Annotated in this window: 51 protein-coding genes and 1 pseudogene (2 of these 52 cut by a window edge); 31 read left to right on the top strand and 21 right to left on the bottom strand. The window is 71.7% G+C overall.

What is annotated here, in order from left to right:
• From ACZ3II_RS26180 to secD, 7 genes are all read left to right on the top strand, one after another.
• Positions 1–1371 carry the 3' portion of a family 43 glycosylhydrolase gene (locus ACZ3II_RS26180; RefSeq protein ID WP_465520375.1) on the top strand. It extends 120 nt beyond the left edge of the window, so 1371 of the gene's 1491 nt are visible here — the last part of the coding sequence; its start codon lies beyond the left edge, outside the window; the stop codon is at positions 1369–1371.
• Between the two features lie 84 nt (positions 1372–1455).
• Positions 1456–2388, top strand: a complete 933-nt coding sequence (locus ACZ3II_RS26175) for an ABC transporter substrate-binding protein (protein ID WP_465520374.1) — start codon at positions 1456–1458, stop codon at positions 2386–2388.
• A gap of 17 nt (positions 2389–2405) precedes the next feature.
• The gene (locus ACZ3II_RS26170; RefSeq protein ID WP_465520373.1) at positions 2406–3410 is read left to right on the top strand and encodes a FecCD family ABC transporter permease; all 1005 of its coding nucleotides are present in this window, start codon (positions 2406–2408) and stop codon (positions 3408–3410) included.
• The gene (locus ACZ3II_RS26165) at positions 3407–4405 is read left to right on the top strand and encodes a FecCD family ABC transporter permease (protein ID WP_465520372.1); all 999 of its coding nucleotides are present in this window, start codon (positions 3407–3409) and stop codon (positions 4403–4405) included. The genes ACZ3II_RS26170 and ACZ3II_RS26165 overlap by 4 nt, the downstream gene beginning before the upstream one ends.
• 24 nt (positions 4406–4429) lie before the next feature.
• Positions 4430–5251 (top strand): siderophore-interacting protein, encoded by an 822-nt coding sequence (locus ACZ3II_RS26160; protein ID WP_465520371.1) that lies wholly within the window; start codon positions 4430–4432, stop codon positions 5249–5251.
• 78 nt (positions 5252–5329) lie between these two features.
• The gene (locus ACZ3II_RS26155; RefSeq protein ID WP_465520370.1) at positions 5330–5695 is read left to right on the top strand and encodes a hypothetical protein; all 366 of its coding nucleotides are present in this window, start codon (positions 5330–5332) and stop codon (positions 5693–5695) included.
• Positions 5696–5799: 104 nt separating this feature from the next.
• Complete coding sequence (secD, locus tag ACZ3II_RS26150) at positions 5800–8019, top strand: protein translocase subunit SecD (protein WP_465520369.1); 2220 nt, start codon at positions 5800–5802, stop codon at positions 8017–8019.
• Here the strand turns inward: secD and ACZ3II_RS26145 are convergent, their stop codons facing one another.
• The 3 genes from ACZ3II_RS26145 to ACZ3II_RS26135 all read right to left on the bottom strand — a co-directional run bounded on the left by ACZ3II_RS26145 (position 8020) and on the right by ACZ3II_RS26135 (position 10424).
• A complete protein-coding gene (locus ACZ3II_RS26145; RefSeq protein WP_465520368.1) occupies positions 8020–8853 on the bottom strand; it encodes a tyrosinase family protein in 834 nt (277 codons plus the stop codon). It lies immediately after the preceding gene.
• Positions 8854–8884: 31 nt separating this feature from the next.
• Complete coding sequence (locus tag ACZ3II_RS26140; RefSeq protein ID WP_465520367.1) at positions 8885–9328, bottom strand: tyrosinase family oxidase copper chaperone; 444 nt, start codon at positions 9326–9328, stop codon at positions 8885–8887.
• A 253-nt stretch (positions 9329–9581) separates the two neighbouring features.
• Complete coding sequence (locus ACZ3II_RS26135) at positions 9582–10424, bottom strand: helix-turn-helix transcriptional regulator (protein ID WP_465520366.1); 843 nt, start codon at positions 10422–10424, stop codon at positions 9582–9584.
• Between the two features lie 104 nt (positions 10425–10528).
• Here ACZ3II_RS26135 and ACZ3II_RS26130 point away from each other — a divergent pair, with 104 nt between their 5' ends.
• On the top strand, positions 10529–11233 hold the full coding sequence (locus ACZ3II_RS26130; RefSeq protein ID WP_465520365.1) for an SDR family oxidoreductase: 705 nt from the start codon (positions 10529–10531) through the stop codon (positions 11231–11233).
• Between the two features lie 169 nt (positions 11234–11402).
• On the opposite strand, the gene ACZ3II_RS26125 is transcribed toward ACZ3II_RS26130, so the two are convergent.
• Positions 11403–11855 carry a GNAT family N-acetyltransferase gene (locus tag ACZ3II_RS26125; protein WP_465520364.1) on the bottom strand — a complete coding sequence of 151 codons (453 nt, stop codon included), beginning with the start codon at positions 11853–11855 and terminating at the stop codon, positions 11403–11405.
• A gap of 173 nt (positions 11856–12028) precedes the next feature.
• On the opposite strand from ACZ3II_RS26125, the gene ACZ3II_RS26120 reads away from it, so the two are divergent.
• Both ACZ3II_RS26120 and ACZ3II_RS26115 read left to right on the top strand, forming a co-directional pair.
• Entirely contained in the window at positions 12029–13249 is a 1221-nt protein-coding gene (locus ACZ3II_RS26120) for a L,D-transpeptidase (RefSeq protein WP_465520363.1), read from the top strand.
• 50 nt (positions 13250–13299) lie between these two features.
• Complete coding sequence (locus ACZ3II_RS26115) at positions 13300–13974, top strand: glycosyltransferase family 2 protein (RefSeq protein ID WP_465520362.1); 675 nt, start codon at positions 13300–13302, stop codon at positions 13972–13974.
• Here the strand turns inward: ACZ3II_RS26115 and ACZ3II_RS26110 are convergent.
• The gene (locus ACZ3II_RS26110) at positions 13936–14376 is read right to left on the bottom strand and encodes a MarR family winged helix-turn-helix transcriptional regulator (RefSeq protein WP_465520361.1); all 441 of its coding nucleotides are present in this window, start codon (positions 14374–14376) and stop codon (positions 13936–13938) included. The two genes, ACZ3II_RS26115 and ACZ3II_RS26110, sit on opposite strands and share 39 nt — an antisense overlap.
• A gap of 101 nt (positions 14377–14477) precedes the next feature.
• Between ACZ3II_RS26110 and ACZ3II_RS26105 the strand changes: the two genes are divergently transcribed.
• The 3 genes from ACZ3II_RS26105 (at position 14478) to ACZ3II_RS26095 (ending at position 18083) form a co-directional block, all read left to right on the top strand.
• Positions 14478–15662: an MFS transporter gene (locus ACZ3II_RS26105; protein WP_465520360.1), complete on the top strand. Its 1185-nt coding sequence runs from the start codon at positions 14478–14480 to the stop codon at positions 15660–15662.
• Positions 15663–16527: 865 nt separating this feature from the next.
• Positions 16528–17463: an SDR family NAD(P)-dependent oxidoreductase gene (locus ACZ3II_RS26100; RefSeq protein ID WP_465520359.1), complete on the top strand. Its 936-nt coding sequence runs from the start codon at positions 16528–16530 to the stop codon at positions 17461–17463.
• A 263-nt stretch (positions 17464–17726) separates the two neighbouring features.
• A complete protein-coding gene (locus ACZ3II_RS26095; protein ID WP_465520358.1) occupies positions 17727–18083 on the top strand; it encodes a PRC-barrel domain-containing protein in 357 nt (118 codons plus the stop codon).
• Positions 18084–18252: 169 nt separating this feature from the next.
• On the opposite strand, the gene ACZ3II_RS26090 is transcribed toward ACZ3II_RS26095, so the two are convergent.
• From ACZ3II_RS26090 to ACZ3II_RS26060, 7 genes are all read right to left on the bottom strand, one after another.
• Positions 18253–18669: a cupin domain-containing protein gene (locus ACZ3II_RS26090; protein ID WP_465520357.1), complete on the bottom strand. Its 417-nt coding sequence runs from the start codon at positions 18667–18669 to the stop codon at positions 18253–18255.
• 10 nt (positions 18670–18679) lie between these two features.
• On the bottom strand, positions 18680–19507 hold the full coding sequence (locus tag ACZ3II_RS26085) for an ABC transporter ATP-binding protein (RefSeq protein WP_465520356.1): 828 nt from the start codon (positions 19505–19507) through the stop codon (positions 18680–18682).
• Positions 19504–20541 carry a FecCD family ABC transporter permease gene (locus ACZ3II_RS26080; RefSeq protein WP_465520355.1) on the bottom strand — a complete coding sequence of 346 codons (1038 nt, stop codon included), beginning with the start codon at positions 20539–20541 and terminating at the stop codon, positions 19504–19506. The genes ACZ3II_RS26085 and ACZ3II_RS26080 overlap by 4 nt, the downstream gene beginning before the upstream one ends.
• Positions 20538–21581: a FecCD family ABC transporter permease gene (locus ACZ3II_RS26075; RefSeq protein ID WP_465520354.1), complete on the bottom strand. Its 1044-nt coding sequence runs from the start codon at positions 21579–21581 to the stop codon at positions 20538–20540. Before ACZ3II_RS26075 ends, ACZ3II_RS26080 begins: the two co-directional genes overlap by 4 nt.
• Positions 21581–22615, bottom strand: a complete 1035-nt coding sequence (locus ACZ3II_RS26070) for an iron-siderophore ABC transporter substrate-binding protein (protein ID WP_465520353.1) — start codon at positions 22613–22615, stop codon at positions 21581–21583. Before ACZ3II_RS26070 ends, ACZ3II_RS26075 begins: the two co-directional genes overlap by 1 nt.
• A 96-nt stretch (positions 22616–22711) precedes the next feature.
• Positions 22712–23584, bottom strand: coding sequence for a TIGR03620 family F420-dependent LLM class oxidoreductase (locus ACZ3II_RS26065; RefSeq protein ID WP_465520352.1), 873 nt, complete (start codon positions 23582–23584; stop codon positions 22712–22714).
• 14 nt (positions 23585–23598) lie between these two features.
• Positions 23599–24684: an NADH:flavin oxidoreductase/NADH oxidase gene (locus ACZ3II_RS26060; RefSeq protein ID WP_465520351.1), complete on the bottom strand. Its 1086-nt coding sequence runs from the start codon at positions 24682–24684 to the stop codon at positions 23599–23601.
• Between the two features lie 104 nt (positions 24685–24788).
• On the opposite strand from ACZ3II_RS26060, the gene ACZ3II_RS26055 reads away from it, so the two are divergent.
• Both ACZ3II_RS26055 and ACZ3II_RS26050 read left to right on the top strand, forming a co-directional pair.
• Positions 24789–25133 carry an ArsR/SmtB family transcription factor gene (locus tag ACZ3II_RS26055; RefSeq protein ID WP_465520350.1) on the top strand — a complete coding sequence of 115 codons (345 nt, stop codon included), beginning with the start codon at positions 24789–24791 and terminating at the stop codon, positions 25131–25133.
• Positions 25134–25178: 45 nt separating this feature from the next.
• Positions 25179–26609 (top strand): annotated as a pseudogene (locus ACZ3II_RS26050) (FAD-dependent oxidoreductase); the annotation flags it as partial.
• Between the two features lie 50 nt (positions 26610–26659).
• Here ACZ3II_RS26050 and ACZ3II_RS26045 read toward each other — a convergent pair.
• Positions 26660–27136, bottom strand: a complete 477-nt coding sequence (locus tag ACZ3II_RS26045) for a hypothetical protein (RefSeq protein ID WP_465520349.1) — start codon at positions 27134–27136, stop codon at positions 26660–26662.
• Between the two features lie 220 nt (positions 27137–27356).
• On the opposite strand from ACZ3II_RS26045, the gene ACZ3II_RS26040 reads away from it, so the two are divergent.
• Entirely contained in the window at positions 27357–29312 is a 1956-nt protein-coding gene (locus tag ACZ3II_RS26040) for a GTP-binding protein (protein ID WP_465520348.1), read from the top strand.
• Between the two features lie 61 nt (positions 29313–29373).
• Here ACZ3II_RS26040 and ACZ3II_RS26035 read toward each other — a convergent pair whose 3' ends face one another.
• On the bottom strand, positions 29374–29643 hold the full coding sequence (locus tag ACZ3II_RS26035; protein ID WP_465520347.1) for a DUF2277 domain-containing protein: 270 nt from the start codon (positions 29641–29643) through the stop codon (positions 29374–29376).
• Positions 29644–29744: 101 nt separating this feature from the next.
• Between ACZ3II_RS26035 and ACZ3II_RS26030 the strand changes: the two genes are divergently transcribed.
• A complete protein-coding gene (locus ACZ3II_RS26030) occupies positions 29745–31217 on the top strand; it encodes a diguanylate cyclase domain-containing protein (protein WP_465520346.1) in 1473 nt (490 codons plus the stop codon).
• Between the two features lie 16 nt (positions 31218–31233).
• On the opposite strand, the gene ACZ3II_RS26025 is transcribed toward ACZ3II_RS26030, so the two are convergent.
• Positions 31234–31818 (bottom strand): TetR/AcrR family transcriptional regulator, encoded by a 585-nt coding sequence (locus ACZ3II_RS26025; RefSeq protein ID WP_465520345.1) that lies wholly within the window; start codon positions 31816–31818, stop codon positions 31234–31236.
• 46 nt (positions 31819–31864) lie between these two features.
• Here ACZ3II_RS26025 and ACZ3II_RS26020 point away from each other — a divergent pair, with 46 nt between their 5' ends.
• The gene (locus ACZ3II_RS26020) at positions 31865–32242 is read left to right on the top strand and encodes a nuclear transport factor 2 family protein (protein ID WP_465520344.1); all 378 of its coding nucleotides are present in this window, start codon (positions 31865–31867) and stop codon (positions 32240–32242) included.
• Here ACZ3II_RS26020 and ACZ3II_RS26015 read toward each other — a convergent pair.
• Together ACZ3II_RS26015 and ACZ3II_RS26010 are read right to left on the bottom strand one after the other, a co-directional pair.
• Entirely contained in the window at positions 32239–33627 is a 1389-nt protein-coding gene (locus ACZ3II_RS26015; RefSeq protein ID WP_465520343.1) for a DUF6114 domain-containing protein, read from the bottom strand. The genes ACZ3II_RS26020 and ACZ3II_RS26015 overlap by 4 nt on opposite strands.
• Before the next feature lie 70 nt (positions 33628–33697).
• Positions 33698–34324, bottom strand: coding sequence for a DUF6230 family protein (locus tag ACZ3II_RS26010; protein WP_465520342.1), 627 nt, complete (start codon positions 34322–34324; stop codon positions 33698–33700).
• 339 nt (positions 34325–34663) lie between these two features.
• Between ACZ3II_RS26010 and ACZ3II_RS26005 the strand changes: the two genes are divergently transcribed.
• The 6 genes from ACZ3II_RS26005 (at position 34664) to ACZ3II_RS25980 (ending at position 44222) form a co-directional block, all read left to right on the top strand.
• Positions 34664–36580 (top strand): ATP-binding protein, encoded by a 1917-nt coding sequence (locus ACZ3II_RS26005; protein ID WP_465520341.1) that lies wholly within the window; start codon positions 34664–34666, stop codon positions 36578–36580.
• Between the two features lie 196 nt (positions 36581–36776).
• Positions 36777–37565 carry an FAD binding domain-containing protein gene (locus ACZ3II_RS26000; protein ID WP_465520340.1) on the top strand — a complete coding sequence of 263 codons (789 nt, stop codon included), beginning with the start codon at positions 36777–36779 and terminating at the stop codon, positions 37563–37565.
• Positions 37566–37596: 31 nt separating this feature from the next.
• Entirely contained in the window at positions 37597–40227 is a 2631-nt protein-coding gene (locus tag ACZ3II_RS25995; protein WP_465520339.1) for a molybdopterin-dependent oxidoreductase, read from the top strand.
• A 424-nt stretch (positions 40228–40651) separates the two neighbouring features.
• The gene (locus ACZ3II_RS25990) at positions 40652–41419 is read left to right on the top strand and encodes a hypothetical protein (RefSeq protein WP_465520338.1); all 768 of its coding nucleotides are present in this window, start codon (positions 40652–40654) and stop codon (positions 41417–41419) included.
• 19 nt (positions 41420–41438) lie between these two features.
• Positions 41439–43670: an accessory Sec system translocase SecA2 gene (secA2, locus tag ACZ3II_RS25985; RefSeq protein ID WP_465520337.1), complete on the top strand. Its 2232-nt coding sequence runs from the start codon at positions 41439–41441 to the stop codon at positions 43668–43670.
• 12 nt (positions 43671–43682) lie between these two features.
• Positions 43683–44222, top strand: coding sequence for a flavoprotein (locus ACZ3II_RS25980; protein WP_465520336.1), 540 nt, complete (start codon positions 43683–43685; stop codon positions 44220–44222).
• 89 nt (positions 44223–44311) lie between these two features.
• On the opposite strand, the gene ACZ3II_RS25975 is transcribed toward ACZ3II_RS25980, so the two are convergent.
• Both ACZ3II_RS25975 and ACZ3II_RS25970 read right to left on the bottom strand, forming a co-directional pair.
• Positions 44312–45049 (bottom strand): class I SAM-dependent methyltransferase, encoded by a 738-nt coding sequence (locus ACZ3II_RS25975; RefSeq protein ID WP_465520335.1) that lies wholly within the window; start codon positions 45047–45049, stop codon positions 44312–44314.
• Between the two features lie 317 nt (positions 45050–45366).
• A complete protein-coding gene (locus ACZ3II_RS25970; RefSeq protein WP_465520334.1) occupies positions 45367–45786 on the bottom strand; it encodes a diadenosine tetraphosphate hydrolase in 420 nt (139 codons plus the stop codon).
• Between the two features lie 678 nt (positions 45787–46464).
• Here ACZ3II_RS25970 and ACZ3II_RS25965 point away from each other — a divergent pair.
• Positions 46465–48417 carry an L-lactate permease gene (locus tag ACZ3II_RS25965; protein ID WP_465520333.1) on the top strand — a complete coding sequence of 651 codons (1953 nt, stop codon included), beginning with the start codon at positions 46465–46467 and terminating at the stop codon, positions 48415–48417.
• Between the two features lie 358 nt (positions 48418–48775).
• On the opposite strand, the gene ACZ3II_RS25960 is transcribed toward ACZ3II_RS25965, so the two are convergent.
• Complete coding sequence (locus ACZ3II_RS25960) at positions 48776–49579, bottom strand: helix-turn-helix transcriptional regulator (RefSeq protein ID WP_465520332.1); 804 nt, start codon at positions 49577–49579, stop codon at positions 48776–48778.
• Positions 49580–49629: 50 nt separating this feature from the next.
• On the opposite strand from ACZ3II_RS25960, the gene ACZ3II_RS25955 reads away from it, so the two are divergent.
• From ACZ3II_RS25955 to ACZ3II_RS25935, 5 genes are all read left to right on the top strand, one after another.
• Positions 49630–50043, top strand: a complete 414-nt coding sequence (locus tag ACZ3II_RS25955; RefSeq protein WP_465520331.1) for a DUF2000 family protein — start codon at positions 49630–49632, stop codon at positions 50041–50043.
• A gap of 277 nt (positions 50044–50320) precedes the next feature.
• On the top strand, positions 50321–51436 hold the full coding sequence (gene chvE, locus ACZ3II_RS25950) for a multiple monosaccharide ABC transporter substrate-binding protein (protein WP_465520330.1): 1116 nt from the start codon (positions 50321–50323) through the stop codon (positions 51434–51436).
• A 78-nt stretch (positions 51437–51514) separates the two neighbouring features.
• On the top strand, positions 51515–53068 hold the full coding sequence (gene mmsA, locus ACZ3II_RS25945) for a multiple monosaccharide ABC transporter ATP-binding protein (RefSeq protein WP_465520329.1): 1554 nt from the start codon (positions 51515–51517) through the stop codon (positions 53066–53068).
• Positions 53065–54294 (top strand): multiple monosaccharide ABC transporter permease, encoded by a 1230-nt coding sequence (gene mmsB / locus ACZ3II_RS25940; protein ID WP_465520328.1) that lies wholly within the window; start codon positions 53065–53067, stop codon positions 54292–54294. Before mmsA ends, mmsB begins: the two co-directional genes overlap by 4 nt.
• A gap of 124 nt (positions 54295–54418) precedes the next feature.
• On the top strand, positions 54419–55291 hold the full coding sequence (locus ACZ3II_RS25935; protein WP_465520327.1) for an alpha/beta hydrolase fold domain-containing protein: 873 nt from the start codon (positions 54419–54421) through the stop codon (positions 55289–55291).
• A gap of 21 nt (positions 55292–55312) precedes the next feature.
• Here ACZ3II_RS25935 and ACZ3II_RS25930 read toward each other — a convergent pair whose 3' ends face one another.
• Complete coding sequence (locus tag ACZ3II_RS25930; protein ID WP_465520326.1) at positions 55313–55948, bottom strand: hypothetical protein; 636 nt, start codon at positions 55946–55948, stop codon at positions 55313–55315.
• A gap of 362 nt (positions 55949–56310) precedes the next feature.
• On the opposite strand from ACZ3II_RS25930, the gene ACZ3II_RS25925 reads away from it, so the two are divergent.
• Positions 56311–56690, top strand: partial view of a type I restriction-modification system subunit M gene (locus ACZ3II_RS25925; RefSeq protein ID WP_465520325.1) — the start only. 979 nt of this gene lie beyond the right edge of the window; only the first 380 of its 1359 coding nucleotides appear in the window; it begins with the start codon at positions 56311–56313; its stop codon lies beyond the right edge, outside the window.

Genomic DNA, 56690 nt, shown 5'->3' with positions numbered 1-56690 from the left:
GGCGCCCCGAACAGCGCCGACCCGTGGCTCGGCTACCACAACGGCAGCTATTACTACGCGGCGACGACGTGGACCGGCAAGATTCTGATCCGCAAGTCGGCCACCCTCGCCGGGCTGAAGACCGCGGCCGAGACGACCGTGTTCACCATGTCGCAGCCGAACGCCGTGTCGAACATGTGGGCGCCGAGCCTGCACCTGCTCAACGGGCCGAACGGCCGCCGCTGGTACCTGTACTACTCGGCCGGCCCGTCCGCCTGCTGCGGCGGCCAGCGCCAGCACGTCCTGGAGAGCGCCGGGACCGATCCGATGGGCCCGTACACGTACAAGGGCGCCCTGGTCCTGATGCCGAACAACGGCTGGTCGATCGACGGCAGCGTGATGAGCGTCGGCGGCGTCGACTACTTCGTGTACTCGGCGTTCAACAACAACCTCGGCTTCGAGAACGGCGGCCTGCAGAGCCTCTACATCACCCGGCTGACCAACCCGTGGACGCCGGCCGCGCTCGGCGCCCTGATCTCCGAACCGACCCTGGCCTGGGAACGGGTCGGTAACCCGGTCAACGAGGGGCCGTTCGTGCTGCAGCGCAACGGCAGGACGTTCCTCACGTACTCGGCCAGCTACTGCGGCACCCCGGACTACAAGATCGGGGCGCTCGAGCTCACCGGCACGAACCCGCTGAGCCGCTCGTCGTGGACCAAGACGGCGAACCCGCTGTTCCAGCGCAGTGACGCCAACGGCGTGTTCGGCCCGGCCCACCACAGCTTCTTCACGTCGCCGGACGGGACCGAGGACTGGATCGTCTACCACGCCAACGACGCCGCGTCGCAGGGCTGCGGCACCACCCGGACCAGCCGCGCCCAGCGGATCTCCTGGAACCCGGACGGCACCCCGAACCTGGGCGTCCCGGTCTCCACCGCGACGGTCCTGGCCGGGCCGTCCGGTGAGCTCGGCAACCCGGGCGCGGTCACGGTCCAGCGGATCCAGTCGTACAACTTCCCGGACCGGTACGTACGGCACAGCAACTACGCCACCCGCATCGACGCGAACGTGTCCCCGGCGCTCGATGCCCAGTTCCGGGTGGTCCCGGGCCTGGCCGACAGCGCTGCGGTGTCGTTCGAGTCGGTGAACTTCCCCGGCCACTACCTGCGGCACGACAACTACGTGCTGCGCCTCGCGGCGAACACCGGGTCGGCGACGTTCCGGCAGGACGCCACGTTCCGGAAGGTCGCGGGCCTGGCGGACGCGGGATGGTCGTCGTTCCAGTCGTACAACTTCCCGGACCGCTACCTCCGGCACAGCGACTACGTGCTCCGCATCGACCCGATCACCACGGCCGCCGGCCGCGCCGACGCGACGTTCCGCTTGGGCTAGGACGGGGTGAGGCCCGGAGATCAACGGTGGAGTGGTTAGGTTAGGCTGCCCTCACTCCACAGTTGATCGGAAGGTCGCTCCACCATGCGCTACACCGTTTCGTCGCGGGCCCGGTCCTTCGCGGCCGCCGCCCTCGTCGCCGTCGTCACCCTGACCGGATGCTCCAGCGGGGACGACAAGGCCACGGCGACGGCGGGCGGCGCCGCGACCCACGCCGTCGAGCACGCCCGCGGCACCGCGCAGGTTCCGGCCGACCCGCAGCGCGTGGTCGTCCTGGAGCCCCTCGAACTCGACACCGCCGTCGCCGCGGGCGTCACCCCGGTCGGCGCGGCCGTCGCCAGCAACACCAGCGGCCTGCCGAAGTACCTCGGCGTCGACGGCGTCGCCCCGGTCGGCACCGTGCCCGAGCCCGACCTGGAGGCGATCGCCGCCCTCAAGCCCGACCTGATCCTCGGCACCGAGTCCCGGCACTCCAAGCTCTACGACCAGCTCGCCTCGGTCGCCCCGACCGTCTTCATGAAGTCCCAGTCCGACCCTTGGCAGGACAACGCCCTGCTCGTCGGCAAGGCCCTGAACCGCGAGGACAAGGTCAAGAGCCTGCTCGGCGAATACCGGGCGCGGTGTACGGCGATCAAGGACAAGTACGCCGTCGGTGGCCGGACCGCGCAGCTCGTCCGGCCGCGGGACGAGACGACGCTGAGCCTGTACGGCCCGGTGTCGTTCGCCGGCAGCACCCTGCAGTGCGCCGGCTTCACCATCCCGGAACAGGAGTGGAAGGACGGGCTGCAGGCCGACATCTCCCCGGAGAACATCGCGAAGGCCAAGGCCGACCACGTCTTCGTCACCACCGCCGACGTCGGCGACACCAGCACGATCCCGGCCGCGATCCGCGACAACAAGGCCGACTTCCCGGCGGTGACCCTCGTCGACACCACGTACTGGATCTCCGGTGTCGGCCCGAAGGGCGCCCAGAAGGTCCTCGACGACATCGAGAAGTACCTCGCCGCGAAGAAGTGACAGTCACCGACCCACCGATGACGGCACGCCGGCGGCGTCATGCCGCCGGCATCACCGTCATCCTGGCCGCCCTCGCCGTCGTGCTGCTGCTGTCCCTGGCGGTCGGCGCGAACCCGCTCCCCCCGGACGTCGTCTGGGACACCCTGCGCGGCGGCGGTGACGCCCAGTCCCGGTACGTCGTCAACGACCTGCGGATACCCCGTACCGTCACCGGGATCGCCGCCGGCGTCGCCCTCGGCGTCGCCGGCGCGCTGATCCAGGCGTTCACCCGCAACCCGCTAGCCGACCCCGGCATCCTCGGCGTCAACGCGGGCGCGGCGTTCGCGGTCGCCGTCGGCGTCGCGTTCCTCGGCATCCGCGACATCGCCGGCTTCGTGTGGCTGGCGTTCCTCGGCGCGCTCCTCGTCACCCTCGCCGTCTACGTCATCGGGTCGTCCGGCCGCGGCGCCGCCGACCCGATCCGGCTCACCCTCGCCGGGGTCGCGCTCGGCGCCGTCTTCTCCGGCATCACCACCGGCCTGGCCCTCAGCGACCCGGACGCCTTCGACGCCATGCGCGGCTGGAACGCCGGCTCGCTGCTCGGCCGCGACTTCGGCGTGCTGCTGCCGGTCGTGCCGTTCCTGGTCGCCGGGGTGGCCGTCGCGGTGCTGGTCGCGCCCGGCCTGAACTCTCTGGCCCTCGGCGAGGACGTGGCCCGTGGACAGGGCGTGAACGTGCGCGGCATCCGGATCGCGGTGATCGTCGCGGTCACCCTGCTCTGCGGTACGGCGACCGCGCTCGCCGGCCCGATCTCGTTCGTCGGGCTGATGGTCCCGCACGTCGCCCGCTGGCTGTTCGGCGCCGACCAGCGGGTCATCCTGGCCGTGTCGATCGTGCTCGCGCCCACCGTGATCCTGCTCGCCGACGTCATCGGGCGGGTGCTGATCGCGCCCGCCGAGATGCCGGTCGGGATCGTCACCGCCTTCGTCGGCGCGCCCGTCCTCATCGTCCTGGCCCGCCGCCGGAGAGCGAGGGGCCTGTGATCAGCGTGTCGGCACGCCGCCGCAGCCTCCTCGCCGGCGCCGCGCTCCTGGCGGTGATCCTGCTGGTGGCGGTGCTGTCGCTGGGGCTCGGGTCGTACCCGCTCACCCCGGGACAGGTCGTACGGGCGCTGCTCGGGCAGGGCGGGGAACTCGACCGGACGGTCGTTCTGCAGTGGCGGTCACCCCGTACCCTCGCAGCGGTCCTGATCGGGGGTGTCCTCGCGATCGCGGGCGCCCTGTTCCAGAGCGTCACCCGCAACCCCCTGGCGAGCCCGGACGTGCTCGGGCTCGCCAACGGCGCGTTCGCCGGGATGCTGTTCGCCGTCGTCGCCGGGGCCGCGAGCTGGTCGCTGCTGACCCTCGGGGCGGTCCTCGGCGGGGCGGTCGCGGCGGCGGTGATCTGGCTGCTCGCCCAGACCGGCGGGGTCACCGGCTTCCGGCTGATCATCGTCGGGATCGGGGTGTCGGCGCTGCTGTCGTCGGTCAACACCTGGCTGCTGCTGCAGGTGGAACTGGAGACGGCGATGTTCGCGTCGGCGTGGGGCGCGGGCTCGCTCAACGGGGTCGGCGCGGACGCGGTCCGGGGCGCGGCGCTCTGCGCGCTGCCGCTGGCCGGCTTGCTGTTCCTGGTCAGCCCGGCGCTGCGGCAGCTCGACCTGGGAGACGACGCGGCTGCCGCGTCGGGGGTGCGGACGGACGCCGTACGCCGCACGGTTCTGATCGTCGCCGTCGCCCTCGTCTCGATCGCCACCGCGGTGGCCGGGCCGGTCGCGTTCATCGCCCTCGCCGCGCCGCAGATCGCCCGGCGGCTCGCCCGCACCCCGTATCTGCCGCTCGGCGTGTCCGCCCTGACCGGCGGCGTGCTGCTGCTCGTCTCCGACGTCATCGCGCAGCACGTGCTGCCGATCGCGCTGCCGGTCGGCGTCGTGACCGTCTCGGTCGGTGGCGTCTACCTCGTCACCATGATCGTCCGGGAGATCCGCCGCCGTGCCTGAGACCTACGACCACGAGGTGAACCGATGAGGCCCTGGGAGTACAGCGCCTTCCCCGTACGCGTCGCCCGCACCGAACGGGTCAGCCCCGGATTCGTCCGGATCACCCTGGCCGGACCGGCGCTGCGCGACTTCGCGCCCTGGGGCGTGGACCAGCGGATCAAGGTGGTGCTGCCGATGGCGGACGGCGGGCTGGCCGAGTTCGGGCTGCTGGACGAGCCGACCCCACACCCCTCCCACTGGTACGCCCGGTGGCGCGCCCTGCCCGGCGGGGAGCGGAACGTGCTCCGCACCTACACCCCGGCGGCGATCCGGGCCGGGGACGGCGAGATCGACGTCGACTTCGTGATCCACGAGCCCGCCGGGCCGGCCTCGGCGTGGGCGCTGACCGCCCGGCCCGGCGACGAACTGGTCATCACCGGCCCGGACGCCCGGAACGGCTGGACCGGCTACGGCATCTGCTGGGCCCCCGGCGACGCCCGCGACGTGCTGATCATCGGCGACGAGACGGCGTTCCCGGCGATCCGCAACATCGTCGGCGCCCTCGGGCCCGGGGTCCGGGCGCGGGTGCTCGCCGAGGTCGGCGACCCGGCCGACGATCTGGTGTCGGCGGTGGCCCGGGACGGCGTCACGGTCCGGGTGGTGACCAGGGGAGAAGTGCACGGGCGGGCGCTGGAGCAGGCGGTGCGGGAGGTTTCCCCGCTGGGCGACGGCCTGTACGTGTGGATCGCCGGCGAATCCGGTTCGGTCACCCGGATCCGGCAGCACCTCACCCGTGACCGGAACGTCGCCAAGGACCGCGTCTCCTTCCTGGGCTACTGGAAGCTCGGCGGAGCCCTCGTCTCCTGACCGTTTCCCCGGTTCGCGGGGATCGATGGAGGGTGCTGCGGCGAGGTAGGCTCGGTGCGGTCGGAGGGGGGACCGGGCGTGCGGGCCGAGCAGCGGGTACGGCAGGCATGGCATGCCGCCGTCCTCGCCCTGATGCTCGGCGCGGCCTGGATCTCGCTGCTCGGCGTCGGCCGCGGCGACTGGTCCCCGGCCGGTGAGCTGCCCAAACCCGCTGTCGCTGCCGCTGCCGTGCCGCAGGCCGCCCCGGTCGTGCCGGAAGCGCGGCTGACCGGTAAACCCACGCCCTGCGCGCTGCTGCTGTTCGTCGCCGCGATCGTCGCCGCCCTGTTCGGCCCCCGGCGGCGGGTCCGCTGGCCGGTCGCCGCCGCGCGCACCGCCGCCGCGACACCGGCACTGTTCCTGCACGCGATGAGAGGACGGGCCCCGCCACGCCGCCTGGCGTAGCCGAGTCCTCTTCCTCTCCACCCACGCCGCGAATGCCGCGAATGTGCCGGCGCGGTGCTCACCGCGTACGCCGGCGTGGGTCTTTCTCGCAAGGAGCACCTGTAATGACGCGCGCCATCGCCGTGCGCGCGGTCCTCGCCCTGGTCGTGCTGGCGGTATCGGGGTGGCTGCTCGCCACCCACCCGCCCCGGCTCGGGCTGGACCTGCGCGGCGGAACCCAGATAGTCCTGGAGACCAAGGACGGTGAGTTCGCCCAGGCGACCCCGTCCACCACCGACGAAGCCCTCGAAGTCCTGCGCCGCCGTGTCGACGAGCTCGGCGTGGCGGAGCCGACCCTGGCCCGCTCCGGCGACCGGCGGATCATCGTCGAACTGCCCGGCGTCACCGAACCGGCCGAGGCGGTCCGGGTCATCGGCCGTACCGCCCAGCTCACCTTCCATCCCGTCCGCGCCGCCACCACCGACCTGACGCTGCCGTCCGAGCGCGGCGAACCGCTGAACCTGGGACCGGCGGCGCTCACCGGCCAGCAGGTCAGCGGCGCCTCCGCGACCCTCGACCAGTTCGGTGTCTGGCAGGTCGACCTGGAGTTCCGCGGCGGCGGCGAGGAGTGGCGCCGGCTCACCGGCGAGGCCGCGTGCGCCCGCCCCGGCGACCCGGCCCGGCGGGTGGCGATCGTCCTGGACCGTGAGGTGATCTCGTCGCCGCAGGTCAACGAGGACATCGCCTGCGAGGCCGGGATGAGCGGCGGCAGGACCCGGATCACCGGCACGTTCACCGAGGACGAGGCGAAGAACCTGGCCCTGCTGGTCCGGGCCGGTGGCCTGCCGGTCCCGGTCGACATCGTCGAGCAGCGCACCGTCGGCCCCAGCCTCGGCAAGGCGGCCATCGACGCGTCGGCGCAGGCCGCCGTGATCGGCGTGCTCGCCACGATCCTGTTCATCGTCGCCGTCTACCGGATCGTCGGCGGCGTCGCGGCGTTCGCGCTGATCTGTTACGGCCTGATCTCGTACGCCGCCCTGCTCGCCATCGGCGCCACGCTCACCCTGCCCGGGCTGGCCGGGTTCGTGCTAGCGATCGGCATGGCCCTGGACGCCAACGTGCTGATCTTCGAGAGAGCCCGGGAGGAGTACGCCGCCGGCGGCCCCCGCCGCAGCCTGCGTACCGCCCTCCGCTCCGGCTTCGCCAACGCCTGGTCCGCGATCGCCGACTCCAACATCACCACCCTGCTCGCGGCGGGCCTGCTGTTCTTCCTCGCGTCCGGCCCGGTCCGCGGGTTCGGCGTGACCCTGTCGATCGGTGTGCTGGCGTCGATGTTCACCGCCCTGGTGCTGACCCGGGTGGTGGCGTCGCCGCTGGTGAACGCGCGCTGGCTGACCCACCGCCCGGCGTGGAGCGGACTGGCCGGCGTGGGCTGGGTACGCCGTACCCTCGAACGCCGCAACCCGGACATCATGGGCCGCCGCCGGATGTGGCTGGGTGTCGCGGTGGTGTCCGTGGTGCTCGCGCTCGCCGGCATCGGGATCCGCGGCCTGAACCTGGGCGTCGAGTTCACCGGCGGACGCCTCGTCGAGTACGCCGCCACCGCACCGCTGACCGCCGACGACGCCCGCGCCGCGGTGACCTCCGCCGGCCTGGACCGGGCCGTGGTCACCACCTCCGGCGACGGCAACATCAGCGTCCGGGCCGGCAACTTCGGCGAGGACACCGAGGCGCAGGTACGGTCGGCGCTGTCCACCGCCGGCGGCGGCGACATCCAGCGGCTGCGCGACGAGAAGATCGGCCCGACGCTCGGCGCCGAACTGCGCCGCAACGCCCTGATCGCCCTCGCCGTGGCCCTGGCGGTGCAGCTCGCCTACCTGGCCGTCCGGTTCCGCTGGCAGTGGGGCGCCGCCGCGGTGCTGGCGATGTTCCACGACGTGCTGATCCTGGTCGGCGTGTTCGCGTGGCTGGGCCGGCCGGTCGACGGGGTGTTCCTGGCCGCGCTGCTGACCGTCATCGGGTACTCGGTCAACGACTCGGTCGTCACCTTCGACCGGATCCGTGAGCTGGTCAAGGCCGACCGCGGGAAACGCACCCCGTTCGCCCGGCTGGCCAACACCGGCGCCCTGCAGACCGTGCCACGGACCGTCAACACCGGCCTCGGCGCGATCTTCATCCTGACCGCCCTCGCGGTTCTGGGCGGGGACTCGCTGGTCGACTTCGCGGTCGCCCTGCTGGTCGGCATCATCGTCGGCACGTACTCGTCGGTGTTCGTCGCCAACCCGCTCGCCGTCCTGTTCGAGTCCCGCCGGACGCCGGCCCGGCGGGACCCGGTCCCGGTCTGATCAGGCGTACGTGTACGCGCCCCGGTGGTCGAGCACGGCCGCCGGGGTGACGCCGCCCCACGGCTGCATCTCCTCGCCCAGGTCGACGACGCCCGCGGTCCCGGCCGCCGGAACGTAGTGCCCGGAGTCGAAGCCCCACCGGGTCTGCCACTGCGACCACAGCCGGTCGATGTTGCAGTGGTGCAGCCAGAACACCGGATCGTTGGGGGAGTCCTGCTGGGCCATGTGACCGCCGACCCACACGTGTACCGCGTTGTGCAGGTTCGCGCCCTGCCGGTTCCAGCCCTCCATCATGTTGCGCATGCCGGTGGCCGAGGCGCTGCTCCACGGCGCGGCGTCGTACGTGGCGACGTTCAGCACCCGGTTCACCTGGCTGCCGGTGGGCAGCGTCGCGCCACCGGAGCCGAGCGCCCGGCGCAGTGACGTCGCGCTGGAGGCGCTCACGGTGATCCGCCAGTTGGTGGCGCCCGCGAACGGGCCGGTGGTGACCGGCCCGTTGCCGCCGGCGCCGGTGCCGCCCATGAAGTCGGCGGTGAACGGGGCGCCGGTGGCCGTCCGGTCCCCGGTCCAGTCCCAGTACGGCAGCGACACCGACGGGTCGAGGACCTGGAGGGCCTTCTCGAACTCGGTCAGATACTGCCGGTGCCACGGCAGGAACGACGGCGACTGGTGCGCGTAACGGACACCGCCGACCGCGGCGAAATAGTTGATGTGAGTGGTGACGAACCAGTCGTAATTGCGGCCGGACGGCTGCGCCTTCAGCCGTTTCACGGCGGCGACGAAAGCGGCCTTCTCGGTGCCGGTGAGATCACGTGCGTTCTTGCGTACGCCCATGGCGTGTCCTGCCTTTCCGTCGGGAGGGGGGTCAGCGCCCGTGGTCGTGTGCCAGGCCGGCGAGGGCCGTCAGGTCGCGGTCGCCGAGGACGTCGACGGCCCGCCGGGCGAGCCGCAGCAGCCCGTCCCGGTGGTCGCCGCCGTCGATGAGCACGGGTTCGTAGTGGTTCAGAGCGCTGATGTACCCGGTCCCGCCGGGCAGGGCGATCGCCATGACGGCCAGCCGCCGCCCGTCGATCTGCACCTCGGGCGCGGCGCCGGCCCGCAGCGCGCGCCGGTCCCCGGAGCCGGCGTGCACGCCGGTGATCCTCCTGCCGCGGTACGTCGTCGCGAAGTCGCGTGGATCCGGTTGCGCGGGTGTCGCGCCGGCCGGCGATCCGGCCCCGGAGAGGGCCTGGGCGCCGCCTGCCGCGGTGGCGACGGCGACGGTGGCGGCCCCGTATCGGAGCGCGTCCCGGCGACTGATCTCGGGCATGTGGTTCCCCCTTTTCCGATGCGATTTCCGGGCAGCGTGAAATGGCCGGACAATCGCAGTCCGCCGGGTTCCGGGGATCTCCCGGAAACGGCCGGCACGGCAGAACCTACCGGAGTGACGCACGCACGGAGAGTGATCGATAGAAGGGGTTCGATCGCTATTCGCAATGCTTTAACGATCGTTTACCGGACGGTATTCATTCAGCGCTCTCCGGCGGGGCGAAAACGGCAGAACGGACGCTGTGTGCAACCGGTCACACGGACAGGATCTGGGTGCCGATCACCTGCAGCAGCTTCAGGCGCTCGGCGGCGTCACTGCCGGGCGCCGCCGTGTACGCGACGATCCGTACATCGCTGCCCGGGGCGGTCAGCAAGTCACAGTCGACGGCGAACGTGCCCACCTCCGGATGCCGCACCGTCTTGCTGCCCGACGCGTGCACGGCCACCACCCCGCTGTCCCAGAGCCGGGCGAAGTCGGAACTGGCCGCGCGCAGGTCCGTCACCAGGCTCCGCAGCTCCGCGTCGGCCGGGTAGCGGGCCGCCGCCTCGCGCAGATCGGTGACCAGGGCGGTCCGGAACAGAACGTTCTGTTCAGGGGTGCAGTGGATCCGGCTCGGCATGCCGGTGAACTCCCGCCAGGCGACATTGCGTTCCCGCCCGCGCAACGCCGAGACATCCCCGATCAGCGCCATGGCGAGGGCGTTCCACTCGATGATCTGCCACGAGGCGTCGCTGACCGACAGCGCGGCCCCGTCCAGCTGATCGAGCAGCCGGCGGACACCCGGCGGAAGGTGCGCCGAGATCCGACCCGGGCCGGGCGCGGCCTGCCCGGCCAGGACGAACAGGTGGTCCCGCTCGGCGCCGGACAGCCGCAGCGCCCGGGCCAGCGCGGACAGCACCTGCGCCGACGGCGAGACGGCCCGGCCCTGCTCCAGCCGGACCACGTAGTCCACCGACAGCCCGGCCAGCTGCGCCAGCTCCTCCCGCCGCAACCCGGCCGCCCGGCGTACCCCGGTCGCGGGCAGGCCCGCCGCCTGCGGCGTCATGCGGTCACGCCAGCCGCGCAGGGCCCTGCCGAGTTCCGGGGATCCACTCATGGGCTCCAGTATCGTCGCGGCCCCCGGCGACAGCCTGGTACTGGCAGTCCACCGGCTGATCCGGGCTCTGTCTGCGTTCCGCCGCCGGGCCGACGATCGACGGCATGACGGTCACCCTGATCACCGGAGCCAACAAGGGTCTCGGGTACGAGACCGCCCGCCGGCTCGTCGCCGCCGGGCACACCGTCTACGCCGCCGCCCGGGACACCGAACGGGGCCGCGCCGCCGCCGACCGGCTCGGCGCCCGGTTCGTACGGCTCGACGTGACCGACGACGAATCGGTCAAGGCCGCCGCCGAGCACGTCCGGGCCGACAGCGGCGGCCTCGACGTCCTCGTCAACAACGCCGGCATCGTCGGCGGCGGCAAACTCGGCGAACGGGTCGCCGAGGTCACCGGCGCCGAGATGGCCGCGACGTTCGACACCAACCTGTTCGGGCCGGTCCGGGTCACCAACGCCTTCCTGCCGCTGCTGCGAGCCGGCGCCGCGCCGGTGGTGGTCAACGTCAGCAGCGGCCTCGGGTCACTGGCGCTGTGCGCCGACCCGGAGCGGGCCGAGTCCCGGATCGTGGCCCTGGACTACACCTCGTCCAAGACCGCCCTGGTCATGGTGACCGCCCAGTACGCCAAGGCGTTCCCGGGGATCCGCTTCAACGCGGTCGACCCGGGTTACACCGCCACCGACCTCAACGGCCACTCCGGCCCGCAGACCGTCGCCGAGGGCGCCGAGATCCTGGTGGCCATGGCGACCATCGGCCCCGACGGCCCGACCGGCGGCTTCTTCGACCGCCACGGCCCCGTCACCTGGTGACCCCGAGCTGCCATCCGGTGTGTGGAGTTCGGCCGTCATGCGCGCCCGAACTCCACACGCCGAGGGGTGACCGCAACGCGCATGCATGACCCGCACCCGCGGGGCGGCCGGGAGGCGACGCCTGCCGTGGCCGCCGCGAGTCACGGGACGCTGCGTGGCCCGTACCGGATCAGAGGGTCAAGTAGTAGGCGGCGAACGTGTCCGGCGCGAATCCCTCGGCGCGGTAGAGGGCCTGCGCGGCGTGGTTGTCCGGCGCGGTCTGCAACTGGACGCCGACCGCGCCCGCCGCCCGCGCCTCGTCCGCGCACGCCCGCACCAGCGCCCGGCCCGCACCGGTCCGCCGGGCCACCGGTGCGACGAACAGGTCGTTGAGCGTCCACACCGGCGCCATCGACAGCGACGAGAAGGTCGGGTAGACGTTGACGAAACCGGCCGGCGTGCCGTCGGGCGTACGGGCCAGCAGCAGCACCGCCTCGCCGCGTTCGTGCCGCTCCCGCAGGAACGCCAGGACCCGCTCGGCCGGGGCGGGCCGCTGGTAGAAGTCGAGGTACCCGGCGAACAGGGCGGCGGCCTCGGGCAGATCGGCGGTTCCGGCGCGGCGCACCGTGATCAGGTCGGTCATGCCGGCATCCTGCCCGGGCCGCGGAACGGCGGGACGGGGCGGGCCGGCCGGTACCGATGGCCGGGAATCCTGTCGCCGATGCCGTACCGGCGGGGGATACCGGACCGGATTTTCATCTGTCACTATGACGCCTTTGCAGGAGTGATCAGGCGCGGCCATGGATGAGGGTCATGATGAGGCGACGTAGAGTGATCATCGGCGCGCTCGGCGTGGCCGCCGCGACTGCCGGGTGCACGTCCACCGGCAAGGGGAAGACCGAGGAGACCGCCTGGGTCGAGCCGGTCACCGAGGCCGCGCAGGTGATCGTGCCGGTCAAGCTGAGCGTGACGCCCGCGGCGAACGCCACCGGCTGGTCCCCGGTGAAACCGATCGTCGTCGCCGCCGAGTCCGGCACGCTCACGTCGGTCACCGTCACCAACGGCGCCACGAAGATCGCCGGCGAGATGCAGCCGGACGGCACGTGGCGGTCCACCGCCGACCTCGACTACAACAAGAAGTACCAGGTCAGCGTCGTCGCGGCGGACAGCTCGGGCGCGGCGACCACGAAGACCAGCAGCTTCACCACGCTGAAGCCGGGCACCACCGCGAAGGTGGCGTTCCAGGCCAACGGGCTGGCGTCGCTCAAGGCCGGGAAGACGTACGGCGCCGGCCAGCCGGTGATCGTCGCGTTCAGCCGGGCCGTCGACAAGGCCGCCGCCGAGAAGGCCATCGAGATCACGACGCTGCCGAAGGTGGCCGGCAAGTTCTACTGGAAGGACGACCGGACCGTGCACTGGCGGCCCGCGAAATACTGGGCGGCCGGCACGTCGGTCAAGGTCAGCGTCAACGTGTTCGGCGTGAAGCTGGGCAAGAACGTGTACGGGTCGAAGAACGCGTCCACGAACTTCGAGATCGGCCGCCAGCTGATCGCGGTCGCCGACAACCGGACCCACATGACGAAGGTCTACATCAACGGCAAGCTGGTCCGCACCATGAAGAGCAGCCTCGGCAAGGGCGGCGGCACCACCGCACCGAACGGCGACTACATCAACTACTGGACCGCCGGCGGCCCGCACATCGTGCTGGAGAAGAAGCGCAAGCACACGATGAACTCGGCCAGTTACGGCGTCTCCGACCCGAACGACCCGAACTACTACGTGTCGGAGAACGTCGAGTTCTGCACCCGCATCTCGTACTCCGGCGAGTTCCTGCACGCCGCCCCGTGGAACCCGGCGCTGGGCCGGCAGAACCGGTCGCACGGCTGCATCAACCTGAGCACCGCCGACGCCGAATGGGTGTACGAGAACTTCATCCTCGGCGACATCGTCGACGTGGTGAACAGCCCCCGCAAACTGCCGATCTGGAACGGTCTCGGCGACTGGACCGTGCCCTTCGACAAATACGGACGCGACTGATTGGGTAGAGAGGGGGTCCCGGTAGCCCGCAGCCAAGGAGACCCCCGCCCATGATCGTCCTGTTGCCCGTGTTCCGGCCCGGTCCCGCCCTCGCCGAACTCGTCACGGACCTGGTCGCCGACGGCACGCCCGCCACCGACATCGTGGTCGTCGACGACGGCAGCGGACCCGGTGCGATGCCGGCGATCGGCTGCACCGTCCTCACGCATCCGGTCAACCGGGGCAAGGGCGCGGCTCTGAAGACCGGTTTGGCGTACGTTCGTGAGCAGCGCCCCGGCTCCGATGTGGTGTGCGCCGACGCCGACGGCCAGCACACCGCCGCCGACATCCGCCGGGTGGCCGGCCACCTCACCCCCGGCCGTCTGGTCCTGGGCGTCCGCGACCTCGACGAGATGCCGCCCCGCAGCCGCTTCGGCAACACGTTGACCGGCTGGCTGTTCCGGGCGACGACCGGCCGCGACGTGCCGGACACCCAGACCGGGCTGCGCGGCCTGCCGGCGGATCTGCTCGGCTGGCTCGGCACGCTCCCCGGCGAGGGCTTCGACTACGAGATGCAGATGCTCGTCGGCGCGGCCGCCCGGAACGTGCCGATCGACCAGGTCACCGTCCCGACCCGCTACCTGGGCGGGGGATCGCACTTCGGCTCCCTCAGCGACTCGGCCGCCGTCTGGGGCACCCTGCTGGGGTCACGACTCGGACTGCAGAAAGCGGACGAGACCCGCTAGCTCCGGTGCTTTCGCCGCCTCGTCGAGGGACCCGGCGAGCACCTCGTCGTGCGCCGGCCGGGCCTGCTCCAGGAGCCGCTGCCCGGCCGGCGTCAGCTCGGTGTAGATGCCGCGCCGGTCGTCAGCGCACAGGATCCGGGTGAGCAGGCCGCGGTCCTCCAGCCGGGTGACCAGGCGGGTGGTGGCGCTGCTGGAGAGGGCGGCGGCGCGGGCCAGCTGCCGCATCCGCATGTGCCAGCCGTCCTGCCGGCTGAGCGCGTCCAGGACGGTGAACTCGACCACGGACAGCTGGTGATCGGTCTGAAGGCGGCGCTCCAGCCCGGTCTCGATCAGGCCGTGCAGCGCGGCGAGGCGGCGCCAGCCCTGGGCCCGTACTTCCACTGCGTCGTCGGCGATCCCCATGGTGGCTCACGATACACCTCCTTGCGCCGATATAGCGCGCGTGCAACTATCGCCATGTTGTTGCACACGCGGCATATCCGCGTACGGGAAGGTTCCAGATCATGCCTCTCGCGCTGTACGCGCTCGCCCTCGGCGGGTTCGGCATCGGGCTCACCGAGTTCGTCATCGCCGGTCTGCTCCCCGAGGTCGCCGCCGACTTCCAGGTCACCGAGGCGGTCGCCGGCCACCTCATCTCCGGGTACGCGCTCGCCGTCGCCGTCGGCGCCATCGCCCTCACCGCCGCCCTCGGCCGCCTCGACCGCAAGAAGGCCCTGCTCGGCCTGATGATCCTGTTCATCGCCGGAAACCTGCTGTCGGCCGTCGCGCCCAGCTACGAGCTGATGCTCCTCGGCCGCATCCTCGCCGCCCTGTGCCACGGCGCGTTCTTCGGCATCGGATCAGTCGTCGCCACCGGCCTCGTCCCCGAGAACCGCAAGGCCGCCGCGATCTCCATCATGTTCACCGGCCTGACCGTCGCGAACGTTCTCGGCGTACCCCTCGGCACCTTCCTCGGCCAGGCCGCCGGATGGCGCGCCACCTTCTGGGCCATCGCCGTCGTCGGCGTGATCGCGTTCGCCGGCCTCGCGGTCCTCACCCGGCCCACCCCCGCCACACCGGCCGCCGGCGGCCTGCTCGGCGAGTTCCGGGTCTTCACCAGCCGCCAGGTGTGGCTGTCGATGGCCGTCACCGTCCTCGGCTTCGGCGGCATGTTCGGCGCGTTCACCTACATCGCCTACACGCTCACCGAAGTCAGCGGCTTCTCCTCCGCCACCGTCCCGTGGCTGCTGATCCTTTTCGGCGCCGGCCTGTTCGCCGGCAACATCGCCGGCGGTCGCGCCGCCGACAAGGACCTCGGGCGTACGCTCCTCGCCCTCCTCGCCGCCCTCACCGTCGTCCTGGCCGCCTTCGCGCTCACGGCAGGCAACCAGATCGCCACCGTCGCCGGCCTGATCCTGATGGGCGGTTTCGGGTTCGCCACCGTACCCGGACTGCAGATGCGCATCCTCGCCCACGCCTCGGCGGCGCCCACGCTGGGTTCCGGCGCGAACATCGCAGCCTTCAACGTCGGCAACGCCTTCGGCGCGTGGGCGGGCGGTCTGACCCTGACGGCGGGGTTCGGCTATACCGCGCCGATCTGGGCCGGCGCCGTGATCACGCTGCTGGGCCTGCTCGTCCTTGCTGTCGCCACCCGGCTCCCCGGCGGCGAATTCCACCGTCCCGCCCGGCACGTCTCCCACGCGGCCTGATCGTTTCCGTCCACCGAGCGGTCATCCTTGTTCCGGCTCAATGTTCGTCGGCCTTCTGCCGCGCGGTCACCCCCGTTCCCGCCGGACGCTCGTCAGCCGCGGTGGGTTCGGTCCGCCTGCGGTGTCGCGGAGTGTTCGCCTCGTCGCTCACGTTCGCATCCGCGGCAGGTGGCGCACGGGTGTCGATCTTGTGCCGGTGAATGCCCTCAAACGGGGGCAGGCGGTCTTGAGCGCCCACCGCGATCTTGGGCCATCCGAACCGGCATCCTCTGCTCAAGATTGATAAGGCTCGCGATCTTGGGCTGAGGGTGCCGGAACTCCGGAGTCGAGTACACAAGTTTGGCCGTATTTGCGATCTTGTTCGCCCGGTTCCGGTGCCAGATCGACAAGATTGGGTGCAGAGTCCGTCCCGGCGTCCGCGCACTGAGTGCCGTGGTCCTGATCGCGTCACCGATCAGCAACCTCACTAGCCGGACCTCAGCAGGACCGAGAACTCGCGAGTGGCGCAACCCCGCACAAGGTCGACACGGAGATTTCTGATCACGCAGAATCGGTGAGGCCGCCGACTTCTGTGGATCGCCAACGCCGATACCGAACCAGCACCCGTGCCAGTGCGAGTGCCAGTGAGAGCGCTAGTGCCAGTGCCACCCGGGCGGGTGCCGCCAGGGCCAGTGCCACCCGGGCCAGTGCCACTAGTGATAGCGCTCATGCCCGACGTTGACGCCGATATCGCGATATCGACGCCACCGCCAGTGTCGATGCCGGCGTCGAGAATCATTGGCGGGTGGGAAATGGTGGTCTGTGAGTGAGCGCCGCGTTCGGGGGTAGGTGTTCGGTCTCTGGTCGGCGCGCCTACGGGGGTCTCATGAGCAAGCGGAAAACGTTCCGGAACGCGGTGGTGCTGGTCACCGGCGCGTCGAGTGGGGTCGGCCGGGCCACCGCGCTCGCTTTCGCCGCTGAGGGCGCGTACCTCATCCTCGCCGCCCGGAGCGCCGACGCGCTCGCCGAGGTGGCGCGGGAGTGCCGGGCTCGCGGAGCGGAGGCTCTCGTCGTACCCACCGACATCGGCGACCCGGCAGCCGTCGACCGCCTGGCTGCGGCCGCGGTCGAACGGTTCGGCCGGATCGACGTCTGGGTCGAGGCGGCCGCCGTCGGTATCGCCGGGCAGCTCGGCTCGGAGTCGGTGGAGGAGATCCGCCGCCTGATCGACACCAATGTGTTCGGTGTCGTGCTGTGTTCCCGGGCCGCGCTGGCCCGGTTCCGGGAGCAGGGCCACGGCACTCTGGTGCTGGTCGGATCACTGCTCTCACTGTTTCCGAACCCGCTCGTCCCGCTTTACTCGATGTCCAAGTTCGCGATCCGCGGCCTGGCGCTGAACCTGCGGCAGACGGTCGCCGGGAACCCGCGGATCCGGGTCGGCCTGGTCCTGCCGGGGCCGATCGACACCCCGTTCTTCCAGCGGGCCGCCAACCACACCGGTCGTCGCCTGCGGGCCATTCCGCCCGCGTACGCCCCGGAGCGGGTCGCCGCGACGATCCTGCGTTCCGCCCGGCGTCCGCGCCGGCAGGCCACCGCCGGAGTGGTGTCCCACCTGGCGCTGATCGCGGAACGGATCGCACCGCGCGCCACCGAGGCCGCGGTCGCCTGGTGGAGCATGGCCCTGGTGACCGGCCCCGAGCCGGACGACTCCGGCTCCGGCTCACTGTTCACCCCACCGTCGTCCGGCGCGGTGAGCGGCGGTTACCGCCGCGGCCAGTTGCGCCGCCGCCTCGGTAACCGGCTGGGAACCGTTTCCCGCTGAACCTCAGCTCCTGGCCGTGGGTGGAACGTCGTTTCCCGGTGGCTCGGCTCCCGGGTGTGGGGGTCGATGACCGTTTCCCGGTGATGACGGCTCCCGGCCATGGAGAGCGGGCGTCGTTTCCCGGTGACCACGGCTCCCCGCCGAGAGGACTGGGCGCCGTATCCCGGTGGTCGGCTGGCGTGAGGCGTCGTGTTCGCAAGAGTGCCGGGGTTCGAGTCGTGGTGACCGGTTTTCCGGTGGGGTGTGCTGGGCAAACGGATCGCATGTTCCCAGCGGAGAACCTGCGCGACTGGCGCGGCGAGAACGTCATCGACCCCGACGGCGACAAGATCGGCGACCTGGAGGCTGTCTACGTCGACACCGCGAACGACGAACCGGCCTTCGCGACGGTACGGGTCGGCATCATCGGACGGCACCGGCTCGTCTTCGTTCCGCTGCTCGGTGCGACGGTCACGCCGAAGGCGGTTCGGGTCCGCTACGAGAAGAAGCTGGTCGGCGCCGCTCCGAGCATCGATCTCGACGGCGAGCTGGAGGCGGCCGCCGAACCGGCTGTCTTCGCACATTACGGCCTGCCGTACCAGCCGGGCCTCACCGGCGCCCGCCGCCTGGCCCGCCGCTGACAACCGCCGTTTCGGATCCGAACTTGGTCCGGAGTTGATCCCGGCCTGGATCCGTTCCGAGGCGGGCCGGGTGGATCCGCCAGGCCGGGACGATCCGGGATGGGCCGGGATCCGAACCGGGATGGGTTCGCATGGGGCGGCCCGGGCCAACCAGATGACGGACGGACGATCAGGTTCGGGCCGGTGACGGGATCTCGATATCGAGCAGTTCGACGCTCTCCTGCTCGTTCGGGTCGGTGCGGGCCAGCACGATGATCGCCGGAGTGTCCGGGCTGCGGTTCACCGGCACGTGCGGCACCCCGGCCGGAATGAACACGAAGTCGCCCGGCCCCGCCCGGTCCAGGTGGATCAGGCCCGGCCCGTGGTGCACGTCGACCTCCCCGCTGACGATGAACGCCGCCGACTCGTGCCCCGCGTGCAGGTGCGGTTTCGCGGCGGTGGCCGGCGGCAGCTCCATCACATGGAGGCACAGCTGCGTCGATCCGGCGGTCGCCCGGGAGATGCCGGCGAGGAACGTGTGCCCCTGCTTGCCCTCGTAGCTGCCGGCCGTCGAAGCGACGACGACGCACCGGTCGGATGTGGTCATGAGTCCCAAACTACGACGCGTACCCCTGTGCGCGGGCCTGATTGACGTGGTGGCGCCCGATCGGCAGCATCAGCGGTTTCCCGGAGACGGGATCGGTGATCACCTGGCTGTCCAGGCCGAACACCGCCCGTACACAATCCTCGGTCAGCACCTCGGCGGGCTCACCCGCCGCGTGCAGGCTCCCCCCGGCCAGGGCGATCAGGTGGTCCGCGTAGCGGGCCGCCATGTTCAGGTCGTGCAGCACCATCACGATGGTGGTGCCGCGGGCCGTGTTGAGGTCGGTGAGCAGGTCCAGGACCTCGACCTGGTGGCTGACGTCGAGGAACGTGGTCGGCTCGTCGAGCAGCAGCACCTCGGTCTGCTGGGCGAGCGCCATCGCGATCCACACCCGCTGCCGCTGGCCGCCGGAGAGTTCGTCGACGGACCGGTCGGCGAGGTCGGCGGTGTGGGTGGCGTCGAGGGCGGCGGCGACGGCCCGGTCGTCGTCCTTGCTCCACCGGGACAGCAGCCGCTGGTGCGGGTTGCGGCCGCGGCCGACCAGGTCGGCGACGGTGATGCCTTCGGGCGCGATGGGGGACTGGGGGAGCAGTCCGAGGGTGCGGGCGAGTTCCTTGGCGGGCATCCGGTGGACCTCCCTGCCGTCCAGCAGGACGTGCCCGGCGCGCGGCGCGAGCAGCCGTGACATGGACCGCAGGAGGGTGGATTTGCCGCAGGCGTTGGCGCCGACGATGGCGGTGATCCGGCCGGGCGGGACGAGCAGGTCGAGGGTGTCGATGACGACGCGGTCGGCGTACCCGACGGTCAGTTTCTCGACGGTCAGCGTGTGGTCGCTGGTCACAGGGAGCCTCCCGCGCGGTTGGTGCGGACGAGCAAGAAGATGAGGTACGGGGCGCCGAGCACCCCGGTGATGACCCCGACCGGGAAGCGGGTGTCGAAGGCGAACTGGCCGAGGAAGTCGGCGACGAGCACGAGCAGGGCGCCGACGAGCGCGGACGGGAGGAGCGGGGAGCCGCCGGGGCCGGTGAGGCGGGCGGCGATGGGCCCGGCGAGGAACGCCACGAACGCGATGGGGCCGGTGGCGGAGGTGGCGAACGCGATCAGGCCGACGGCGGCGACGATCGAGATGAGGCGGGTACGTTCCAGCCTGGTCCCGAGGGCGGCCGCGGTGTCGTCGCCGAGCCCGAGCATGGTCAGGTTCCGGGCCTGCGCGAGCAGCACCGGCCCGAACACGGCCAGGGCGAGCAGCACCGGCACGGTCTCGTTCCAGGTGGAGCCGTTGAGGCTGCCGTTGAGCCAGCGGGTGGCCGCCTGCAGGTCCCACTGGCCGGCCTGGTTGAGCACGTACGAGGTGGCGCTGTGGAGCATCGCCGCGATGCCGATGCCGATCAGCACGAGCCGGGTGCCGGCCACCCCGTCCTTGAACGACAGCAGGTAGATGACGACGGCGACACCGAGCGCGGCGGCGATCGCGAACACCGACACGCCGGTCTCGCCGAGGTTCAGCACGATGATGCCGAACGCGGCGGCGGCGCCGGCGGCCGAGCTGATCCCGATGATGTCCGGGCTGGCCAGGGGGTTGCGCAGCATCGCCTGGAAGGTGACGCCGCCCATCCCGAAGCACAGTCCGGTGGCCAGGGCGAGGACGGCCCGGGGCAGCCGCAGTTCGCCGACGGTGAAGGAGGCGCCGGGCACGGTCTCGCCGAGGATCACCGCGAGCACGTCGGCGGGCGGGTAGAAGGTCTGCCCCACCATCAGCGACACCGCGAACATGGCGGCGGCGCCGACGGTCAGCGCGGCCAGCACCGCCTGCCGCCGCCGGCCCCGCCGGATCCGGCCGCGGGTGACGGCTTCGAGAGTCGTCGTGGTGCTCACAGCTCGCGTACTTTCTGCCGGCGGACGATGGAGATGAAGAAGGGCGCGCCGATCAGGGCGGTGATGATGCCGGCCTCGATCTCGTCGGGCCGGTCGACGACCCGGCCGATGACGTCGGCGGCGGTGAGCAGCGCGGCCCCGGCGAGGGTGACGAACGGCAGCAGCCACCGGTGGTCGAGGCCGACCAGCAGCCGGCACATGTGCGGGACGATCAGGCCGACGAACGCGATCGGCCCGGCGACGGCGGTGGCCGCGCCGCACAGCACCACGGCGCCGAGCGCGGCGACGCCCCGGACCAGGGCGACCCGTTCGCCGAGCCCGGCGGCGAGTTCGTCACCGAGGGCCAGGGAGTTCAGCGCGCGGGCGCAGAGCAGGCAGACGGCCAGGCCGCCGGCCAGGAACGGCAGCACCTGGACGATGCTCTCCCAGCCGGCTCCGCCGACGCCGCCGACCTGCCAGGACTGGAAGTTCTCGGCGATGTCGCCGCGCGGCAGCACCACGGCGACCACCAGCGAGGCGAGTGCGGCCGACGTGGCCGCGCCGGCCAGCGCGATCTTGAGTGGGGTGGCGCCGCCCCGGCCGAGCGAGCCGACACCGTAGACGAACAGGGTGGACACGGCAGCGCCGGCGATGGCGACCCAGATGTACTGGGAGGCGGTGGACAGGCCGACGGTCACCATGGCGACCGCGATGGCCAGCATCGCGCCCATGTTGACGCCGAGGATGCCCGGGTCGGCGAGCGGGTTGCGGGTGACGCCCTGCATGACCGTGCCGGACAGCGCGAGCGCGGCGCCGACCAGGGCGGCGAGGACCGTACGCGGCATGCGTTTGACCACCGCGGCCCGGTCCAGGGTCTCGTCGGCGCCGCCGAGACCGGCGACGATGTCGGACCAGCCGACCATCCGGGAGCCGAAGGCGACCGAGGCCAGCATGACCAGGACCAGCACGGCGAGGACGGCGAGCAGCCAGGCCAGGCGCACCCGGGCCGGGCGCCGCAGTGAGGCGGCGTCCGGCCCGGACGGGGTTTCCAGTGCTGTCATCAGAGCTTGTCGGCGGCCTTGCCGAGCAGGTCCACGTAGTCCTTGAGGACGAACGACACCGCGAGCGGGGTCGGGTTGGCGGCGGTGGCCACCGGGGTGCTGCCGGGCAGCGACACGAAGGAGCCGCGGGCGATCGCCGGGATCTTCGACAGCAGCGGGTCCTTCTGCAGCGTCGCGAGGGTGGTGCCCTTCTCGTCGGCGTAGGTGACGATGATGTCGACGTCGCTGAGGTTCTGCACCTGCTCCGCGCTCTGGGTGAGGCTGAACTCGCTCGTCGTGGCGGAAGCCTTCTCGATGCTGGCCGGGTGCTTCATGCCGAGGTCGGTGAAGAACTGGGCGCGGGTGTCGTGCGTGGTGTAGAAGCTGACCTTGCTCAGGTCGGTGGGGTCGATGTGGGTCAGGAACATCACCGACTTGCCGGCCAGCTTCGGGTAGCGGGCGGCCTCGTCCTTCATCTGCTTCTCGATGGTGGCGATCAGCTTGTCGCCCTCGCCGGACAGGCCGAGCGCCTTGCTCTCGATCGTGATGCTGTCGCGCCACGAGGTGGACCAGGCGGTCTTCGGGTATGCGACGACCGGCGCGATCTTGCTCAGGGTGTCGTAGTCCTGCTTGGTCAGCCCGGAGTAGGCGGCCAGGATGACGTCCGGCTTGGTGTTGGCGACGCCCTCGAAGTCGATGCCGTCGGTCTCGTCGAACAGCACCGGGGTCTTGGCGCCGAGCTCCTTGAGCTTCGCGGCGTCCCACGGCAGCAGGCCGTCGCCGTCGGTGTCGCCGAAGTTGGCCTTGGCGTAGCCGACCGGGACGATGCCGAGGGCGAGCGGCACCTCGTGGTTGGCCCAGTTGACGGTGGCGACCCGCTCCGGCTTCTTCGCGATGGTGGTGGTGCCGAACGCGTGGGTGATGGTGACCGGGAAGGCGTCGGTAGCGCTCGACGCGGCCGGGGTGGCCGCCTCATCGGAGGACTCACCGCAGGCGCCGAGGGCCAGGGCGGTGGTGAGGGCGACGATTCCGGCGAGGAATCGGGATGCACGCATGGCGGGGGAACTCCACTTCGTCACAAGTAAGGCTTGCCTAAGCTAACACTGTGACGGAGTGGAGTCATGATCGCCCCCGCTGGGCGAGACCTGCGACTATGCGGTGAGGCCGAGCAGAACGGACAGTCGCCGCCATTCCGGGAGCGGCAGCGTCCGCGGCGCCCCGCCGGCGGTCAGCACCTGCACCGCCACGTGGTCCGCCCCCGCTTCGCGATGGGCGTCGATGCCGGACCGCACCCGGGCGTCGTCACCCCACACCACGGCCGAGTCGATGAACCGGTCGCTGCCGCGGCCGGCCAGGTCCGCCTCGCCCAGGCCGTACGAAACCAGCTGCCGGGTGTAGTTGGGCAGCCCCAGATACATCTTCAGCGCCCGCCTGCCGGACTCCCGGGCCTGCGCGGCGTCGTCGCCGAGGAACACCTTCTGCTCCGGCGCGAGCAGCGGCCCGGCGCCGAGGATCCGGCGGGCCTCGGCGGTGTGCGCGGGCGGCATCAGGTACGGCAGCGCCCCGGCCGTCAGCTCGCCCGCCGCCGCCAGGGTCTTCGGCCCGAGCGCGGCGATCATCCGCTCCTCCTTCGGCACGTCCGCGAGGGGCCCGGTGAGCAGCTCACGCAGCCGGCTCAGCGGCCGGGTGTAGGCCTGCCCCCGGGACTCGGCGGTCGGCGCGTGCCCGGAGCCGAGCCCCAGGTAGAAGCGGTCCGGGAAACGGTCCCGGATCCGCCGGTGCGACGCGGCCAGCGGCCCGGGATCACTGGTCCAGATGTCCACGATGCTGGTCCCGGCGACCAGGGTGCCGGTCGCGGCCAGGATCGTCTCGGCGAGCGCGAGGTCGTCGCCGGGGCTGCCGCCGATCCAGATCGTCCCGAACCCGAGTTGCTCGATCTCCCGGGCCGCCGTGGCGATCTCGTCCGGGTCCGTCGGCCAGATCATCCAGGGCGCCCACAGCCCGTACCGTCCGATGTCTCGCATGTCCGATCCTCTCTCTAGAGCGCGTAGGCGTACGGTTCGAGAAAACGCGGGGGCGCGCCGAGCGTGACGGCGGCGTGGTTGGCCCACGACGGGTCGCGCAGCAGGGCCCGCCCGATCAGGACGGCGTCCGCCTGCCCGGTGGCGATCAGCTCCTGCGCCCAGGCGGGATCGTCGATGCGCCCGACCGCGCCGACGGCCACCTTCGCCTCGGCGCGCAGCCGCGCGGCGCGAGCGGTCTGGTAATCACGGTCGGCGGGAACGGTTGCGGGCTCGATGCCTCCGGACGAGGCGTCGATCAGATCAACCCCTCGGTCGTACGCCTCCCGCGCCAGGACGATCGAGTCGTCCACCGTCCATCCGTGCCGATCGTGTGCCGGGTCCTCGCTGATCCAGTCGGTCGTGGAGATCCGCAGGAACAGCGGCAGGCGGTCCGGCCACACCGCCCGGACGGCGTCGATCACCTCGAGCACGAGCCGGGACCGGTTCTCCGGGCCGCCGCCGTACGCGTCGTCGCGCCGGTTCGTCACCGGCGACAGGAACGAGTGGAGCAGGTACCCGTGCGCGGCGTGGATCTCCGCCACCTGGAACCCGGCGTCGAGGGCCCGTGCCGCGGCGGCCGCGAAGGAGGCGACCAGCCCGGCGATCCCGGCGCGGTCGAGGGCCGTGGGCGCCACATATCCGGGGAACGGGTCCTCGCCCGGCCCGACGGCCGGCCAGCTCAGCTCCGCCGGGGCCGGGCCGCCGCCGAGCCAGGGCCGCTGCGTGGACGCCTTCCGGCCGGCGTGGGCGAGCTGGATCGCCGGGACCGCGCCGCCCGCCGTGATCACCTCCGCGATCCGCCGGAACGCCGGGATCTGCTCGTCCGACCACAGGCCCAGGTCCCACGGGGTGATCCGGCCGTCCGCGCGGACCGCCGTCGCCTCGGTCATCACCAGGCCCTGCCCACCCGCCGCCCGGGCCGCGTAGTGCCCGAGGTGGAAGTCGGTGGGAGTGCCGGCCCGGTCGCCGGGCTCGGCGGAGTAGGTGCACATCGGTGACATCCATACCCGGTTCGGGATCCGCAGACCCCGTACGTCGATCGGATCGAACAATCCCGCCACGCGCGGCCCCCTCGTCGACTCTTTGTACGACACTCTTCGTACAAGGCCGGACGTTAGTACGATGGTCGGCGTACTTCAAGCACGGTCACGGAGGTCCCGCTCACATGCGCACCCTGGAGCATCCGCGGACGGCGGACCTGCAGCTGGACGCGGTGCTGTCCGCGCTCGCCGACCCGGTCCGCCGCCTGATCGTCCGGCAGCTCGCCGACGGGCACACCGAGCAGGCATGCATCGCGTTCAGCCTGCCGGTCGGCAAGTCCACCTCGACGCACCACTTCCGGGTGCTGCGCGAGGCGGGCGTCATCGAGCAGCGCTACCACGGCACCGCGATCCTCAACTCGCTGCGCACCGCCGACCTGGAGTCGCGGTTCCCCGGCCTGCTGCCCGCGGTGCTGGCGGCGGCGGTGAGCAACGATCGGGCAGAAACCGGGCACGCGATGGACTCGTAACCGAGCAGCGGTCCGCGACATGGTCTCCCTCGTCGAAGAACGAGGGAGGTCGCCATGTCGGCGGAAACCGATGTCATCGTGGTCGGCGCGGGCCCGGCCGGCCTGACCGCCGCGCTGCTGCTCGCCCGGCAGGGCCTGCGCGTCACCGTGCTGGAACGCAACCCGGAGGGCCCGCCCGCCGACGCCGGCGCCGCCTGGCGGGACTGGCGCCGGCCCGCTGTCGCCCAGTTCCGGCAGCCGCACCTGCTGCTGCCCGGCGGGGCGGCGGTGCTCCGGTCCCGGCTGCCCGAGGTGGTCACCGCCCTGGAGGCGCTCGGTGGCCACCACCACAACGTGATCGCCGGCGCCTGGGGCCTGCCCGCGATCGGCGGCCGGCGTCCCGGCGACGAGCGGTACGACACGATCACCGCCCGCCGCCCGGTCCTGGAGGCCGCGTTCGCCCTGATCGCCGCGAGCACCCCGGGCGTCGAGGTCCGGCGCGGCGCGGAGGTGACGGCGCTGCTGACCGGCCCGGACCGGCTCGCCGGCCGGCCGCACGTGACCGGCGTGCGCACCCACGACGGCGCGGACCTGCACGCCCGCCTGGTGCTGGACGCCGGCGGCCGCAACTCGCCGGCGCCGGCGCTGCTGGCCGCGCTCGGCGCCCCGGACGCCGCGGTGGAACGGGCCCGGGACGGGTTCGTGTACTACTCCCGCTACTTCCGGAGTCTCGACGGAACCCTGCCGGAGCAGGCGCCGTGGGCGCTCGACCACTACGACGGCGTCTCCACGATCACCCTGCCCGGTGACAACGGGACCTGGTCGTTCGTCCTGGTCACCTCCAGCCGCGACCACGCGCTGCGCGGCCTGCGCGACGAGCGGGCCTGGCAGCGCGCCGCGAAGCTGTTCCCGGCGGTCGCGCACTGGGCCGAGGGCACGCCGGTCAGCGGTGTCGTCCCGATGGCCGGGGTGCAGAGCCGGTACCGGCGCCTGGTCGTGGACGGGACGCCGGTGGCGACCGGGCTGCTCGCGGTCGGGGACGCCTGGGCGGCGACCGACCCGCAGTTCGGACTGGGTCTGACGATGGGTCTCGCGCACGCCGCCACACTGAGCGACCTGGTCGCGGCGTACGGGGTGGATGACCCGGCGGATCTGGCGGTGCGGTTCGACGAGGAGACCGAGCGGACCGCCGGCCGTACCTACCGGCGCCTGCGGCACTGGGACGAACACCGGCTCGCCGAGATCGACGCCGGGATCGCCGGGGTCCCGTACCAGGCCGACGACGACATCTGGAACGTCACCAAGGCCCTCGACGCGGCCCGGCTGCGCGACCCGGACGTGCTGCGCGCCGTCGCCGACCTGGCCTCCGGGCACGCCGAGCCGGAGGAGGCCCTGGCCGTCCCCGGCCTCGTCGAGAAGACCATCACTCTCGGTGGCGGCATCCCGTGGGCGGAGGAGGGCCCGTCCCGCGCCGACCTGCTCGCCGCCCTCGCCTGACCAGCGGAGACGTACGGCCCCGGCTGCGGACAGCCGGGGCGGTACGGCGTTCAGGCGGCGACGCGGGTGGGGTCGATCCGGACACCGGCCTTGATGACCTGGACCCGGCCGCGGCGGGCGAAACCGGTGGCCGCCGGGCCACGGCCGGACTCGGTGGTACGGGTGCCCGGCTTGGTGCGGTTGACGGTCCGGCGCAGGGTGGGATGCCGGGTCTCCCAGGCGTCCCGGACCCGCGACGGCAGATGCAGGTCCCGCCACACCCGGCGCAGCATGTCCGGGTTGATCAGGTCCTCCACCTCACCGCAGCCGGCGGCCTCGCAGAGCACCTGCTCGTACGCGTGCCGCAGCTGCACCGGGTCGTCGAGGTCGTACTGCCGGCGGCTGGCGTGCCCGCAGGCCATGTGATGCGGCACCTCGAGGACACCGAGGCTGCTGCCGTGCAGGTCCTCGATCCGGTCAGGGACGGCTGGAGCCCGGTTCGCGGCGCTGCGGTTCTTGCGGCCGTCTCGGGCGGGGACGAACGACATGCCACTCAGGCTAAGCACTCCGGGGCCACGTTCCCCCGATGTCGCGGCGACCGGTGACGGGGGTCCGCCGGAGTGCCGGATGGGGCGGGAGAAATCGGTGGCGGCCCGGTGAGCGGCCGTGCCAGGGTGGGTGACGGCACCACAGCCGACTACGAGGAGTGACCAATGCGAGCAGCTTCCACGCTCCGGACCCCGACCCGTCCCACCGTGGAGATCTGCTTTGGCATTGTTGAACCTCGGGATCGTCGCCCATGTTGACGCCGGCAAGACCAGCCTGACCGAGCGGCTGCTCTTCGAGGCCGGGGCGGTGTCCCGGCCCGGCAGCGTCGACGACGGCACCACCCGCACCGACGCGATGGAGCTCGAACGGCGGCGCGGCATCACCATCCGCGCGGCCGTCACCTCGATCAGCCTCGGTGACCTCACCGTCAACCTGCTCGACACCCCCGGCCACCCGGACTTCATCGCCGAGGTCGAGCGGTCGCTCGCCGTCCTCGACGCCGCGATCCTGGTCGTCTCCGCCGTGGAGGGCGTGCAACCGCAGACCGTCGCGATCTGGCGGGCGCTGCGCCGGATCGGCGTGCCCACGATGTTCTTCGTGAACAAGGTGGACCGCCGGGGCGCCGACACCGCCCGCGTGGTGGAACAGATCCGGCGGCGGCTCGGCGCCGGCCCGGTCGAGCTGACCACCGTCACCGGCCCGGGGCGGCCGGACGTGCGGGTGCGGGCCCGGGCCCTGGACGCGGAGACAGTCGTGGCCGCCGTCGCCGAGGGTGACGACGGCATCGCCGAACGCTGGCTGGCAGGTGGGCCGGTCCGGGCCCGGGATGTGCGGCGCGCGATCCGCCGGGCGGTCCGCCGGGGCGGCCTGTCGCCGGTGGTGTGCGGTTCGGCGATCACCGGCGCCGGGGTTCCCGAGCTGCGCCGGGTGCTGGCCGATCTGCTGCCGCGATGCGACGAACGCGACGGGCCCCTCGCCGGCACGGTGTTCGCCGTCGACCGGGACGAGCGGGGGCGGCGGGCCTGGCTGCGGCTGTGGTCGGGGCGGTTACGCGTACGCGACAAGATCGCCGTGACCGGAAGCGGACCGCGGACCGTGACCCAGATCGCCGTCAGCGAACCCGACGGGGTGCTGGTCCGCCCGGCGGCGTCGGCCGGCCAGATCGTCGCCGTCCGCGGCCTGCCCGCCCGGATCGGCCAGCACGTCGGCGACCCGCCACGGCGGCGCCTCTACCGGTTCCCGCCACCGACCCGGCAGGCCCTCGTCGAACCGGTCGATCCGGCACAGCGGCTCGCCCTGTTCGCCGGCCTGACCGAGCTCGCCGACGAGGACCCGCTCGTCGACCTGCGCCTCGACGAACACCTCGGCGAGGCGCTGATCCGGCTGCACGGCGAGGTGCAGAAGGAGGTCGTCGCCGCGCTGCTCGCCGACCGGTACGGCGTCGAGGTGCGTTTCTCCGGCACGCTGACCGCCTGCATCGAGCGGGTCGCCGGCACCGGCACGGCGGAGGACCGGATCCGGGAGCGGGGGAACCCGTACCTCGCCGGGATCGGCCTGCGCATCGAGGCCGCCCCACCCGGGCACGGCATCGAGTTCCGTCCCGGCATCGAACCGGGCCGGCTGCCCCCGGCGTTCGTCGCCGCCACCGAGGAGGGGGTGCGGGCCGCGCTGCGCCACGGCAGGCACGGCTGGCCGGTCACCGACTGCGTGGTCAGCATGACGTCGTCGCAGTACCAGCCCCGGCAGAGCAAGCCGCACCAGAAGTTCGACAAGTCGATCTCCAGTGTGGCCGCCGACTTCCGCAACCTCGCCCCGGTCGTGGTGACCGCGGCGCTGCGGCGGGCGGGCGCCCGGGTGTGCCAGCCGGTCGAACGGTTCGACGTGAACCTGCCCCGGGAGATGTTCGATCGCGTCGCGGCGCTGCTGGGCCGGGCCGGGGCGGTGCTCCGCGACACCGTCGCCATCGGCGGGTACCTCGAGGTGAGCGGTGACCTGCCGTCGGCCCGGGTGCCGCGGGTGGTGTCCGCACTGCCCGACCTGACCGGCGGGGAGGCGGTGCTGACCGCCCGGTTCGACCACTACGCCCTGGTCACCGGCGAGGACCCGCCGGTGCTGCCGCGCCGCGGCCCCGACCCCGGCGACCGCGACGAGTGGTTCCGCGCGGTGCCACGCTGAGGTCACTTCCGCGTGTGGAGTTCGGGCGCGCATAGCGGCCGAACTCCACACGCGGGGACGGTCAGGAGGCGTACCGCTTCTCGGCGCGGGCCCGTGCCTTGGCCGCCTCCACCTCCCGGTCCCGCGGCGGCGCGGTGGTGACCAGGCTCGCCAGCAGCTCGGCGGTGGCCGCCGTGACCGCCGCCACCGCCTGGTCGAACGCGGCCTGGTTGGCCTGCGACGGCCGGGTGGTGCCGGCGATCTTACGCACGTACTGCAGGGCGGCGGCCTCGATCTCGTCCACCGTCGCCGGCGGCTCGAAGTTGTGAAGCTGATGAATGCTCCGGCACACGGTGATCTCCTCGGATGAAGGCTCCCACCAGGTTAGTGCCCGCTGTGCCATACTCGGCCCTCTCGATCAAATGCCGCGGTGCTGGGGAAGCCGGGGTGGGCATGCGGTTGCGGACGGCGCTGCTGGCGAGCCTGATCACCGCTGCGGCGGTGCAGGCCGCGCACCCTCTGCTGCCCGGGCCCGCCGGATTCGCCCTGTCCGATGTGGTGATCGCCCTGGCCAGCGGGTACGCCGCCGTCTTCTACCGGCGGCGGGCCTCCGACCCGGACAACCCGCGGCGGATGCGGCTGGCGTTCGGCATCGGCGCCGTCGCGTGCACGATCTGGGCGTCGGCGAACGTGCTGCTGCTGATCTCGGCGACGGTCGCGCCGGCGGCCGGCGGGCTCGGCGGCGTGCTGTCGACGGTCGCGGTCGGGTTCGTGCCGGTGGCTCTGATCCTCGCCGGTCCCCGCCTCCGCGGCCTCGCCGCGCTGCGCCGCGCCATCGACGTCGCCGCGGTGTCCGGCGCGGTGTTCTCCCTCGCGTGGACGTTCGTGCTGCAGGGCGCCGGCGGTGACCTGGAGTGGCACTACCGGGTGGCGATCGTCGCGCTGCTGGTGCTGGCCGCGACGGTGGCCCTGGTGACGCTGGCCGGGGCCGAGCCGGGGCACGGCGCGAGCGCCCAGCAGCTGCTCGCCCTGGCCACCCTGGTGCAGACGATGACGCTGCTGCTGGCGGTGCACAACGACGTGCACGGGTACGCCTGGTACGCGACCGGCGTCGGCGGCGGCTACATCCTGGCCGCGCTGGTGATGGCCGCGTCCAGCCGGCTCGCGGTGTCCCGGCCCGGCGCCGACGGGGTGGAGACGCTGGTGTTCCGGGCATGGGCGCTGCTGCCGTACGCCCCGGTGGTCTGTGCCGTCGGTGTCGCCGCCGTGCGCCAGGCCGGCGAGGGCCGCCTCGACCCGGTGACGGTGTGGACCCTGCTGGTCACGTTCTCCCTGGTGCTGCTGCGGCAGTTCCTCACCCTGACGGCGGTCGGCCGGATGGCCGTGGTGCTGGAGGAGCAGAAGGGCGCGCTGGAGCACCAGGCCCACCACGACGCGCTGACCGGCCTGCTGAACCGGGCCGCGTTCGACGCCCGGGCCGCCGCGCTGCTGGCCGCCGGGCACACCGACGTGACCGCGATGATCCTGGACCTGGACGGGTTCAAGCCGGTCAACGACACGTTCGGGCACGCGGCCGGCGACGACGTGCTGATCGTGGTGGCCCGCCGGCTCACCGCCGAGCTGCGCCGCGGCGACCTGGTCAGCCGGATCGGCGGCGACGAGTTCGCGATCCTGCTGACCGGCGCCGGGCCGCGGGCCGAGGAGGTGGCGGGGCGGCTGCTGGCCCGCGTCGCCGAGCCGATGCGCATCCACGGGCACGCGGTGACGGTCGGCGGCAGCATCGGCCTGGCGACGTCCCGGGCGGGGGAGCGCGGCGGCCTCACGGCCTTGCTGCGGGCGGCGGACATTGCGATGTACGCGGCCAAAGCGGCCGGCAAGGGCACGGTCCGGGTCCACCGCCCGGACGTGTTCCCCGCCACCGCCTGAGACGCCGAACCCCACGTCACGGTCGTGGACCGAAGAGGCGCAGGACGCTGTGGCGCAGCGTGGCGGCCGCGTCGTCACTGGTCATGCGGCCGGCTGCCACCTCGGCGCCGGCCGCGTGGCCGAGGGCGACGGTTGCCGAGACCAGCCAGGTCGCGCTGACGGCGCCGTCGATCTCCCCGGTGCTCTGACCGCGCCGGATCAGCGGCTCCAGGCGCGCGACGACCGGTTCGTGCTGCCGCGCCGAGTCGGACGGTCCGGGAGCGGCGGCCGAGGGGTGCCGCGTCAGCGGGTAGCGGTCGGACAGCTGCCAGATGACGTCCAGCCAGGACAGCAGCGCGGCGGTGACGGTGTCGCTCGCGGTGACGGCGGCGTCCAGGGCGGCGACGGCCTCGGCGGTGATCCGGTCGAGAACGGCGGCGATCAGAAGTGGCCGGGACGGGTAGTGCGCGTACACCGTCTGCCGGGTGACCCCGGCCGCCGCGGCGACCTCTTCCACCGTCGCCTCCGGATGCCGGCCGAGCACCCGTACCGCGGCGTCCAGCACCGCGGCGGCGCTGCGCTCAGCGTCCGATCGGCGGCGCCGGCGCCGTTCCCCGCTCATCTCTGACACGTTGCCCAATTTACCGAGCACCGTTATCTTGGACAGCATGTCAAAGATAGATCGCCTGATGGACGTTCTGGTGCGCTATCCGCAGGAGGCCGGGCTCACCGACGAGGAGCCGGCGGCCGTCCTGGACCGCTACCACACACCCGACTTCGAGCTGATCAACGATGGCGTGCCGCTGGACCGGCAGCGACTGCTCGACCACCTCACCCCGGTCCGCAAGCGGGTCACCGGCGTCCGGGTCGAGGTGGAGCAGGCGCTCGTCGACGGTGACCAGGTCGCTGCCCGCACCCGTCTCGTCGCGCGGATGCGCAACGGCCGGACGATCACCACGGAGATCTACATGTTCGGCGAGATGGCCGCGGACGGCCGGTTGCGCCGCGCCGTGCAGGTCACGCGGGCGCTGCCGGAGCCGGCTTAGCCGTTCTTCTCGACGATGTCGATCGGTTCGGCGGTGAGGACGTTCGACCTGACGTACGCCAGGTCCAGGGTGACGTCGGTGAACCAGAGGACCGGCAGGGTCAGCGGTGGCGGCTGCTCCGGCGTGAACGTCACCGGGATCAGCCCGAACAGCTTGCCCTTGAAGCTCGGGCTGTAGAACTCCACGTCACCGTCGAGGATCAGCTCGCCGCTCTCGATCACCGTGACCGCGCTGCCCGGCTCGTCGATGGTCAGGCTGAACGGCGTGTTCACCACCTTGTCCATGGTGAACTTCAGCGACCGGATCGGGCCGTTGCCGGTCGGCACCTCGGCCACCCCGTCGTACGACGAGTTGTACATGGTCACCGACGCCGAGCGGACCACCCCGGGTTTCGCCCCGGCGAGCGGGATCCCGCCGTCCTCGGCCACCTTGCCCATCTGCCGCGCGCCGAGGCAGGCGATCTCCTCGGCCTTCTCGCTCGGTTTCACCGTCGGGGAGGCCGCGGTGCTGGGCGTCGTGGCCGGCTTGGTGGCCGCCGGTGAGGTGGGAGCGGGCGCCGGGGCCGACGCGGACGGCGTCCCCGGTGCGGCGACCTCGCCCTCCTTCTTCTCCCCGGTGAAGAACTCGCCGACGCCCTGCCAGAAGTCGTTGATGCCGTCCACGAACGGGTTCCCGGTGCCGGACTTCGCCGGTGTGGGGGTCGCGGTGGCCGCCGGCGTGGTCGTCGTGGGCGCGGCAACCGACGGTGTGACGGCCGACGACGGCGTGGCGGTCGCCGGCGGCGTCGCGGACGTGCGGCTCGGGCTGGGGGAGACGACGGCCTTGCGGGACGGCAGGCCCTCCGGGCACTCCGGGGCGGCCTCGGCGGGCGGGTTCCCGGCGACCGTCACGGTGGCCGCGAGCAGCAGCGGCGCCACGATCAGCAGGGTCCTGCGCACCGGCTCGGTGATCGGCGCGGTCACCGGGTCGATCTCCTGCGTCGGCCGGTCCTCCGACATCGGGGGCGAGGGCGGCTCCGGCGCGGGCGGTCGCGGTGGGCCCCAGGCGATCACCAGCGCCCCGCCGAGGATGCCCAGCAGCATGCCGGCGATCCAGCCGCCGAGGTTCAGGCCGATGAACGAGTACAGCGCCGTGATGACCCCGATGACCCCGTAGAACAGCCGCTGCGCCGGCGAGAACCAGGTCAGCAGACCGGCGGCGAGCATCATCACCGGCAGCAGGTACGAGTAGAAGCCCTGCGGCCCGATGTGGATCTGGATGTTGTCCAGTTCCATGTTCGCGCTGAGGAACATCTCCAGCCCGGACAGCACCAGGAAGAGGCCGCCCCAGAACGGCCGGACCCGCCGCCACCGCCGGAACCTGCCTCGGATGTTCTCCGTCGCCACGCGTGGCCCTCCAGTCACACCAGTGCGGCCGGGCTCGCGGGATGCCGCCCCGCGAGCCCGGTGGAACAGGTCAGTAGCACTCGTGGTCGCCGCTGAGATGCAGCTTCAGGCTCATGCCGCTGAGCACGAACGTGGAGGCGGAGGTGTAGTACGCCTCCTGTCGCAGGTCCTTGATGGTGACCTTGCGGGCCTGCTGGCCGAACGAGAGCGGATCGCCGTGGGTGTCCGCGCCGTCCCGGTTGAGCGTGGAGGCGTCCAGGCCGATCTGGATGTCCTCGAAGGTGGCGTTGCCGCCGAGCGTGGACATGCCGATCAGCAGGTTCTCCGCGTGCACCGGGTTCTTCTCGTCCTTGCCCGCCTCGATACGCAGGGTGACCGGGCCGACCGCGACCGACTGGCAGAGGTTCCACAGGTCGGCGTTGTTGATGCCGGACATGGCCGCGGTGATCTCGCCGTCCGGGTGGTTCTTCCTGTCGTTGGTCGGCAGGTCCCCGGTGTACTGGGTGAAGCCGTTGCCCACCAGCGTCTCGGCGGAGAGCTTGAACTGCTTGCCCGAGACGGTGAAGTTCGCTGCCAGCGCGCCCTCGGCGAGGGCGAGCACCAGGCCGCCGGCGACGACGGCCGGCACGCCCAGAGCCACGGCGAACCGGCGCCAGTTCGTACGCCCGTAAGCCGGAGCGCTTTGCGCATCCTCCACGGAACCTCCTCGATCGTGGGACCGGCGACCTGGCGTAGCGAGACTCGTCGATGGTCGCGGTCGGTAATGTGCCGGAAATGTTGCCGCTCCGGCAGCCGGACTACAAGAGGTTCGCTTACCGGTCAGTAACCCGGATCACTAAGATCAACGTGACGGTCGGTGACCTCCACCACTCCGCAGCCGGAAATTTCCGACATTAGGATCGAGTCAGGCCAGTTACCCGTTACCGCCGGTACGCAAGAGTCCGATTATCACGGCTCGATAACGAAGTGAATCGCTTAGGAACCGGCCCCCGCCTGCCGAAGTGAGAAGCATGACCGGCCACGAGGACCGACGCCGATGAGAGTGCAGCGTCGCCTGAACGTGGGCTTCGCCGCCCTCTTCGTCCTCTTCGTGACCCTTCTCCTGGTCCAGTTCGGCGCCGGCTCCCGGCTGCGCGCCCAGCACGACCGCTGGACCGAGCAGGCCGACCGCGCCGAGGCCGCCAACGACCAGGTGCTGCAGCGGATGACCGACGCCGAGACCGGGGTACGGGGTTTCCAGCTCACCGGCGAGACCGTCTTCCTCGAGCCGTACCGCACCGGTGCGAGCGCCGCCCGTACCGCCCTCGACGAACTCGCCGCCGGCACCGACCCGGACACCCGGAATCTGCTCGCCCGGCAGCGGGCCGCGGTCGGCGCCTGGCTCGACGGTTACGCCGCCCCGATCGTCGCGGGCGAGCAGGCCGGTGCCGACCCGGCCGCGGGCAAGCGTCTCTTCGACGACTTCCGCGGCGCCAACGCCGCCCTGGCCGACGCTCTGGACGCCGAACGCCGTACCGTCACCGCCTCCGTCGCCGCCGACCACCGCGTCCTCGACGTCGTCGCGGCGGTCCTGGTCGCGGCGATCCTGGTGGTGGGGTACGTGGTCGCCCGCACCGGCCGCCGGCAACTGCTCGCGCCGCTGGAGAGACTCGGCCGGACCATCCGCAGCCTGGCCGCCGGGGACCGCTCGGCGCGCGCCGAACCGGTCGAGGCGGCCGAACTGCGTACCGTCGTGGACGCCCTCAACGACCTCGCCGCACAGACCGAGGCGCTGCTCGCCGCCGAACAGGCCCGCACCTCCCGGGCCGGCCTGCGCCAGGCCGTCGCCGCCGCCATGCAGGACCTCAGCGAGCCCACCGCCACCGCGGAGCGGATCGCCGCACTGGTCGGGGAGGCGGTCGGCGACGGCGCCGTACACACCGAGTTCGTCGTCCCCGGCGCCGGGCGGATCCGCGCGCACTGGCCCGCCGGCGCCCTCGACCTCCCCGCCGACCTGGTCGACGGCCTGCTCGCCACCGGTCCCGGCCGCCCCCGGATCCTGCCCGGCGGCGCCGTCGCCCTGCCGGTCTGTGCCGAGACCGACTGCGGGCCCGGCTACCTGCACGTCAGCCGCCCCGGCCCGGCCGACTGGACCGACGGTGAACAGCGGCTCCTCACCGGCGTCGGCCTGGAGATCGAACGCGCCCTGCGCCAGCACAGCCTGCAGAGCCACCAGGCCCGGCTGATCACCGAGTTGCGGATGCTCGACGAACGCAAGGACACCTTCATCCAGACCGTCACCCACGAGCTGCGCACCCCGCTGACCAGCATCCTCGGCTACACCGAGATGATCGCCGACGAGGACGGCGGCGGCCTCAACCCGATCCAGGAACGGGCCCTCAACGCCATCCTGCGCAACGCCCACCGCCTCCAGGACACCATCGGCGACCTGGTGCTGCTCGACCGCCCGGACAACGGGGCCGCCGTCGACGCGGAGACCCTGGACCTGGCGGCCCTGGCCACCACCGTCCGCCACGACCTGAGCAACGCCGCCCGCGCGAAGGATCTGAACGTCACCTTCGACGCGGAGGAGGGCTGGGTGCACGGGGACCGTACCCAGCTGCAGCGGGCCCTGCGCAAACTGATGGAGAACGCCATCAAGTTCACCCCGTCCGGCGGCTCCGTCACCTGCCGGATCACCGCCGACCCCCGGGCCGTCACGATCTCCGTGACGGACACCGGCATCGGCATCCCCGCCGAGGACGTGCCCGGCCTGTTCACCCCGTTCCACCGGGCCGGCAACGCGATGGACCAGGCCGTACAGGGCCCGGGTTTGGGTCTGGCGATCGTCCGGGACATCGTCCGCGACCACGGCGGCACCATCGCCGTCCAGTCCGTCGTGGGCCGCGGCAGCACCTTCACCCTTACCCTGCCGGCCGCCCCGGTCCCGGCCAAATCCCCGGCCCCGGTCTGATCGTTATCGGAACGACGATGAAGTGGTACCCGGTGGTTATTCCGCATCGCCACCGCGCGTCCTTCCCTGTACCTCGGAACCCGCTGTCGACCAGGGAATCCATCGATGATCAGGGTGCGAGCCCCGCAGCCGTGGGAACAGCGAAAGCCACGGAAGACCGCTGAGAACGGAAACACGCGGCGCGTAGCGTAATCGCGTGGATCTGCACACCGTCACCGAAGTGATCAGCCCTGCCGCGCCCGGCCAGTGGCGGCCCGGCGACGCCTGGATGGGTGGGGGGACCGCCCTGTTCGGCGAGCCCCGCCCGTACCTCAAGCGGCTCCTCGATCTGACCGGCGCCGGCTGGCCGCCGCTCACCGTCACCGGCGATCAGGTCGAGGTCGCGGCCACCTGCACCGTCGCCGAACTGGCCGGCGGGCTCGGCCGGCACGGCATCGTGCTGCAGTGCTGCCACGCCTTCCTGGCCAGCTTCAAGATCTGGAACGTGGCCACGGTCGGCGGCAACCTGTGCGCCGCGCTCCCGGCCGGCCCGATGATCTCGCTGAGCGTGGCCCTCGGCGGGACCTGCGTGCTGATCGGCCCGGACGGCACGCAACGCCTGATCCCGGCCGCGGACTTCGTCACCGGCGAGGGCACGACAGTGCTGCGGGACGGCGAGTTCCTGCGGGCGATCCGCCTCAGTTCAACGGCCTTGAGCGGGCGTACGGCGTACCGCAGAGGCACCCTGCACCGCCATGGCCGCTCCGCCGTGCTGCTGATCGGCCGGGCGGAGCCCGGCGGCGCCGTGTCGCTCACCGTGACCGCCGCGACCCGCCGCCCGCACGTCCTCCGCTTCCCGGCGCCCCCGTCCCCGGACGAGGTCGGCGCGGCCCTCGACACCATCCCCGCCGGACAGTACGTCGACGACGTGCACGGCCGCCCGGTGTGGCGGCGGCACCTGACCCGCCACTACGCGTCACAGATCCGGGCCGAACTGGCCGCATGACCCGGCCCCGCGCCGGCAGGAAGGCAACATCATGACCATCGAGATCAACGGGGCGCCGCACGAGCGGCAGCCGCGGCCCGGCCAGTGCCTGCGCACCTACCTGCGCGAGGAGGGCTGCTACGGCGTGAAGAAGGGCTGCGACGCCGGCGACTGCGGAGCGTGCACGGTCCACGTCGACGGCACGCCGGTCCACTCCTGCGTCTACCCCGCCTTCCGCGCGCAGGGGCGCCGCGTGACGACGATCGAGGGCCTGGCCGGCGGCGACGACCTGCACCCGGTCCAGCAGGCCTTCCTCGACGCCCAGGGTTTCCAGTGCGGGTTCTGCACCGCGGGCATGATCATGACGACGGCCGCGCTCACCGGCGAGCAGAGAGCCGACCTGCCGCGGGCCCTCAAGGGCAATCTCTGCCGGTGTACGGGCTATCGCGCGATCACCGACGCCATCGAGGGACGGGCCGCCGCCGAGTGCCCCCGGGCCGGGAACGCCGTCGGATCGAACCTCGGCGCGCCCGCCGGGCCGCAGGTGGTCACCGGGGCCGCCCGGTACACGTTCGACCTCGACGTGCCCGGCCTGCTGCACCTCAAGGTGCTGCGGTCGCCGCACGCGCACGCCCGGATCGTGTCGATCGACGACACCGGGGCCCTCGCCGTGCCGGGGGTGGAGGCGGTGCTGACCTACAAGGACGCCCCGGACCGGCTGTTCTCCACCGCGCAGCACGAGAACGAGGCCGAGGACCCGTACGACACCCGGGTCCTCGACGACGTGCTCCGGTTCGTGGGGCAGCGGGTGGCGGCGGTGGTCGCGGCGACCGAGGCGGCGGCGGAGGAGGGGGTGCGGCGGCTGCGGGTCGAGTACGAGGTTCTCCCCGCGGTGATCGACCCGTTCGCGGCGATGGAACCGGGGGCGCCGCTGGTGCACGGGGACAAGGGGGTCGCGCAGGGCATCATCCGGGCGGACGCCAACGTGGTGGGGGAGCTGCACGCCACGCTGGGTGATGTCGCCGCCGGTTTTGCCGCCGCCGATGTCGTCTATGAGTCGACATTCCGGACACCCCGGGTGCAGCATGCGAGTCTGGAGACGCACGGGGCTGTGGGGTGGCTCGACGACGACGATCGGCTGGTCATCCGGTCCAGCACCCAGACTCCGTTCCTGACCCGCCGCGCCGTCGCCCGACTTTTCGGCTTTTCTCAGGAAAAAGTGCGAGTTGTCGCTGGACGGGTCGGAGGTGGGTTCGGTGGCAAGCAGGAGATGCTCGTCGAGGACCTCGTCGCGCTCGCGGTCCTGCGTACCGGCCGCCCGGTGAAGTGGGAGTACACCCGCGCCGAGCAGTTCACCGCCGCCACCACCCGGCACCCGTTCGTCATCACCGTCAAGGCGGGCGCGACCACCGCGGGCGAGCTGACCGCGCTGCAGCTGAACGTCCTCGTCAACACCGGCGCGTACGGCAACCACGGCCCGTCCGTCATGCACCACGGCTGTCACGAGACCGTCGCCGTCTACAAGTGCGGGAACATCCGCACCGACGCCCACACGGTCTACACCCACACCGTTCCCGCCGGCGCCTTCCGCGGGTACGGCCTGGGCCAGGTCACGTTCGCCGTCGAGCAGGTCGTCGACGAACTCGCCCGCCTGATCGGCATGGACCCGGTCACGTTCCGCGAGATCAACGTGGTCCGGCCCGGCGACGACCTGACCGCCCCCGGCGCGCACGTCCCCGACCTCGGCATCGCCAGTTACGGCCTGGACCAGTGCCTGGACCGGATGCGGGCCGCCGCCGCGACCACCGACGAGGCACCCGCCGGCTGGCTCACCGGGGACGGCATGGCCATCGCGATGATCGCCGCCGGCCCGCCCGGCGGCCACTTCGCCGACGCCACCGTGACGCTGCTGCCCGACGGCCGGTACGAGGTGTCGGTCGGCACCGCCGAGTTCGGCAACGGCAGCACCACCGTGCACGCCCAGATCGTCGCCGACGAACTGCACACCACCCCGGACCGCATCGTCATCCGCCAGTCCGACACGGACGTGGTCCGCCACGACACCGGCGCGTTCGCCTCCACCGGTGTCGTCGTCGCCGGCGAGGCCGTGCTGCGGGCCGCCCGCGCCCTGCGCGCCGAGATCCTCGCCCGGGCCGGTCACACCCCGTCCGAGACCCGCGCCCTGGCCCCGTTGTCGGCGAGCGGCCACTTCGACGGAACGCCCCGTTCGGTCGCCTTCAACGCCCACTTCTTCCGCGTCGCCGTCGACCCGCACACGGGCGAACTGCGCATCCTCCGCTCCGTGCACAGCGCCGACGCCGGAACCGTCATGAACCCGCTCCAACTCCGCGGCCAGATCGAGGGCGGCGTCGCGCAGGCCCTCGGCGCCACCCTGGCCGAACACGTCGACGTCTCGGACACCGGCGAGGTGACGACCGCCGCCTTCCGCCAGTACCACCTCCCGACCGTCGCCGACACCCCGTACACCGAGGTCCACTTCGCCGACACGACGGACGCGATCGGGCCGCTGGGCGCCAAGTCGATGAGCGAATCCCCGTACAACCCGGTCGCACCCGCCCTGGCCAACGCCCTCCGCGACGCCCTCGGCGTGCGCCTCACCGACCTGCCGTTCACCGCCGACCGCATCTGGCAGGCCCTCAACCCCTCCTCCGGCACGCCGTGACCCGCCCGCGGCCGTGCGTCCCCTCCGGCCGGGTCTGGTGGCTGTCTCAGCGCCGCCGAGACAGCCACCAGACCCAGCCGGTCACGGTCACCCCCACTGCGCCAGCCGTACGTCAGCCCTGTCTCGCGCCCGCCGTAGCGCGCCTGAGCGACGGCTCGCGGCCCGGGGTGGCAGTGCCGTGCGCAGCAGCCGTACGCCAAGCGGGTTTCGGGGTTGCGGTAGGGCGTCCGGGCGACGGCTCGCGGGCCGTGGTGGCCGTGCCGTATGCGCGAGCCGTACCTCAGGCGGGTTTCGGGGGCGCGGTAGTGGGTCTGGGCGACGGCTCGCGATCGTGGGCCGTACCTCAGGCGGGTTTCGGGGTTGCGGTTGCGGGTCTGGGCGACGGCTCGCGAAAGCACGTTGACGCGCGCTCTACCGTGGCGCTGTGGGACTCGACGCGTTCGTCTACTGCCGCTGCTGGCAGGACGGTCTGACCGCACCGCCGCCGGTGGGACCTGTCGGCTTCGACGACGAGGGCTACCTGAGCCTGCTGCCGACGCCGGGCGGCGGCTACTCCGAGGCGGAGCCGGCGTTCGACGGCTGGGTGGCGAGCGCCTGCCCGCACGAGCAGATGGAGCTGGCCACCGAGCACCTGTCCAACTGGACCGGCTACCGGCTGTTCCAGCAGGCGCTGTCCGCGGAGCAGTTCCCGGCGTTGTGGGCGGAGCTGCCCAGCGCCAACGGCGGCCGCATGTCACCCGCTGCGGCCGCCCGCGTGCTCGGCGAGCTGGACCACTTCGACCGGCAGGTCCTCGACGACGACGTGGTGCTCGCCGACGAGGCGAACGGAACGGTCGTTCTGCGATACGTCGCCGCCTACCGGGGCGTGCTCATGCTGGGCCCCGGCTACCGCGCCGGCGTGGACCCCGGCGGCTTCTTCGTCCTCGACCCGGACGCCGATCCGCCGGCCACCCTGTTCCGGTCCGCCCGGTTCCGGCAGGAGACGCTGCCCGGCGGCCGGGTACGGTTCGACGACGGCACGACGAGCGCCCGGATCGCGATGCCCCCGGTCGGCGACAAGGAAACACCGCCGGAGTGGCTGCGCCTGGAGCGCCGTCCCCGGTCCCCGGCCGATTTCCGGTACATCGTGGAGCCGCTGCGCCGCCTGTGCCGTGCCGCGGTGACGACCGGCAACCCCGTGATGTGGTGCTGACCCGATACCGTGCGATCCCGTGGAGCTTCCCGGGTGGCTGGAGCAGGCACGGCGATGGGTGGTGCGGCCGCCCGGCAGCACCGTCGCCCTGGAGCCCCTGTGGGCGCGGGTGCGGCAGGCGGGGGAGCTGGAGCACGAGTTCGCCCGGCTCAGCGACACCGAGCTGGTCGCCCGGCCGGAGTTCTGCGCGGTCGCGCGCGAGGTCGCCCGGCGCGAGCTGGGCCTGCGGCCGCACGACGAGCAGCTGGTCGGCGCGCTCGCGCTGATCGACGGTCACGTGGTGCAGGCGGCCACCGGCGAGGGCAAGACGCTGACGGCGGCGATCGCGGCGGCCGCGCTGAGCGCGGGCGGGCCGGTGCACGTGCTGACCGTCAACGACTATCTGGCCCGGCGGGACACCGAGTGGATGTGGCCGTTCTACCAGCGCCTCGGCGTCTCGGCGGGCTGGGTGACGGAGGCTTCCACGGCGGGGGAGCGGCGTACGGCGTACCACCGCGATGTCACCTATGTCTCGGTCAACGAGGCCGGCTTCGACTTCCTGCGGGACGGCCTGTGCACCGACGTCGCCGACCGGGTGCAGCGCCCGCTCGGCGCGGTGATCGTCGACGAGGCCGACTCGATCCTGGTGGACGAGGCACGGGTGCCGCTGGTGCTGGCCGGTTCCACGCTGGCCGGCCCGGATCTGGCGCTGGGGATGGCCGGGCTGGTCCGCGGGTTGCGGCCCGGCGAGCACTACACGCTCGCCGACGAGGACCGGGCCGTGCATCTCACCGCCGGCGGCGCCGACGTGCTGGAACGCGGGCTGGGCGGCGTGCGGCTGTACGCCCCCGAGAACCTGGACCTGCTCACCGCCGCGAACCTGGCCCTGCACGCGGCGGCGCTGCTCACCCGGGACGTCGACTACATCGTCCGGGACGGCCGGGTCGAACTGGTCGACGGTTTTCTCGGCCGGGTCGCACGGCGCCGCCGCTGGCCGGACGGCCTCCAGTCGGCGGTGGAGGCGAAGGAGGGGGTACGCGCCAGCGGCGGCGGCAGCATTCTGGCCACCATCACCCTGCAGGCGTACCTCAACCAGTACACCCGTCTCGCCGGGATGAGCGGCACCGCCCTGGGCGTCGGCGAGCAGTTGCGCGAGTTCTACCGCCTGGAGGTGGCGGTGCTGCCGCCGCACCGCCCGTGCGTGCGCCGCGACGAACCGGACCGCGTCTACGCGACCGCCGAGGACCGGGACGACGCCGTGGTCGCCGAGGTCGCCGCCGTCCACGCGACCGGCCGCCCGATCCTGCTCGCCACCCCGGCGGTCGCCGACTCGGAGGCGCTGGGCGCGCGGCTGCGGGCGGAGGGCATCGCCTGCACCGTCCTGAACGCGCGGAACGACGCGATGGAGGCCGCCGTCGTCGCGGAGGCCGGCCTGCCCGGCGCGGTCACCGTGTCCACCCAGATGTCCGGCCGCGGCGTCGACATCCGGCTTGGCGGCAGCGACCAGCGCGAACACGCCCGGGTCGCGGCGCTCGGCGGCCTGTACGTGATCGGCGTCGGCCGGCACGACAGCAGCCGTGTCGACGACCAGATCCGCGGCCGGGCCGGCCGGCAGGGCGACCCCGGCGGCTCAGTATTCCTGGTCAGCCTGCAGGACGACCTGATCCGCAGGTACGCCCCGCCGAAGGGTTCCGTCGCCGACGCCCAGCGCATCGCCGAACAGGTCCACCTGGAGATCCACCGGAACACCTGGCGTTACCACCACCTGCTCGAACAGCACCGGCTGGCGATGTCAGCCCTGCGCGAGGACGTGCTCACCGGCGACCGCGGCAGCACGATGATGGCCGCGTCGCGTCCCGCCGAGCATGCCGCCCTGGTCCGTGCCCACGGCCCCGAGCGGGTCGCCGAGGCCGCCCGCGCTCTCGTTCTGCACCACCTGGACCTGGCCTGGGCCGACCACCTGGACGAGATGGCCACCCTGCGTGAGGGCATCCACCTGCGTGCCGTCGCCAACCTGGACCCGCTCGACGAGTTCCACCGCGCCGCGATCCCCGCCTTCAAACGCCTGATCCCCGCCGCCACCGAACGGGCCGCCGCCGCCTTCGCCACCCTCGAGGAGTCCGGCGACGACTGGTCCCCGTCCCGGCTCGGCCTGGACCGGCCCAGCGCCACCTGGACGTACGTCGTCGACGACGACTCCCTGGGAACCGGCCTGGACCACTTCCTCGCCGGTCTGCTCGCCCTGTTCCGTGCGGGCCCCCGCGCCCGTTGATACTTGTCGACCATGAGCCGGACCCTCTACGTCATCGTGTGTGCCGCCGGCGTCGCCTCCGGAGTCGGGCGCCTGGTCAGCCTCGCGCAGGACGACGGCTGGACGGTGCAGGTGATCGCCACCCCGTCCGCGCTCGCCTTCATCGACACCGCCGCCCTGGAGCAGCAGACCGGCCGTCCGGTCCGCAGCCGCTACCGCGCCCCTACCGACCCGCGCCCACCCCGCGCCGACGCGATCATCCTGGCCCCCGCCACGTACAACACGATCAACAAGTTCGCTCAGGGCCTCGCCGACACGTACGCCCTCGGTCTCCTCGCCGAAGCTCCCGGCCTCGGCATCCCGGTCGTCGTCCTGCCGTGCGTGCAGACCGCCCTCGCCGCCCGCCGCCCGTTCCGCCGCAGCGTCGCCGACCTCCGCGCCGAGGGCGTCGACATCCTGCTGGGGCCGGGCGCGTTCGAGCCCCACGCCCCCGGCACCTTCGACCCCGGCGAGTTCCCCTGGCACCTGCCCCTCGAGACCCTGCGATCAAAACCCTTGCGCCGTACGCCGTAAGCCCTCCCGCTTCCCGCCCTGCCGCCTCCCGCCCGTCCCACCACCTCCAGCCCCGCCCTGCCGTTCAGCCGCACAAGATCCATCGCGGGTCAGGCCGGCTCATACACCGAGATGTGATTCCGGCTGCCCGCCCCGAAAGGAGTGCCCACCCAGTCGCTGTGGCGTTCCCGCAGGCGCAGTCCCGCCAGCCGGGCCATCAGGTCGAGTTCGCTGGGCCAGCAGTACCTCTGCGCCACGGGAAGCAACCGGATGCCCTGCTCGGTGATCGTCACGTGCTGCTGCCTGATCAGCTGTTCGGACGCGTCGTGCTGAACCACGGAGATCAACGCCGAGTCCTCGGTGACCTCACCCGCCGTCACCCGCCTGTCGTACGCGGCGAGATCCGGCACGAAACACTCGATCACGAATGCGGCCCCGGGTTCCAGCACGGTCGCGACGTTGCGGAAGCAGTCGACCTGCCGCTGCTGGCTCGTCAGGTTGAAGAGACTGTTCCACACGAGATAGACCAGACCGAAAGTGCCTGGTACGGGTACGTCAGCCATGTCACCGACGACCACCGGGATCGACGGGCCGTCCGGTGAGTCCGCCAGCCGTTGGGCGACCGCCGCCGACGCCTCGACTCCTTCCACCCGGTAGCCCCGGCGCATCAACGGCCGCGCGACCCGCCCACCCCCGATGGCGAGTTCCAGAACCCGGGCTCCCGGCTCAGCCAGGCTCGCCAGGAAGTCCACCGCCGCAGCCGGATCCGGCCCGCCGGTCAGATCCGTGTCCGGGTAACGCCTCGCCCACCGGTCGCCGGTAAAGGCCGGATCATCGAAACTGGTCATCCCCGGATCCGACCAGCCCCACCCCGCCCCCGCCAGCGATTTCCCGCGTCGTTCCCGTCCTGCCCCGTTCTCCTGCCCCGCGCTGTTTCCCGGCCCCCGGTTTCCCGACCCGCCGTTTCCAGGACCCCGTCTCCCGATCCGCAGTTCCAGGGCCCCGTTTCCCGATCCGCCGTTTCCTGGCGTGCGCCGGTCGAGGCGGCCGCTGCTGTGATCGATCCTCGGCAGTGTTGCCCCGGGCGCCTCACTGACCGGTCCGGACCGCCCGGCTCATGGCAAGTCTCCCTGAGCATGCTTCCCGAACCTGAGGGAAATCGTTGTCACCCGTGTCCGCCGAGAGCCGTCAGGTGCCGCCGGATCGCCGCGCGGATCCCGTCGTGATGCGGGCCGAGGGCGGTCGCGGGGTCGGACCAGCGTTCCCGGGGGTACAGCCAGACCGGCCGGCCGACGATCTCCGGCGGCTCCCAGTCGTACCGCGGCCAGATGTGCGCGTGCAGGAACGGATCGGTGTTCCCAAGAATTTCCAGGTTGATCCGGCGGAAAGCGCTATCCAGCTCGGCGCAGGCATTTTCGACGGCCTCACCGAGCCGTTCCATGCTGTCCAGAAAGGCCAGCCGCCGTGGCCTGGGCAGGTCGGTCAGCCGTCCCGCAGTGGGATCGTCGGTCAGCAGCACGCAGTACCCGGGCAACCACTGCACATCCCCGATCACCGCGAAGCCGCCCGGCAGCCGCCCGAGCACCGTCGGATTCTCCCCACGCAGTGCCGCCCCGACTCGATCGCCTCGCCATTCCGTCACACTGCCGCCCCGCCGCCGCGCCATTCCGTCATCCCGCTCGCGCGCCGCCGCGCCGTCGTCTCGCCACCTCATGTCCCGCCGCGCCGTCGTCTCGCCACCTCATGTCCCGCCGCGCCGTCGTCTCGCAGCCCCGCCGTAGCGCCATTCCGTGATCCCGCTCGCCCCAGCGATCCCGTCGTCTCGCCACCTCACGGACCCGCCGACCCGTCATACCGTTATCTCGCCGCCTCCGCGCTTCGCCGCCATCCGATCAACCCGCCGCAGGACCCCGGCCCAAGGCACGGCTCCAGCCGCTGGTGCATGAAATCCGCCGAGGCCCCCACGGTGGTGCTCGACGCTAGCCGTCGACTTCAAAGAACTAGCCTCCTAGGACGCCGTAGCGATGGTGACGGGTCTGCCCAGTTGCGTGGATCCTGTGCGGCTGGTTGCCACGGCTGTCTCACCGATGCCGAGACCGCCGTAGGAGCCAACTGAGGCTTTCGGCTGAGCGTGAGTGCCGTGGACATCGTGTTGGAGCAGCGCTCGCGACCTGCGGGATGGTCGCGTCACGGAACCCGTGGTGAGCGCTTGCGGTTCGGGGGGAGGGGACTAGATTGCCGGATAGGTGATCGATGACCCTGGATGGCTGTCATGTTTGAACAGTTCACGATCGTGACCGATCCGGTGGGGGGATCCGTCGCGCTGTCCGCGATCTTCGCCTCGTTGTCGCTGCTGACGCTGTTCCTGCTGCTCGGTGTCGTGCGGATGCGGGCCTGGCTGGCCGGGCTGATCTCGCTCGGGGTGGCGCTGGTCGTCGCGGTGGCGGTCTACTCGATGCCGATCGGGCAGGCGCTGCTGTCGGCCAGTGAGGGGGCGGCGTTCGGGTTCTTCCCGATTCTGTGGATCGTCATCAATGCCATCTGGGTCTACAACCTGACCGTGGTGAGCGGGCATTTCGACGTGCTGCGGCGGTCGATGGAACGGGTCAGCCCGGACATGCGGATCCAGGCGATCATCGTGGCGTTCTGCTTCGGCGCGCTTCTGGAGGCTCTCGCCGGCTTCGGTACGCCCGTCGCCGTCACCGTGGTGATGCTGATGGCGCTCGGGTTCCGGCCGTTGCGGGCGGCGGCCGTGGCGTTGATCGCGAACACCGCCCCGGTCGCGTTCGGTGCTCTCGCGACGCCGATCGTCACGCTCGGCACTGTCACGTCGGGGGCGGTCGCCGATCCGCGGCTCAACACCGACACGCTCGGGGCGATGGTCGGACGGCAGACCCCGATCCTGGCGGTGGTCGTACCCCTGGTGCTGGTAGCAGTGGTGGACGGACGCCGTGGCGTACGGCAGACCTGGCCGGTCGCTCTCGTCGCGGGGTTGACGTTCGGGGTGAGTCAGTTCGTCGCCGCGAACTACATCTCGGTTCCGCTCACCGACATCGTCGCCGCGCTGGTGTCCGCCGCGGCCGTGGTGCTGCTGCTGCGGGTGTGGCACCCGTCCGAGAGCCCCGACCTGCACGCCGAGCCGCTGACCCGTGCGGAGGAGAACGCCGAGACCCGAGCGGCAGCCGGAACCACTGCCGGCGTGGAAACCACCGGATCCCCAGGGCCGGCCGGAACGCGAATGGCCGGCTCGGAAAGCGTGGAAACGCGGCCGGCCGGTGGGGAAAGCGCGGGATCTCGGGCGGCCGACGTGGAAAGCGCGGGAACGCGGCCGGCCGGTGGGGAAAGCGCGGGATCCCGAGCGGCCGATCGGAGAAGCGCGGAAACGCGAACGGCCGCCGAAGGGGCGGCAGCCGCAGAGACGGCTGGTGCGGAGCCGGGGAGCGGGGGAGCGGCGGTGCGGCGGGATCCGCCGGTGGAGGTGCTGCGGGCGTACGCCCCGTACCTGATCATCATCGCCATCTTCTCGATCGCGAACCTGGGGCCGATCAAGAGCGCCCTGGCCGAGAAGCCGTGGACGGTGGTGTTCGCCTGGCCCGGCCTGGACGTCATCGGTGCGAACGGCAAGCCGCTGGCCTCGACGAACTTCACGTTCGGCTGGCTGCCGGCGGCCGGGACGCTGATGATCCTGGCGGGTGTCCTGACGGCGATCGTGTTGCGGATCCGGCCGGGTGACGCGGTGAGGGCGTACGGCCGAACGTACTACGAGTTGCGGCACGCGATCGTGACGGTGATGGCGGTGCTGGCGCTGGCGTACGTGCTCAACCAGTCCGGGCAGACCGCGACGCTGGGGGAGTTCTTCGCCGCGGCCGGTGGGGTGTTCGTGTTCCTGTCGTCGATTCTGGGCTGGATCGGGGTGGCGGTGACCGGTTCGGACACGTCGTCGAACGCGCTGTTCGGGGCGCTGCAGGTGCAGACCGCGGTGCAGGCGGGCCTGGATCCGGTGCTGCTCGCGGCGGCGAATTCGTCCGGGGGCGTGCTCGGCAAGATGATCAGCCCGCAGAACCTGGCGATCGCGGCGTCGGCGGTCGGCATGGCCGGTAGGGAGGGCGACATCTTCCGGCGGGTGGTCGGCTGGAGCCTGGTCCTGCTGCTGTTCATGTGTGTGCTGGTGACGTTGCAGGGCACGCCGGTGCTGGACTGGATGGTGCCCCGCTGACATCGCCCGGCGGATCCCGCGGGTTGCGGCAGTTCGCCGGCCGTCGCCCAGACCTGTAAAGGCCGGCGCGTAACCGTTCTGGCGTACGGCTGGCGGGCCCGGCCGTCGCCCGGGCACGTCATACAGACTCCGTAAGGGGCGTGGGGTACGGCCGGCGGGCCCGGCCGTTGTCCAGGAAGGTCATACGGCTTGCGGGAGGGGCGTGGGGTACGGCTGGCGAAGCCGGCCGTACCCCACGCAGGTCATAGGGACTCCGTAAGAGGCGTGAGCGACGGCTGGCGTTCTTGTGCGGCTGGTTGTCAGGGCTGTCTCGCGGCGCCCGAGACAGCCCTGACAACCAGCCGGGGGTGAGCGGGGGTCACGGGGCCGGTGTGGCCCGTACCGAATGGTCGCGGGTGAAGCGGCCCGGCGTGACGCCGAGGATGCGTGTGAAGTGGCGGTTGAGGTGTGGCTGGTCGTGGAAGCCGCTGGCGGCGGCGACGGCGCGCAGTGGCCGCCCGGCGAGGATGAGGCGGCGGGCGAGGTCGACGCGGCGGGAGATGACGTACTGGTGGGGGGTCATGCCGTAGGCGCGGCGGAACGAGCGGACCAGGTGTGCCCGGTCGTAGTGCAGGGTCGCGGCGGCGGCGGGCAGCGGGAGTCCGTCGACGATGTGTTCTTCGAGGAGGTCGCGGAGCGCGAGGGCGGCGGCTCGTGACGGCGGGCGCCATGCGGCGGTGTCGCCGAGGTGGGTGCGGAGCCGGGCGAGGGCGAGGGTCAGCAGGTCTTCGGCGAGCGGGGTCTCTCCGGGGCTTCGGAGGAGGCGGTGCACGGTGGAGATGGTGTCGTGCAGGTGCTGGTCGGTGATGGCGGGGGTGTCGACGGTGGCGCCGGTGAGGCGTACCGGGAGCTGGTTCTCCTCGAGGTAGAGAACGCGTTTGCGGAAGCCGCCGGGCCGGGCCGAGGCGCCGTTGTGCGGGATGCGGGGTGGCAGCAGGGTGACGAGGTCGCCGAAGGCGCCGCGTTCGTGCCGGTCGAGGTCGTAGCGGACGGCGCCGTCGTCGACGAGGAGCACGGTCCAGGTGTCGTGGGCGTGCATGGGGTAGGCGTGGTGCTCGAACCGGGCGTGCAGCACCTCGGCGACCCCGTGCAGTGGTGGGCGCCAGGAGCGGAGCGGGGGCACGTCAAAAGCGTACAAGACCTGGTGGGTGGGTACGGCGGACGATGGGGCGCATGAGGTTCTCCACCAAGATCGCGGTGTTGTTGCGGGACGATCTGGTCACCTGGCAGCGGTTGAACGTGACGGCATTTCTGGTGTCCGGTCTGGGTTCGGCGGTTCCGGAGGTGGTCGGGCAGCCCTATCTCGACGCCGATGACGTGGCGTATCTGCCGATGTTCCGGCAGCCGGTGCTGGTGTTCGAGGGTGGCAAGGAGCTGCTGTCGGCGGCGCACGGGCGGGCGCTGGGCCGGGAGGGGGTGGTGCTGGCGGTGTTCACCTCGGATCTGTTCGCGACCGGGCACGATGCGGACAATCGGGCGGCGGTGCGTGCGGTCGGTACGGCGGGCCTGGATCTGGTGGGGCTGGCCGTGCACGGGCCGCGCAACGGCGTGGACCGGATCGTCAAGGGCGCGCGGATGCACCCGTGACACGTGCGGTGACGTGCCGGGGGCTGTCGGTGACAGATGGTGGGGAAAGTATTAGTCGGCGTGGCCAACAAATACGATGAAGGCGTTGCGGTTACGGGCTGTCGCCGCTCTGCGGCGTGTGTGGGCGCTCTTCGCTCTGTTGGTCACAGGCAGTGTTACGCAGCCGTTACGAACCCCCTCGTGAAACTCCCGCGACATAGCCGTATGTTGTGCGCAGCAACAAATCGAAGGTTCGCAGGCCCGCCGAGCGCGGGCCCCATAGAAAGGAGACGACGAGGTGTCCAAGAACTTCCGGGTCCTCGCGTCCGTCGCGCTGGCTGCTTCCCTGGCCGCGACCTCCGCCTGCAGCAGCACCCGCGACGAGTCCTCCACCGACTCCGGCGCGGCCGCCTCGAACCTGATCGGCATCGCGATGCCGCAGAAGAGCCTCGAGCGCTGGAACAAGGACGGCTCGCACCTCGACGAGATCCTCAAGAAGGCGGGCTACCAGACTTCTCTGCAGCACGCCGACAGCGTCGAGCAGCAGATCACCCAGATCCAGAACATGATCAACCAGAACCCGAAGGTTCTGGTCGTGGCCTCGATCGACGGCACCGCCCTCGCGCCGGCGCTGGAGAAGGCCGCGGAGAAGAAGGTCAAGGTCATCGCCTACGACCGTCTGATCAACTCGACGCCGAACGTCGACTACTACGCGACCTTCGACAACTACCAGGTCGGCAAGCTCCAGGGCGAGTTCATCGTCGAGAAGCTGGGCCTGAAGGACGGCAAGGGCCCGTTCAACCTGGAGCCCTTCGCCGGCTCGGACGACGACAACAACGCCAAGTTCTTCTTCTCCGGCGCGTGGGACGTCCTCAAGCCGTACCTGGACAGCGGCAAGCTCGTCGTCCCGTCCGGCAAGAAGCCGGCCAGCAACGACGAGTGGACCAAGGTCTCCGTCAAGGGCTGGAAGACCGAGACCGCGCAGTCCGAGATGGACAACCGCCTGAACTCGTTCTACACCGGCGGCAAGAAGGTCAACGTCGTCCTGTCCCCGAACGACTCGCTCGCGCTGGGCATCGCCCAGTCGCTGGAGTCCAAGGGCTACAAGCCGGGCGCCGACTACCCGGTCATCACCGGTCAGGACGCCGACCTGGCGAACACCAAGAACATCCTCGCCGACAAGCAGTCGATGACGGTCTGGAAGGACACCCGTACCCTGGGTGACCAGGTCCTGAAGATGGTCGACTCGATCACCAAGGGCACCACGGTCGAGGTCAACGACGAGAAGACCTACAACAACGGCAACAAGGTCGTCCCGTCGTACCTGCTCCCGCCGGTCGTCGTGACCAAGGAGAACGCCAAGACCGCGCTGGTCGACTCCGGCTTCTACACCGCCGACAAGCTCGGCCTGTAAGTAGTCGCACCCGGCCAGGCCCGCGAGGGCCTGGCCGGTCCCGGTTTGAAGAGACCTAGAGCAAGCGAGTTGTGTGCGATGGCCAACGACACGACCCCGATCCTCGAGATGCGGGGGATCACCAAGACCTTCCCGGGCGTCAAGGCGCTCTCGGACGTCACGCTGAGCGTGGCCCGCGGGGAGGTTCATGCCATTTGTGGTGAGAACGGCGCGGGCAAGTCCACCCTGATGAAGGTGCTGTCGGGTGTGTACCCGCACGGCACGTACGAGGGTGACATCGTCTTCGAAGGCGAGACCTGCAGGTTCAAGACGACCCGTGACTCCGAGGAGCGCGGCATCGTCATCATCCACCAGGAGCTGGCGCTCAGCCCGTACCTGTCGATCGCCGAGAACATCTTCCTCGGCAACGAGCGGGCCAAGGGTGGCGTCGTCAACTGGGCCCAGACCAACAAGCAGGCTGCCGACCTGCTTGCCCGGGTCGGACTGGACGAGTCCCCGGACACCCGGATCCAGGACATCGGGGTCGGCAAGCAGCAGCTCGTGGAGATCGCCAAGGCGCTCTCCAAGAAGGTCAAGCTGCTCATCCTCGACGAGCCCACCGCGGCGCTCAACGACGAGGACTCCGCACACCTGCTCGACCTGATCCGCCACCTGCAGGGGCAGGGGATCACGTCGATCATCATCTCGCACAAGCTCAACGAGATCGCCGCGATCGCCGACAGCACGACGATCATCCGCGACGGTCAGAGCATCGAGACTCTCGACATGCGCGGCGCCGAGCCGGTCACCGAGGAACGCATCATCCGCGGCATGGTCGGCCGGGACCTGGAGCACCGGTACCCGGACCACACCCCGACCATCGGCGAGGAGGTGCTGCGGATCGAGAACTGGACCGTGCACCACCCCGTCGACCACAGCCGGGTCGTCGTCGACGACGCCGGCCTGAACGTGCGCGCCGGCGAGATCGTCGGCATCGCCGGGCTGATGGGCGCCGGCCGCACCGAGCTGGCCATGAGCATCTTCGGCCGCAGCTGGGGCGCGAACATCACCGGCAAGCTGTTCCTGCACGGCAAGCAGGTGTCGCTCAAGACGGTGGACGCGGCGATCGAGCACGGCATCGCGTACGCGACCGAGGACCGCAAGCACTACGGTCTCAACCTGATCGACGACATCAAGCGCAACACCTCGGCCGCGAAGCTCAAGCGCATCACCAAGGGCGGTGTGGTCGACGCCGGCCGTGAGGTCGTCATGGCCGAGCAGTTCCGCAAGGACATGAAGACCCGGGCCAACAGCGTGGACGTGGTCGTCGGCAAGCTGTCCGGCGGCAACCAGCAGAAGGTCGTGCTCGCCAAGTGGCTCTTCACCGAGCCTGAGGTGCTGATCCTCGACGAGCCCACCCGTGGCATCGACGTCGGCGCCAAGTACGAGATCTACGAGATCATCAACAAGCTCGCGGACTCCGGCAAGGCCGTCATCGTGATCTCCTCGGAGCTGCCCGAGCTGCTCGGCATCTGCGACCGGATCTACGCGATGAGCCAGGGCCGGATCACCGGGCAACTTCCCCGCGCCGAGGCCAGCCAGGAGAGCCTCATGCGCTACATGACCATGGAGAAGAGCGGAGCAACGCGGTGAGCGCCCCCACCACGCTCGAGCAGCCGAAGGCACAGCCCGAGCCCCCCAAGAAGAACAACGGCGGGTCGCTCAAGGCCTACCTCGGCCAGAACATCCAGCAGTACGGCATGATTGCCGCGCTGCTGGTGATCCTCGCGATCTTCCAGGTCACCACCGACGGCCTGATGCTCAACCCGGACAACATCGCCGCGCTGATCCAGCAGAACGCGTACGTGTTCATCCTGACCATCGGCATGGTGATGGTCATCGTGGCCGGCCACATCGACCTGTCGGTCGGTTCCGTGGTCGCGTTCGTCGGCGGTATCTGCGCCATCCTGATCACCGACTTCGAGCTGTCGTGGCCGCTCGCGGTCGCCGCCTCGGTGCTGGTCGGCGCCCTGGTCGGCTGCTGGCAGGGCTTCTGGGTCGCGTACGCGGGCATCCCCGCCTTCATCGTCACCCTCGGTGGCATGCTGCTGTTCCGTGGTCTGGCGATCGTCGTGCTCGACCAGACCGTCGCCGGCCTGCCGGCCGGGTTCAACGACATCAGCAACGGCTCGCTGCCGGCGGCGCTGGGCTACATCGGCAACCTCGACGGCATCACCGTGTTCATCGGTGTCTTCGCCTTCGCCGGCCTGGCGCTCGCCCAGATCCGGGCCCGCCGTGAGCTGAACAAGCTGGACCTGCACACCGAGCCGTTCGCCGCGTTCGTCGGCAAGCTGGTGCTGTCGGCGCTGGCCATCGGCGCGGTCACCTACCTGCTGGCGTCCAGCGCCGCCGGGACCCCGATCGTGCTGATCATCGTCGGCGTGCTGGTGCTGATCTACACGTTCCTGATGAACAACACGATCTTCGGCCGGCACATCTACGCGATGGGCGGCAACCTGCCCGCCGCGATGCTCTCCGGTGTGAAGACCAAGCGGGTCAACTTCCTGATCTTCGTGAACATGGGGCTGCTCGCCGGCATCGCCGCCGTCGTCACGACCTCGCGGGCCGGCGCCGGCATCGCCGCGGCCGGCACCAACTACGAGCTGGACGCGATCGCGGCCGCCTTCATCGGTGGTACCTCGGTCAACGGTGGCATCGGCAAGATCACCGGCGCCATCATCGGTGCGCTGATCATGGGTGTGCTCAACATGGGCCTGTCGATCATGGGTACCGACCCGGCCTACCAGCAGGTCATCAAGGGTCTCGTGCTGATCGCCGCGGTGGCCCTGGACATCCTGAACAAGCGTCGCGGCAAGTAGGACCTTCCGGGGGGAAGGAAAACAGCGCCGTCCGGGGTCACCCCGGGCGGCGCTGTTATCGTTGGCGGTCGATCTCGGACACGAGGGGGATGCGATGTTTCCGCCGGACAGGAACGACCCCCGGATGTACGGGCCACCCGAGCCCGAAACCGCGCCCGGCCGCCTGATCTGGCGGGACGCCGCGTTCGGCTGGTTCCCGGGCGTGCGGGCGCTGACCCTCGACCTGTTCCGCCCCGCCGGCGACGGCCCGCACCCGGTGATCGTCTGGATCCACGGCGGCGCGTGGCTGCTCGGCAGCAACAAGGGCGAGGCCCCGGCGCTGGCCGCCGGCCGGATCACCGACCGGCTCCTCGACGCCGGCTACGCGGTCGCCCGGATCACCTACCGGCTCAGCGCCGAGGCGCCGATGCCCGCCCAGCTGCACGACGTGAAAGCCGCCATCCGCTGGCTGCGCCACCACGCCGGCACGCTCGGCCTGGACCCGGCCCGGTTCGGCGCGTTCGGTGAGTCCGCCGGCGGGCACCTGGCGTCCCTGGCCGCGCTCACCGGCGACGACCCGGACCTGGCCGGCGACGTCGGCATCCTCGGCGTCTCCGACGCGGTGCAGGCCGCCGTCGTCTGGTACGGGCCGTCCAACCTGCTCAGCATGGCCGCGCAGAACCATCCCCGCGGCATCCAGGACCACGACGCCGCCGACTCGCCGGAGAGCCTGCTCGTCGGCGGCCCCGTCCAGGAGCGGCCGAAGGAGGCCGCCGCGGCCAGCCCGGTCAGCTACGTGTCCGCGTCGGCCCCGCCGATCCTGCTCGTGCACGGCGCCGAGGACCGCACCGTCCCCGCCGGGCAGAGCCGGGAACTGCACGAACGCCTCGTCGCCGCGGGCGCCCCGGCCGAACTGCGGATCCTGCCCGGCGCCGACCACGTCTTCCTCGGCACCGACGTGCCGACCGAGGTCACGGTGGCCATCGCGCATTTCGGCAAGGCGTTGGGGCCCGCATGAGCCGGTGGCGGGGACGGTCCGTCAGGGCCGCCCCGCCGTAGCCTCCGGATCGTCCGGGGACGCTGCGTGGCCCGTACCGGAAAAAGGTTTCGGCAGGCTGTAACCGAACGACAGGGAGAACGTTCGGTCGATCCAGGCGCTGCGGTCGGCGTCGTCGCGGGGCCGCAAACCGGCCTCGCCCAGGCGCTCGCGAACGGCGGCGGCGTCGGCGGACCGGTCGTGGGCCGCGGTGAGCAGGCCGTCGTCGAGGTGCACCTCGACGACCTCGGCGCACAGCCAGGCGGGCCGGAAACCCATGTTCAGGTAGCCGGCGGAGACGTGGCCGTCGCCGAGCAGCAGCCGCCCGGTGAACGCGACCGGCTCCCGCAGCCCGGCATAGCGGTGCCCGGTCCGGAACAGTGCCACGGTACGCCCCGCCGTCGTGCCGAACAGCACCGGCGGCGGCCCGCCACCCTCCGGCCGCCCGAGACACACGGTGGTCAGCAGGAGCCGCTCGTCCAGGGCGTATTCGCAGAAGAACCCGCGCCAGCAGGCCGACCCCAGATCACCCGGCCGGCAGCCGTGCGCCACCGGATCGAACAGCCCCACGCCGTCGACCGCCGTCACCGCGAACTCCGTGCCACGAAACCGGACCAGATCCGGCATCTGCGAGGTCATGCCCGATTCTGCACCGCCCGCCGCAGGCCTGTCGGTCCCCACCGGGTCACTCCAGCAGACCACGGACGCGTGGCCACAGTCCGGCGCCCACTCGCCGGTACATCTGCCATCGACGATCTTCGCCGGCCCGCCGGCCCGCCGGCGCGAGAAGCACGGTGGCCCGCACCCGGCTGGCCCGGTCCCGCAGCCGCCCCACTCGTGTCCGCCGTCACGACCCCTCCTTCCGTGCCCATCCTGGGCGTGCGCCGGAGTGCTCACGCTCCAAGCCCAGTAGTCAAGAGACAGCTTGAACAGCGCCCGCTAGGCGCTGACCGGCGGCGCGGTGAGGCCGTGCGCGGGCACTGTTCGGCTAGTCTGCGCCGGTGATTACCGGGCAGCTCAAGCGCAGGATCGACCGGGTGTGGGATGCCTTCTGGTCGGGTGGGATCTCGAACCCGCTCGAAGTGCTCGAGCAGATCACCTACCTGATGTTCATCCGGCGCCTCGACGACCTGGACGTCCACACCGAGCAGACCGCCCACCTGCGCTGGCGCTCGTTCACCGCGCTGGACGAGCCGGAACGGATGCTGGCGGTCGTCCGTGACGAGGTGTTCCCGTGGCTGCGCGGGCTGGACGGCGGCGACTCCACCTACGCCCACCACATGCGCGACGCCCGGTTCACGATCCCGACGGCGAGTCTGCTGGCGAAGGCGGTCGCGATGATCGGGGAGCTGCCGCTGAAGGACCGGGACACCAAGGGCGA

The sequence above is a fragment of the Actinoplanes sp. NPDC019969 genome (assembly GCF_055562375.1).
This window is presented reverse-complemented; position numbering and strand designations above follow the sequence as displayed.

Coding starts and splice junctions, on each gene's coding strand:
- ACZ3II_RS26175 (WP_465520374.1), top strand. CDS start 1,456: ATGCGCTACACCGTTTCGTCGCGGGCCCGGTCCTTCGCGGCCGCCGCC.
- ACZ3II_RS26170 (WP_465520373.1), top strand. CDS start 2,406: ATGACGGCACGCCGGCGGCGTCATGCCGCCGGCATCACCGTCATCCTG.
- ACZ3II_RS26160 (WP_465520371.1), top strand. CDS start 4,430: ATGAGGCCCTGGGAGTACAGCGCCTTCCCCGTACGCGTCGCCCGCACC.
- secD (WP_465520369.1), top strand. CDS start 5,800: ATGACGCGCGCCATCGCCGTGCGCGCGGTCCTCGCCCTGGTCGTGCTG.
- ACZ3II_RS26145 (WP_465520368.1), bottom strand. CDS start 8,853: ATGGGCGTACGCAAGAACGCACGTGATCTCACCGGCACCGAGAAGGCC.
- ACZ3II_RS26140 (WP_465520367.1), bottom strand. CDS start 9,328: ATGCCCGAGATCAGTCGCCGGGACGCGCTCCGATACGGGGCCGCCACC.
- ACZ3II_RS26135 (WP_465520366.1), bottom strand. CDS start 10,424: ATGAGTGGATCCCCGGAACTCGGCAGGGCCCTGCGCGGCTGGCGTGAC.
- ACZ3II_RS26130 (WP_465520365.1), top strand. CDS start 10,529: ATGACGGTCACCCTGATCACCGGAGCCAACAAGGGTCTCGGGTACGAG.
- ACZ3II_RS26125 (WP_465520364.1), bottom strand. CDS start 11,855: ATGACCGACCTGATCACGGTGCGCCGCGCCGGAACCGCCGATCTGCCC.
- ACZ3II_RS26120 (WP_465520363.1), top strand. CDS start 12,029: ATGAGGCGACGTAGAGTGATCATCGGCGCGCTCGGCGTGGCCGCCGCG.
- ACZ3II_RS26115 (WP_465520362.1), top strand. CDS start 13,300: ATGATCGTCCTGTTGCCCGTGTTCCGGCCCGGTCCCGCCCTCGCCGAA.
- ACZ3II_RS26110 (WP_465520361.1), bottom strand. CDS start 14,376: ATGGGGATCGCCGACGACGCAGTGGAAGTACGGGCCCAGGGCTGGCGC.
- ACZ3II_RS26105 (WP_465520360.1), top strand. CDS start 14,478: ATGCCTCTCGCGCTGTACGCGCTCGCCCTCGGCGGGTTCGGCATCGGG.
- ACZ3II_RS26100 (WP_465520359.1), top strand. CDS start 16,528: ATGAGCAAGCGGAAAACGTTCCGGAACGCGGTGGTGCTGGTCACCGGC.
- ACZ3II_RS26095 (WP_465520358.1), top strand. CDS start 17,727: ATGTTCCCAGCGGAGAACCTGCGCGACTGGCGCGGCGAGAACGTCATC.
- ACZ3II_RS26090 (WP_465520357.1), bottom strand. CDS start 18,669: ATGACCACATCCGACCGGTGCGTCGTCGTCGCTTCGACGGCCGGCAGC.
- ACZ3II_RS26075 (WP_465520354.1), bottom strand. CDS start 21,581: ATGACAGCACTGGAAACCCCGTCCGGGCCGGACGCCGCCTCACTGCGG.
- ACZ3II_RS26070 (WP_465520353.1), bottom strand. CDS start 22,615: ATGCGTGCATCCCGATTCCTCGCCGGAATCGTCGCCCTCACCACCGCC.
- ACZ3II_RS26065 (WP_465520352.1), bottom strand. CDS start 23,584: ATGCGAGACATCGGACGGTACGGGCTGTGGGCGCCCTGGATGATCTGG.
- ACZ3II_RS26055 (WP_465520350.1), top strand. CDS start 24,789: ATGCGCACCCTGGAGCATCCGCGGACGGCGGACCTGCAGCTGGACGCG.
- ACZ3II_RS26045 (WP_465520349.1), bottom strand. CDS start 27,136: ATGTCGTTCGTCCCCGCCCGAGACGGCCGCAAGAACCGCAGCGCCGCG.
- ACZ3II_RS26030 (WP_465520346.1), top strand. CDS start 29,745: ATGCGGTTGCGGACGGCGCTGCTGGCGAGCCTGATCACCGCTGCGGCG.
- ACZ3II_RS26025 (WP_465520345.1), bottom strand. CDS start 31,818: ATGAGCGGGGAACGGCGCCGGCGCCGCCGATCGGACGCTGAGCGCAGC.
- ACZ3II_RS26020 (WP_465520344.1), top strand. CDS start 31,865: ATGTCAAAGATAGATCGCCTGATGGACGTTCTGGTGCGCTATCCGCAG.
- ACZ3II_RS26005 (WP_465520341.1), top strand. CDS start 34,664: ATGAGAGTGCAGCGTCGCCTGAACGTGGGCTTCGCCGCCCTCTTCGTC.
- ACZ3II_RS25995 (WP_465520339.1), top strand. CDS start 37,597: ATGACCATCGAGATCAACGGGGCGCCGCACGAGCGGCAGCCGCGGCCC.
- ACZ3II_RS25980 (WP_465520336.1), top strand. CDS start 43,683: ATGAGCCGGACCCTCTACGTCATCGTGTGTGCCGCCGGCGTCGCCTCC.
- ACZ3II_RS25975 (WP_465520335.1), bottom strand. CDS start 45,049: ATGACCAGTTTCGATGATCCGGCCTTTACCGGCGACCGGTGGGCGAGG.
- ACZ3II_RS25965 (WP_465520333.1), top strand. CDS start 46,465: ATGGCTGTCATGTTTGAACAGTTCACGATCGTGACCGATCCGGTGGGG.
- ACZ3II_RS25955 (WP_465520331.1), top strand. CDS start 49,630: ATGAGGTTCTCCACCAAGATCGCGGTGTTGTTGCGGGACGATCTGGTC.
- mmsA (WP_465520329.1), top strand. CDS start 51,515: ATGGCCAACGACACGACCCCGATCCTCGAGATGCGGGGGATCACCAAG.
- ACZ3II_RS25935 (WP_465520327.1), top strand. CDS start 54,419: ATGTACGGGCCACCCGAGCCCGAAACCGCGCCCGGCCGCCTGATCTGG.
- ACZ3II_RS25930 (WP_465520326.1), bottom strand. CDS start 55,948: ATGACCTCGCAGATGCCGGATCTGGTCCGGTTTCGTGGCACGGAGTTC.